Origin of the sequence: Catenulispora sp. MAP12-49 (assembly GCF_041262705.1) — a bacterium.
GTDB lineage: Bacteria > Actinomycetota > Actinomycetes > Streptomycetales > Catenulisporaceae > Catenulispora.
On record NZ_JBGCCP010000037.1, the window covers coordinates 1 to 57,671 of the forward strand.

Annotated in this window: 46 protein-coding genes, 2 tRNA genes and 2 pseudogenes; 42 read left to right on the plus strand and 8 right to left on the minus strand. The window is 70.7% G+C overall.

Translation table 11 applies throughout. From position 1 onward, the window contains the following. Positions 1-111 precede the first annotated feature (111 nt). Positions 112-2,688 carry an aminopeptidase N gene (gene pepN / locus ABIA35_RS40395; RefSeq protein WP_370361460.1) on the minus strand — a complete coding sequence of 859 codons (2,577 nt, stop codon included), beginning with the start codon at positions 2,686-2,688 and terminating at the stop codon, positions 112-114. Between the two features lie 113 nt (positions 2,689-2,801). Between pepN and ABIA35_RS40400 the strand changes: the two genes are divergently transcribed. The 7 genes and pseudogenes from ABIA35_RS40400 to ABIA35_RS40430 all read left to right on the plus strand — a co-directional run bounded on the left by ABIA35_RS40400 (position 2,802) and on the right by ABIA35_RS40430 (position 7,477). Further along, entirely contained in the window at positions 2,802-3,437 is a 636-nt protein-coding gene (locus ABIA35_RS40400) for a disulfide bond formation protein DsbA (protein WP_370345626.1), read from the plus strand. Between the two features lie 119 nt (positions 3,438-3,556). Continuing rightward, a tRNA-Pro gene (locus ABIA35_RS40405) sits at positions 3,557-3,630 on the plus strand. Between the two features lie 686 nt (positions 3,631-4,316). Next, positions 4,317-4,598 (plus strand): annotated as a pseudogene (locus ABIA35_RS40410) (DNA-formamidopyrimidine glycosylase family protein); the annotation flags it as partial. Between the two features lie 9 nt (positions 4,599-4,607). Then, positions 4,608-5,150: an Fpg/Nei family DNA glycosylase gene (locus tag ABIA35_RS40415; protein WP_370345753.1), complete on the plus strand. Its 543-nt coding sequence runs from the start codon at positions 4,608-4,610 to the stop codon at positions 5,148-5,150. Positions 5,151-5,250: 100 nt separating this feature from the next. Continuing rightward, positions 5,251-6,600, plus strand: a complete 1,350-nt coding sequence (locus ABIA35_RS40420; protein ID WP_370361461.1) for a PP2C family protein-serine/threonine phosphatase — start codon at positions 5,251-5,253, stop codon at positions 6,598-6,600. An 89-nt stretch (positions 6,601-6,689) separates the two neighbouring features. Then, positions 6,690-6,760 (plus strand) — tRNA-Gly (locus ABIA35_RS40425). Between the two features lie 267 nt (positions 6,761-7,027). Next, positions 7,028-7,477 carry a hypothetical protein gene (locus ABIA35_RS40430; protein ID WP_370345630.1) on the plus strand — a complete coding sequence of 150 codons (450 nt, stop codon included), beginning with the start codon at positions 7,028-7,030 and terminating at the stop codon, positions 7,475-7,477. A gap of 185 nt (positions 7,478-7,662) precedes the next feature. On the opposite strand, the gene ABIA35_RS40435 is transcribed toward ABIA35_RS40430, so the two are convergent. Then, positions 7,663-8,142 (minus strand): ribose-5-phosphate isomerase, encoded by a 480-nt coding sequence (locus ABIA35_RS40435; RefSeq protein ID WP_370345632.1) that lies wholly within the window; start codon positions 8,140-8,142, stop codon positions 7,663-7,665. 166 nt (positions 8,143-8,308) lie between these two features. On the opposite strand from ABIA35_RS40435, the gene ABIA35_RS40440 reads away from it, so the two are divergent. Both ABIA35_RS40440 and ABIA35_RS40445 read left to right on the plus strand, forming a co-directional pair. Further along, complete coding sequence (locus ABIA35_RS40440) at positions 8,309-10,414, plus strand: MMPL family transporter (RefSeq protein WP_370361462.1); 2,106 nt, start codon at positions 8,309-8,311, stop codon at positions 10,412-10,414. 143 nt (positions 10,415-10,557) lie between these two features. Next, positions 10,558-11,985, plus strand: a complete 1,428-nt coding sequence (locus ABIA35_RS40445) for an aldehyde dehydrogenase family protein (protein ID WP_370345755.1) — start codon at positions 10,558-10,560, stop codon at positions 11,983-11,985. An 88-nt stretch (positions 11,986-12,073) separates the two neighbouring features. Here the strand turns inward: ABIA35_RS40445 and ABIA35_RS40450 are convergent, their stop codons facing one another. After that, entirely contained in the window at positions 12,074-12,796 is a 723-nt protein-coding gene (locus ABIA35_RS40450; RefSeq protein WP_370361463.1) for a DUF2625 domain-containing protein, read from the minus strand. Between the two features lie 176 nt (positions 12,797-12,972). Here ABIA35_RS40450 and ABIA35_RS40455 point away from each other — a divergent pair. The 22 genes and pseudogenes from ABIA35_RS40455 to galT all read left to right on the plus strand — a co-directional run. Continuing rightward, positions 12,973-13,704, plus strand: a pseudogene (locus tag ABIA35_RS40455) (glycosyltransferase); the annotation flags it as partial. A 56-nt stretch (positions 13,705-13,760) separates the two neighbouring features. Beyond that, positions 13,761-15,149, plus strand: coding sequence for an SGNH hydrolase domain-containing protein (locus ABIA35_RS40460; RefSeq protein WP_370361465.1), 1,389 nt, complete (start codon positions 13,761-13,763; stop codon positions 15,147-15,149). Positions 15,150-15,177: 28 nt separating this feature from the next. Next, positions 15,178-15,735: a hypothetical protein gene (locus ABIA35_RS40465; RefSeq protein WP_370345638.1), complete on the plus strand. Its 558-nt coding sequence runs from the start codon at positions 15,178-15,180 to the stop codon at positions 15,733-15,735. Between the two features lie 62 nt (positions 15,736-15,797). After that, entirely contained in the window at positions 15,798-16,256 is a 459-nt protein-coding gene (locus ABIA35_RS40470; protein WP_370345640.1) for a GNAT family N-acetyltransferase, read from the plus strand. A gap of 127 nt (positions 16,257-16,383) precedes the next feature. Next, positions 16,384-17,784 (plus strand): trigger factor, encoded by a 1,401-nt coding sequence (gene tig / locus ABIA35_RS40475; RefSeq protein WP_370345642.1) that lies wholly within the window; start codon positions 16,384-16,386, stop codon positions 17,782-17,784. 208 nt (positions 17,785-17,992) lie between these two features. Then, entirely contained in the window at positions 17,993-18,619 is a 627-nt protein-coding gene (locus ABIA35_RS40480) for an ATP-dependent Clp protease proteolytic subunit (protein ID WP_370345644.1), read from the plus strand. A 62-nt stretch (positions 18,620-18,681) separates the two neighbouring features. Continuing rightward, entirely contained in the window at positions 18,682-19,326 is a 645-nt protein-coding gene (locus ABIA35_RS40485) for an ATP-dependent Clp protease proteolytic subunit (RefSeq protein WP_370345646.1), read from the plus strand. A 216-nt stretch (positions 19,327-19,542) separates the two neighbouring features. Next, a complete protein-coding gene (gene clpX, locus ABIA35_RS40490; protein WP_370345648.1) occupies positions 19,543-20,859 on the plus strand; it encodes an ATP-dependent Clp protease ATP-binding subunit ClpX in 1,317 nt (438 codons plus the stop codon). A gap of 110 nt (positions 20,860-20,969) precedes the next feature. Continuing rightward, entirely contained in the window at positions 20,970-21,191 is a 222-nt protein-coding gene (locus ABIA35_RS40495) for an antitoxin (protein WP_194908348.1), read from the plus strand. Between the two features lie 13 nt (positions 21,192-21,204). Next, positions 21,205-21,555, plus strand: coding sequence for a type II toxin-antitoxin system PemK/MazF family toxin (locus tag ABIA35_RS40500; RefSeq protein WP_370361466.1), 351 nt, complete (start codon positions 21,205-21,207; stop codon positions 21,553-21,555). Positions 21,556-21,602: 47 nt separating this feature from the next. Beyond that, a complete protein-coding gene (locus tag ABIA35_RS40505) occupies positions 21,603-24,251 on the plus strand; it encodes a valine--tRNA ligase (RefSeq protein WP_370361467.1) in 2,649 nt (882 codons plus the stop codon). Between the two features lie 37 nt (positions 24,252-24,288). Beyond that, on the plus strand, positions 24,289-25,827 hold the full coding sequence (locus ABIA35_RS40510; RefSeq protein ID WP_370361468.1) for a folylpolyglutamate synthase/dihydrofolate synthase family protein: 1,539 nt from the start codon (positions 24,289-24,291) through the stop codon (positions 25,825-25,827). Positions 25,828-25,838: 11 nt separating this feature from the next. Then, positions 25,839-26,255 (plus strand): DUF4233 domain-containing protein, encoded by a 417-nt coding sequence (locus tag ABIA35_RS40515; RefSeq protein WP_370361469.1) that lies wholly within the window; start codon positions 25,839-25,841, stop codon positions 26,253-26,255. Positions 26,256-26,347: 92 nt separating this feature from the next. Then, the gene (locus ABIA35_RS40520; RefSeq protein ID WP_370345658.1) at positions 26,348-27,481 is read left to right on the plus strand and encodes a hypothetical protein; all 1,134 of its coding nucleotides are present in this window, start codon (positions 26,348-26,350) and stop codon (positions 27,479-27,481) included. Positions 27,482-27,721: 240 nt separating this feature from the next. Then, positions 27,722-28,759, plus strand: coding sequence for a rod shape-determining protein (locus tag ABIA35_RS40525; RefSeq protein ID WP_370345757.1), 1,038 nt, complete (start codon positions 27,722-27,724; stop codon positions 28,757-28,759). 9 nt (positions 28,760-28,768) lie between these two features. Continuing rightward, complete coding sequence (mreC, locus tag ABIA35_RS40530) at positions 28,769-29,641, plus strand: rod shape-determining protein MreC (protein ID WP_370345660.1); 873 nt, start codon at positions 28,769-28,771, stop codon at positions 29,639-29,641. Between the two features lie 185 nt (positions 29,642-29,826). Beyond that, on the plus strand, positions 29,827-30,408 hold the full coding sequence (gene mreD, locus ABIA35_RS40535) for a rod shape-determining protein MreD (protein WP_370361470.1): 582 nt from the start codon (positions 29,827-29,829) through the stop codon (positions 30,406-30,408). Further along, positions 30,409-32,583, plus strand: coding sequence for a penicillin-binding protein 2 (gene mrdA / locus ABIA35_RS40540; RefSeq protein WP_370361471.1), 2,175 nt, complete (start codon positions 30,409-30,411; stop codon positions 32,581-32,583). It abuts the gene before it with no gap. A 7-nt stretch (positions 32,584-32,590) separates the two neighbouring features. Further along, entirely contained in the window at positions 32,591-33,814 is a 1,224-nt protein-coding gene (rodA, locus tag ABIA35_RS40545) for a rod shape-determining protein RodA (RefSeq protein ID WP_370361472.1), read from the plus strand. A 94-nt stretch (positions 33,815-33,908) separates the two neighbouring features. Further along, positions 33,909-35,846 (plus strand): TIGR03960 family B12-binding radical SAM protein, encoded by a 1,938-nt coding sequence (locus ABIA35_RS40550; protein ID WP_370361473.1) that lies wholly within the window; start codon positions 33,909-33,911, stop codon positions 35,844-35,846. Between the two features lie 124 nt (positions 35,847-35,970). After that, positions 35,971-37,209, plus strand: coding sequence for a galactokinase (gene galK, locus ABIA35_RS40555; RefSeq protein WP_370361474.1), 1,239 nt, complete (start codon positions 35,971-35,973; stop codon positions 37,207-37,209). Between the two features lie 15 nt (positions 37,210-37,224). Next, a complete protein-coding gene (gene galT, locus ABIA35_RS40560; RefSeq protein ID WP_370345672.1) occupies positions 37,225-38,262 on the plus strand; it encodes a galactose-1-phosphate uridylyltransferase in 1,038 nt (345 codons plus the stop codon). On the opposite strand, the gene ABIA35_RS40565 is transcribed toward galT, so the two are convergent. After that, on the minus strand, positions 38,259-38,864 hold the full coding sequence (locus ABIA35_RS40565) for a helix-turn-helix domain-containing protein (RefSeq protein WP_370361475.1): 606 nt from the start codon (positions 38,862-38,864) through the stop codon (positions 38,259-38,261). The two genes, galT and ABIA35_RS40565, sit on opposite strands and share 4 nt — an antisense overlap. Positions 38,865-38,988: 124 nt before the next feature. Between ABIA35_RS40565 and ABIA35_RS40570 the strand changes: the two genes are divergently transcribed. From ABIA35_RS40570 to proB, 8 genes are all read left to right on the plus strand, one after another. Next, positions 38,989-40,221 carry a benzoate/H(+) symporter BenE family transporter gene (locus ABIA35_RS40570; RefSeq protein WP_370345676.1) on the plus strand — a complete coding sequence of 411 codons (1,233 nt, stop codon included), beginning with the start codon at positions 38,989-38,991 and terminating at the stop codon, positions 40,219-40,221. A gap of 104 nt (positions 40,222-40,325) precedes the next feature. Continuing rightward, positions 40,326-42,248, plus strand: coding sequence for a cell wall-binding repeat-containing protein (locus tag ABIA35_RS40575; protein WP_370361476.1), 1,923 nt, complete (start codon positions 40,326-40,328; stop codon positions 42,246-42,248). 190 nt (positions 42,249-42,438) lie between these two features. Beyond that, a complete protein-coding gene (locus ABIA35_RS40580) occupies positions 42,439-43,278 on the plus strand; it encodes a TIGR03936 family radical SAM-associated protein (protein ID WP_370345759.1) in 840 nt (279 codons plus the stop codon). 254 nt (positions 43,279-43,532) lie between these two features. Beyond that, the gene (locus ABIA35_RS40585) at positions 43,533-47,594 is read left to right on the plus strand and encodes an Rne/Rng family ribonuclease (protein WP_370361477.1); all 4,062 of its coding nucleotides are present in this window, start codon (positions 43,533-43,535) and stop codon (positions 47,592-47,594) included. A 288-nt stretch (positions 47,595-47,882) separates the two neighbouring features. Then, the gene (gene rplU / locus ABIA35_RS40590) at positions 47,883-48,203 is read left to right on the plus strand and encodes a 50S ribosomal protein L21 (RefSeq protein ID WP_370345761.1); all 321 of its coding nucleotides are present in this window, start codon (positions 47,883-47,885) and stop codon (positions 48,201-48,203) included. A 14-nt stretch (positions 48,204-48,217) separates the two neighbouring features. Next, on the plus strand, positions 48,218-48,475 hold the full coding sequence (gene rpmA, locus ABIA35_RS40595) for a 50S ribosomal protein L27 (protein WP_015795828.1): 258 nt from the start codon (positions 48,218-48,220) through the stop codon (positions 48,473-48,475). A gap of 103 nt (positions 48,476-48,578) precedes the next feature. Beyond that, positions 48,579-50,081 (plus strand): GTPase ObgE, encoded by a 1,503-nt coding sequence (gene obgE, locus ABIA35_RS40600; RefSeq protein ID WP_370345682.1) that lies wholly within the window; start codon positions 48,579-48,581, stop codon positions 50,079-50,081. A gap of 37 nt (positions 50,082-50,118) precedes the next feature. Next, a complete protein-coding gene (gene proB, locus ABIA35_RS40605; protein WP_370361478.1) occupies positions 50,119-51,246 on the plus strand; it encodes a glutamate 5-kinase in 1,128 nt (375 codons plus the stop codon). Positions 51,247-51,340: 94 nt separating this feature from the next. Here the strand turns inward: proB and ABIA35_RS40610 are convergent, their stop codons facing one another. The 3 genes from ABIA35_RS40610 to ABIA35_RS40620 form a co-directional block, all read right to left on the minus strand. Next, positions 51,341-52,384 (minus strand): hypothetical protein, encoded by a 1,044-nt coding sequence (locus ABIA35_RS40610; protein WP_370361479.1) that lies wholly within the window; start codon positions 52,382-52,384, stop codon positions 51,341-51,343. After that, positions 52,381-52,899, minus strand: a complete 519-nt coding sequence (locus tag ABIA35_RS40615; RefSeq protein ID WP_370345688.1) for a SigE family RNA polymerase sigma factor — start codon at positions 52,897-52,899, stop codon at positions 52,381-52,383. Before ABIA35_RS40615 ends, ABIA35_RS40610 begins: the two co-directional genes overlap by 4 nt. Before the next feature lie 170 nt (positions 52,900-53,069). Further along, complete coding sequence (locus ABIA35_RS40620) at positions 53,070-53,894, minus strand: MerR family transcriptional regulator (RefSeq protein WP_370361481.1); 825 nt, start codon at positions 53,892-53,894, stop codon at positions 53,070-53,072. Positions 53,895-53,983: 89 nt separating this feature from the next. Here ABIA35_RS40620 and ABIA35_RS40625 point away from each other — a divergent pair, with 89 nt between their 5' ends. The 3 genes from ABIA35_RS40625 to ABIA35_RS40635 all read left to right on the plus strand — a co-directional run bounded on the left by ABIA35_RS40625 (position 53,984) and on the right by ABIA35_RS40635 (position 56,423). Continuing rightward, positions 53,984-54,379 carry a hypothetical protein gene (locus tag ABIA35_RS40625; RefSeq protein ID WP_370361482.1) on the plus strand — a complete coding sequence of 132 codons (396 nt, stop codon included), beginning with the start codon at positions 53,984-53,986 and terminating at the stop codon, positions 54,377-54,379. A gap of 78 nt (positions 54,380-54,457) precedes the next feature. Next, a complete protein-coding gene (locus ABIA35_RS40630) occupies positions 54,458-55,717 on the plus strand; it encodes a glutamate-5-semialdehyde dehydrogenase (RefSeq protein WP_370361483.1) in 1,260 nt (419 codons plus the stop codon). A gap of 166 nt (positions 55,718-55,883) precedes the next feature. Beyond that, entirely contained in the window at positions 55,884-56,423 is a 540-nt protein-coding gene (locus ABIA35_RS40635) for a hypothetical protein (protein ID WP_370345696.1), read from the plus strand. 117 nt (positions 56,424-56,540) lie between these two features. Here ABIA35_RS40635 and ABIA35_RS40640 read toward each other — a convergent pair whose 3' ends face one another. After that, a complete protein-coding gene (locus ABIA35_RS40640; RefSeq protein WP_370361484.1) occupies positions 56,541-57,626 on the minus strand; it encodes a M48 family metallopeptidase in 1,086 nt (361 codons plus the stop codon). Positions 57,627-57,671: the final 45 nt, after the last annotated feature.

Consider the following 57,671-nt stretch of genomic DNA (forward strand, 5'->3'; position numbering starts at 1 on the left):
AAGTTGAGATCAGCCTGACGAACCGCCGGATGCGTGGCCCGCATGTCCGGTGGTGTGGGAGGCGGGTCGGGTGACCGACCCGCCTACCCGATTCTGTGCTCCGGTGTGTCCTCAGGACGCGGAGCGGTCCTTCTCCTGAGCCTTCAGGCAGCGCCCGATGGTGTCCGCGGACTCCACGATCAGCCGCCGCAGCGCCGGGACCGGCTGCGCCGAGTCCAGGAACGTCTGCGTGGCGTCCAGCGTGCTCTGCTCGATAACGAACGTCGGGTACAGGCCGGTCGCGATCTGCGTGGCGATCTCGTGGGTGCGGGAGTCCCAGGCACCCTCGACCGACGCGAAATACTTCGCGACGTAGGGCTTGAGCAGTTCCTCGCGCTTGTCCGCCGGCACCGACTGGAAGCCGCCGATCACCGAGGCGACGGTGTGGTTGGCCAGGGTGTCGCCGTCCACGACCGATGCCCACGCCTCGGCCTTGGCCTCGGCGGTCGGGCGCGCGGCGCGGGCCTGGAGGGCGTAGCGCTCGCCGGTGGCGGTCTTGTCCCGCTCCAGCTCGGCTTCGATCTCCGGGACGTCCGCCTTGCCGCCGACGACCAGGGCCATCAGCAGGGTCCAGCGCAGCTCGGTGTCGACGGTGAGGCCCTCCAGGGTCTGCGAGCCGTCCAGCAGCGCGGCCACGTAGGCCAGCTGCTCGTCGGTCAGCGCTGTGCCGGCGAAGGAGCGGACCCAGGCCAGCTGGAAGTCCGAGCCGGGCTCGGCCGCCTTCAGGTGCTCCCAGGAGGCGTCGGCGAGCAGGGCCTGGCCGGTCGGGCGCCACGCCGGGTCGGCGAACAGTTCCACCGAGGACTTGGCCTGGCGCTGCAGCAGCTGCGCCACGCCGATGTCGGACTCGCGGCCGATCCCGCCCAGGACCAGCTTCAGGTAGTCGCGCGCGGCCAGTTCGGCGTTGCGCAGCATGTCCCAGGCAGCGCCCCAGCACAGGGTGCGCGGCAGGGACTCCGCGAAGTCGCCGACATGGTCCACCAGCGTCGCCATCGAGTGCTCATCCAGGCGGATCTTGGCGTAGGTGAGGTCGTCGTCGTTCAGGAGCACCAGCGCGGGCCGGGCCTTGCCGACCAGTTCGGCGACCTCGGTGTGGGCCCCGGTGACATCCAGCTCGACGCGGTCGGTGCGCACCAGGGCGCCCTCGACCATGTTGTACAGGCCGATCGCCAGGCGGTGCGGGCGCAGGGTCGGGAACTGCTCGGAGAAGCCCTCCTGCTCCACGGTGAAGGAGGTGAAGGTGCCCGCGTCGTCGACCTCGTAGACCGGCCGCAGCGTGTTCGGGCCGGCGGTCTCCAGCCAGGACTTCGCCCACTCCTTCAGGTCGCGGCCGGAGGTCTCCTCCAGCGCGCCGAGCAGGTCGGCCAGGGTGGTGTTGCCCCACTCGTGGCGGTTGAAGTAGGAGCGGACGCCCTCGAAGAAGTGGTCGTCGCCGACCCAGGCCACCAGCTGCTTCAGGACCGAGGCGCCCTTGGCGTAGGTGATCCCGTCGAAGTTGACCATCACGTCCTCGAGGTCGCGGATCTCCGCGACGATCGGGTGCGTGCTGGGCAGCTGGTCCTGGCGGTAGCCCCAGGACTTCTCGCCGTTGGCGAAGGTCGTCCAGGCGTCCTTGAAGCGGGTCGAGGCGACCTGCGCGTAGAACGAGGTGAAGGTGGCGAACGACTCGTTCAGCCACAGGTCGTTCCACCACTGCATGGTGACCAGGTCGCCGAACCACATGTGGGCCATCTCATGCAGGATGACCTCGGCGCGCTGCTCGTAGGCGGCGTCGGTGACCTTCGAGCGGAAGATCATCTCCTCGCGGAAGGTGACGCAGCCCGCGTTCTCCATGGCGCCGGCGTTGAACTCCGGCACGAAGAGCTGGTCGTACTTGGCGAACGGGTAGTCGCGGTCGAACTTCTCGGTGAAGAAGTCGAAGCCCTGCCGGGTGATCTCGAAGATCTCCTCCGGGCGCAGGTACTCGGCCAGCGAGGTCCGCACCGCCACCGCCAGCGGGATCTTCTGGCCGCGCTTGGTCGTGTGCTCCGAACGCGCGACGTGATACTTGCCACCCACCAGCGCGGTGATGTACGAGGAGATGCGCGGGGTCGGCTCGAAGGCCCACACGGCCGTGCCGTCGCCCCGGGGCTCGGCGGCCGGGGTGGGGGAGTTGGAGAAGATCTGCCAGGAGTCCGGGCCCTGGACCGTGAAGGCGAAGGTGGCCTTCAGGTCGGGCTGCTCGAACGCGGCGAACACCCGCCGCGAGTCCGGCACCTCGAACTGCGTGTACAGATACGCCTCGCCGTCGACCGGGTCGATCATCCGGTGCAGGCCCTCGCCGGTGTTCATGTAGGCGCAGTCGGCGACGACTCGCAGCTCGTTCTCCGCCTGCAGGTTCGCCAGCGCGATCCGGCTGTCCTTGAAGGCCTCGGCCGGGTCCACCGCCGTCCCGTTCAGCGTGATCTCCCGCACGCCGGGGGCGATCAGGTCGATGAACGTCGAGGCGCCAGGAGTGTTCGCCCGGAACCGCACCGTCGTGGCGGATGTGTAGGTCTTCGCCTCCGGATCGGGGGCGTTCGACCAGTCCAGGCTCACCTCGTAGGACTGGACGTCCAGCAGCGCCGCGCGCTCCTGTGCTTCTTCGCGGGTCAGATTAGTACCGGGCACCCTTGCACGGCTCCTTGTCGCTTCGAGTCGAGTTGTCGCCATCGATCCTTGCACGACCGCCCTCGCGGACGCCTCCGGGATTAGCCGCAGGTCCGATGGTGTTGGCTTCGGACATGAGCTCTCCTACCCCCGAACAGGCCGCCCCCCGCGCCGCGGCCGACTTCTGGTTCGACCCGCTGTGCCCCTGGGCCTGGATGACGTCCCGCTGGATGCTGGAGGTCGAGAAGACCCGTCCGGTGGACGTCCGCTGGCACGTGATGTCGCTGTCGGTGCTCAACGAGCACCGCGAGGACCTGCCGCAGAAGTACCGCGACCTGATGGACGCCGGCTGGGGCCCGGTCCGCGTGGTGATAGCCGCGCAGCAGGAGCACGGCGACGAGTACGTGCTGCCGCTGTACACGGCCCTGGGCACCCGGCACCACCCCGGCGGCCGCGAGTACACCCGCGAGGTGATCGTCGAGGCGCTGGAGGAGGTCGGCCTGCCGGCCTCGCTGGCCGACGCCGCCGACACCGACCGCTACGACGAGGCGCTGCGCAAGTCGCACGCCGAGGGCATCACCCTGGTCGGCCAGGACGTCGGTACCCCGGTCGTCGCGGTGAACGGCGTGGCCTTCTTCGGCCCGGTCGTGACCCCGGCGCCGAAGGGCGAGGACGCGGGCAGGCTGTGGGACGGCTGCCTGCTGGTGGCGTCCACCCCCGGCTTCTTCGAGCTCAAGCGGACCCGGACTCAGGACCCGATCTTCGACTGAGCGGGGCTCTGTATAGCGCTGTGGGCAGGCGGGGACCGCTTATACGGTTCCCGCCCGCTAAGCGGGGAAAGCGTCAGGACTGAGGGACTACCTCAGTGCTAACCTGCTGTCGCGAGAACCGGGATGTGGCGCAGCTTGGTAGCGCGCGTGCTTTGGGGGCACGATGTCGCAGGTTCAAATCCTGTCATCCCGACATGACGCTGAAGGCCCGGTGACCTCACGGTCCCGGGCCTTCGCCGTACGTCGTCCTGTTCCCCTTCACCAGTCACGCGGCCGTGAAACGTCCCGGGCGCGCATTGCCTTGCCCGGACCCAGGCGGTTCGCGGAGGGGGAGCCGCCGTCGTAGAGGGAGCGCTCGCCGCGGTTCTCCGTCTTTCCGTCTCCGCGGCCGCGGGGCCTCGGCTGGCCCGGGGTCGGACCGGGTGTCCGGTCTCGGGCGCTTTGCGTTTCGGGGGGCCTGGCCGGCTTCGCTTCGCTGACGCGGGACTGCGTGGGCGTTTGGGTACGAGCCTGGGCCTGCGACTCTTCTGGCTCTCGGTTCGCCTGACTCGCCTGTGCTCCCTGACTTCCCTGTGCTCCCTGGATCGCCTGTGTTCCCTGAGCAATCTGAGCCGGCTGGTTGCTCTGCGGCCTCTGTGCCGGCGGCTGCGGGACGGCCCGTCGTGCCTCGCTCATGCCCGGAGGCGTCCGCGGCGGCGCGGGCTTGGGTCGCGCCGTGGGCACGATCCGCGTCTCCGGCTGCGGACGTCGGCTGTGGCGCGGGTTCGCGCCGAGGTCCCCGGGCTTGGGGCCGCCCTTGCGGCCGAGGCTCTCAATGGTCATCAGGCTGCCGCCTTCGTCGTGTTCGGGTGTCGGTGGGCACCGGTAGTGTCCTTAGGTATGCCCGAAGGTCACGTGATTCACCGTCTTGCCGGCAAACTCGACTCGGTCTTCACCCCCGAACTCACCTCCGAATCGCCGTTGTCCGAGGTCAGCAGCCCGCAGGGGCGTTTCGAGGCCAGTGCGCGCTTGTTGGAAGATCTCCCATATGCCGGTTCGGAGGCGCACGGGAAGCATTTGTTCATCGGATTCGGCCCTGACCGTTGGGTTCATGTGCACCTGGGTTTGTATGGAAAGTTTCACGTCGCCGAGGAACCGCCCGGCCCGGTGGTGGGTCAGGTGCGGCTGCGGATGGTGGGCAAATCCGGACATGCCGACCTGCGCGGCGCCTCGGCGTGCGACCTGTACGGCCCCGAGGAGCGCTCGGCCCTGCTGCGCCGCCTGGGCCCGGACCCGCTGCGCGCCGACGCCGACCCGGAGCCGGCCTGGCGCAAGATCTCGAACAGCTCGCTGACCGTCGCCGAGCTGCTGATGGAGCAGTCGGTGCTCTCCGGTGTGGGCAACGTCTACCGCGCCGAGGTGCTCTACCGGGCCGGGCTCGACCCGTACCGCAAGGGCCGCGAGCTGACCCGCGAGCAGTGGGACGGGATCTGGGAGGACCTGGTCGTCCTGATGGCCGAGGGCGCGCGCATCGGCCGGATCGACACCGTCTGGCCGCAGCACACGCCGGAGGCGATGGGACGCCCGCCGCGCAAGGACGACCACGGCGGAGAGGTGTACGTGTACCGCCGGAACGGCCAGCCGTGCCTGGTGTGCCAGACCCCGGTCGCGACGGCGGGGGTGCGGGACCGGAACCTGTTCTGGTGCCCGACCTGCCAGAAGGCCGCCGCCTGAGTCAGCGACCGAACGTTCGAACCCTGCGATCCGCTGCGCACCGTGGTCGCGTGGTGATCGCAGGGTGACGAAGAGGCCGTACTCCCGATATGGTTCGCGCATGACCGCGGACTCGGGGAACGGGCGGTCCGGCAGGCGCAGCGCCACCGGGCGACGCCGGCGATTCGTCGGCGGCCGTCTCCTCGACAGCGGGATCGGCCGCTGGCTCACCGACAGCGCCATGGCCTCGGATCTCTATCTGCTGCCGGCGCTGGGGATGGTGGCCGTCGGCTTCGGCATGCTCACCGTGGCCTTCCCCGAGGCCTGGACCCCGGCGATGCTGGCCCTGCCGGTCCTGGCCGGCGGCCTGCTGATGAAGCTGCGCGGCCAACTCCTCCTGCTGGTGATCTGCATCGCGGTCCTGGCCGGCGTGTCCTGGCACCGCGAGCGCGCCGGCGTGGCCTTCGGCTCGGCCCTGGCCGTCTTCGCCACCGCGGCCCTGGTGATACTGACCTCCCGCTCCCGCCTGCGCCTGGGCGTCCAGGGCACCCGCGGCGAGGCGATGCTCCTGGACCTGCGCGAACGCCTGCGCGCCCAGGGCCTGGTCCCCCGCCTGCCCGCCGACTGGCACGTCGACATGTCCATCCGCTCCGCCGGCGGCCAGTCCTTCGCCGGCGACTTCCTCATCGCGGCCCTGTCCCACCCGGCCTTCCCGGCCCAGCGCCGCCCCCAGCCCGTGACCAACCCCGTCGGCACGAGCAGCGTCCCGGGCGTTCCCCCGGCCACGATGCAGGCCGCACCCCCGACCGCCCCATCACCGGCCCCGGCCCCCGCCGACCAGGACCACCCCGGCGCCCACGGCATCGGCACCGGTGCCGGCATCGCCGCCGACGCCGACGAACCGCACACCCGCGGCCAGACCCTGGAACTGAGCCTGGTCGACGTCAGCGGCAAAGGCCTGGCAGCGGGCACCCGCGCACTCCTGCTGTCGGGAGCCTTCGGCGGCCTCCTGGGCACCGTCCCCTCCCGAGACTTCCTCACCTCGGCGAACAAGTACCTCCTGCGCCAGGACTGGGACGAAGGCTTCGCCACAGCGGTCCACCTGGTCGTCGAACTGGAAACCGGCCACTACCGCTTCCACAGCGCGGGCCACCCACCCATCGCCCGCCTCACAGCCAAAACCGGCCGCTGGTCCACCGAGGAAGCCGAAGGCCCCCTCCTGGGCATCCTCGACGACGCCGAATTCCCCGCCACCGAAGGCTGCCTCGACCGAGGCGACGCCCTCCTGCTGTTCACCGACGGCCTCGTAGAACGCCCCGGCCGCGACCTGGACGAAGGCCTGGACCGCCTCCTGGGCGCCGCCGAAACCCGCCTCACCACCGGCTTCACCGGCGGCGCCGACCGCCTGATCAACGAAGTGGCCCCGAACGTGAAGGACGACCGCGCACTCGTGGTCGTCTGGCGCACATGACCGCCGGACGCGCCCGCCAGAACCGGGGTGAGAACGAGGCACGGAGTGTGCCAAGATAGACCCACGCGCGGCTCTCCGGGGCCACGGGTGCGGATGTAGCTCAATGGTAGAGTCTCTGCCTTCCAAGCAGATTGTGCCGGTTCGATCCCGGTCATCCGCTCGTCTTTGACCTGTGAAAGAGGGTCGCCCGATCTCGGGCGGCCCTCTTTCAGTCTCAAGTAACCAGTCAGCCTGCGTGGTCGGCTGTTACGCCTCCACGCTTGTACACCCGAAGGGACGATAAGGCCTGCGCGGCATCTGTGGCCGGAGGTCAGGTGCCCCTTTACGTTCTGTTTGTCAGCTTCATCCACCGATTCGGTCCGTGATGAAGCGGCGTGCGACCGGCGTCAGTCCGGCGTCGGCGTACTGACAGCGAAGGGAATCCCCCATGCACCCGATCCCCATGCAGCCTGGCGTCTACCAGATCCACTCCCACCTGCCCGGGCCCGGCCTGGTGATGACGGCTACGGAGCACGCCATCATGCACGGCGCGCCCGTCATCGTCGAGCCCCGCCTCCTGCCCCCCTTCGAGCAGCAGTGGGCGATCGAGCCGGCCCAGCCCATCCCCGGGTCGCCGTATGTGATGCACCTCGCCCTTCATGAGCTGGCAGGCATCGTCACCGCTGAAGAGAAGATCTACGTCAACAACGTTCCGCGCCCGGAGTGGTCCAAGCTCATGTTCGAGCCGGTGATCGGCGGGGTCCGGATCGTGGCGGAGAGTGGTCTCGTTCTGGCTGTGCAGCACCGCGGGCAGCAGATCAACCTTGTGAAGCCGGAGACCCCGGACTACAGCGATGTCTGGACCCTGGAATTCATCCGCCCCCTCGAAGAGGACTAACGCGGACGGCTACGTTGGGCGCCCTGGATCAGCGAATCCAGGGCGCCCGCATCGTGATGGTCGCCGTCGATGAGCCCCATGCCGTTCAGCATGCGCGCGTCTGCTTCGTGTGCGCCAACGTGAAAGGGCCGCCCGAACTCGCCGGGCGGCCCTTCTTCATCTCAGCTTCGTGCGACCTGTGTGCCTCAGCCGGCGGTGGTGGGGAGGGGCGGGAGTTCGCCGCTCTTCTCGTAGTCGCTCATCATCTCGATGCGGCGGATGTGGCGCTCTTCGTTGGTGAAGGCGGTGGTGATGAAGACCTCGACGAAGTGGGTGGCCTCGTCCTCGGTGTGCATGCGGGCGCCGATGCTGATGACGTTGGCGTTGTTGTGCTCGCGGCCCAGGCGGGCTGTCTCCTCGCTCCAGGCGAGGGCGGCGCGGATGCCGGCGATCTTGTTGGCGGCGATGGCTTCGCCGTTGCCGGAGCCGCCGATGACGATGCCGAGGCTGTCGGGGTCGGCGGCGGTCTTGCTCGCGGCCAGCATCACGTACGGGGGGTAGTCGTCCTGGGCGTCGAAGGTGTGGGGGCCGCAGTCGACGGCTTCGTGCCCGGCGGCGGTCAGCCAGGTGACGATGTGGTTCTTCAGGTCGTAGCCGGCGTGGTCGCTGCCGAGGTAGATGCGCATATGGAGGATTATCCCATCCGGGGCCGGCGGGGCAGACCGGGCCACCCGTTCGGCCGATTGCGGTCCGTGGTGCGGTGGTGCACTGTTGTTCTGTAGTCAACCATGATCCTGGAGTGATCAGAGTGGAGTAGCAGCCGAGCCGATTCCTGACGAGGGGGGGGCAGCCATGGAGCGATTCTCGAGATTCGTGCTCGCGAAGCGGCGGGGTATCGCCGCCTTGTGGTTGGTGCTGTTGCTCGGTGGCGGGTGGGCTTCGTCGGTCTTGTCCAACCACCTGAACCAGAGCTTCACCATCGCCGGGACGCCGAGTGCGGCGGCCAGCGACGCCCTGGTCGCGCAGTACCACGTCGGCGGCGGGCTCGATCCGCTCGTTCCGGTCTTCGTGCTGCCGCCGGGTGTCACGCCGGAGCAGGCCCGCTCGACGCTGGAGCCCGCGCTGGCCGCGGTGCCCGGGCAGGTCGTCGACTACTACAGCAGCGGGGACCGCGCCTTCCTCGGGGCCGACGGGCGGACCATGTTCGCGCTCGTCTTCACCCCCGCCACCGGCGACCAGGTGCATGACGCCAGGAACCAGACCGACGCCGCCCGCGCGCTGCCGCACCGGCTCGCCGCCGCGGCTCCGCCGGGGACCCAGGTGTACGTCACCGGCATCACCCCGCTGTCGTCCAACGGCAACGGCGGGGGCAACGGGGTGCTGGCCGAGGCGTTGCTCGGCGCGGCCGGCGCGCTCATCGTGCTGGCCTTCGTGTTCGGGTCCTTCCTCGCCGTGCTGCCGCTGGTGATCGCCGCGGTCTCGATCCTGTCCAGCTACCTCGTGGTGCTGATCCTGTCCGAGTTCATGAAGGTCCAGGCCGTGGTGCAGTACATGGTCGGGCTGATCGGGCTCGGCGTGGCCATCGACTACTCGCTCCTGCTGGTCACACGCTGGCGCGAGGAGGTGGCGCACGGCGCCGACAACGAGGCCGCCGTGCACCGGGCGATGGCCACGGCCGGGCGTGCCGTGCTGGTCAGCGGGCTGACCGTGGCGCTGGGCCTGCTCTCGCTGATCGTGGTGCCGATCCAGTTCATGCGCTCCATCGGCATCGGCGGGATGCTGATCCCGGTGGTCAGCGTCGCGGTGACGCTGACCCTGCTGCCCATCGCGCTCACCGGCTTCGGCCGCCGCCTGGACTGGCCGCGCCTGCGGCACGAGGACAAGCCCAGCCGGGCCTGGACCGCCTGGGCGCGCTGGGTGGTCCGCCGGCGGTGGCTGGCCGCCGGGCTGGCGCTGCTCGTGCTGGTCCCGCTGGCCGTCGTCGCGCTCGGCATCCATGAGGGCGACCCGACCACCGACTCCCTGGCCAAGTCCGGGCAGGCGCGGCAGGGCTTGGTGGCCCTGCGCGCCGCCGACATCCCCAGCGGCGTGCTCAATCCCTACGTTGTCCTGACCCCGCCGAACACCCGGCCCACGACCCTGATGCCCGGCAACGGCCTCTACGCGGTGGTCCCGGTGACCACGCCGCCGCCGGGGACGGAGAAGACCCCGACCACGCGCTGGCCGCTCACCGTCGTCCTGCCGAGCGACGAATCCGCCACCCGCCAGGGCCAGCATGTCGCCAAGCTCACCCGCACCACCCTGGACCACGCCGTCCCGGGCACCCTTGTGGTCTCCAGCGCGCTGGCCAACATCGACAACATCCACAAGATGTACGGCCAGTTCCCGATCCTGCTCGCGGTGTTGGCCGTCCTCACCTTCCTGGTGCTGGCCCGCACCTTCCGCTCCCTGCTGCTGCCGGCCAAGGCGGTCCTGGCGAACCTGCTCTCGGTCGCCGCGGCCTACGGCGGCATGGTCCTGATCTGGCAGAACGGCCACGGCTCGGAGGCCATCTGGGGCATCCCGGCGACCGGCGGCATCCCGTTCTGGATCCCGATGATCGTCTTCGCGTTCCTCTACGGGCTGTCGATGGACTACGAGGTCTTCATCCTGTCCCGCATGCGCGAGGAGCACGACGCCGGCGCCAGTACCAACGACGCCGTGATCGTGGGCCTGGGCCGCACCGGCCGGCTGGTCACCAGCGCCGCGCTGATCCTCTTCCTGGCCTTCGCCGCGCTGGCCAGCGCCCCGTCGACCTTCCTGAAGATCTTCGCCACCGGCCTGGGCATCGGTATCCTGCTGGACGCCACCGTGGTGCGCGCGCTGCTCGTGCCCGCGCTGGTGTCCTTGTTCGGGCACTGGAACTGGGTGCTGCCGCGGTGGGCGGCGCGGATCCTGCGCGTCAGGCCGTCGCCGTGAAGCGGCCACGGCCGGTGCCGCCGGTGCGGCCCGTGAGCAACGACACGGCCGCCACCTCCCGGTCCGTCCTTGTGCCGCCCTGATCGTGGCGCTAGCGTCCGCAGAAATTCGCACTGCTAGTTAACCGGGACGGCCCAATGAGCGTGCTCAGCTTCACCGACCAGTACATCGGCGGCAAATGGATCCCCTCGGCGTCCGCCGAGACCGTGGACGTGCTGAACCCGGCCACCGAAGAGGTCATCGCCGTGATCCCCGCCGGCGGGGCCGCCGACGTGGACGCCGCCGTGGCCGCGGCGCGCTCGGCCGCGCGCGCCTGGGGCGCCAGCCACAAGGACTACCGGCTGGAGTTCCTCGGGCATCTGGTCGCCAAGCTGGCCGAGGCGCAGCCGGAGATCGTCCAGACCGTCGTGGCCGAGCTCGGCTGCCCGGTCGGTTTCGCCACCGCCGTGCAGGCCGCGCTGCCGCTGGGGGTGGCCGAGAGCTACCTGCGCATCCTGGCCGACTACGAGTTCGAAGAGCAGGTCGGCAACTCGACCGTCTACCACGAGCCGGCCGGCGTGGTCGGCGCCATCACGCCCTGGAACTACCCGCTGCACCAGGTCGTCGCCAAGGTGATGCCGGCGCTGGCGGCCGGCTGCACCGTGGTGCTCAAGCCCGCCGAGGACACGCCGTTGACCGCGCGCCTGTTCGCCCGGCTGGTCGACGAGGCCGGCTTCCCGCCGGGCGTGTTCAACCTGGTCACCGGGACCGGCGCGGAGGCCGGGGCGGCGCTGGCCGCGCACCCGGACGTCGACATGGTCTCCTTCACCGGCTCCACCGTCGTCGGCCGGCAGGTCGCCGAGCAGGCCGGCCGCGGCGTGAAGCGGGTGGCGCTGGAACTCGGCGGCAAGTCGGCGTGTGTCGTGCTGCCCGGCGCGGACCTGGCGAAGGCCGTCAACGTCGCGGTCGCCAACGTCTTCAACAACTCCGGCCAGACCTGCTCGGCCTGGACCCGGCTCCTGGTCCCCGAGGACCACTACAGCGAGGCGGTGGCCATCGCCGCCGAGGCCGCCGCCAAGTTCGTGCCCGGCGACCCGACCAGCCCCGAGACCCGGGTCGGCCCGCTGGTCAACGCCAAGCAGCGGGAGCGGGTGCGCGGCTACCTGAACGACGCCGTCGGCGAGGGCGCCCGGGTCGTGGTCGGCGGCGCGCAGGCCCCGGACGACCTGCCCACCGGCTTCTACGTCCGCCCGACGGTCCTGGCCGACGTCACCACCGACATGGCCGTGGCCCGCGAGGAGATCTTCGGCCCGGTCATCTCCGTGATGTCCTTCCACGACGCCGAAGACGCCCTGCGCATCGCCAACGCCACCGAGTACGGTCTGGCCGGCGCGGTGTGGGCGGCCGACGACAACGAGGCCGCCGCCTTCGCCCGCCGCATGGACACCGGCCAGGTCGACATCAACGGCGGCCGGTTCAACCTCGCGGCGCCCTTCGGCGGCTACAAGGGCTCCGGCGTCGGCCGCGAGCTGGGCCGCTTCGGTCTGGAGGAGTATCTGCAGACGAAGTCGCTCCAGTTCCGGGTGAGCTGATTCCGAGTGAGCTGATTCGGGGTGAGCTGATTCCGGGTGAGCTGAGACGGGAGCAGCCGCAGATCTCGCCGCGGCTTTTCGCCGCGGATCAGAGGAGTCCGAGGAACCCCGGATCCCCGGCGCCGATCTGCTTGGCGAAGTCTGCGGCTATCCCCAGGACCCCGGCCATCGGCACCGTCCGCCGACTGGTCGTCGAGACGTCCTTGGCCTCCTTGGACCACAGGAACGGGAACACGCTGATGCCCTGCGCGGGTCCGGCCCCGGCCGTCTCCTCGCGCCATCCCTCCCAGCGCAGGGCGCTGTAGAACACTTCCAGCCGCTCGGACAGCAGCCACGCGAGCCAGGCCGAGTGCCCGATCCCCAGGCCCTCCCACTGCAGTGTGTCCGGCGCGAAGTAGACGATCTCTCCCGGCTGCCCGGGACGCCCCGCGCCGGCCGGGTCCATGCCGTTCAGCGCGAACACCCCGCCGAGCACGTCGTGCGCCACGACCAGCCCGGCCCCCGCCTGCCACGCCGGTTCGAAGGCCTCGGGGAACCCGTTCACCCGGGCCAGGCTCGGCAGGCTCCCGTCCCGCCCCGAGCCGCCGCCGTACACCCGCACCCAGCCGTCGTCGACCAGCAGGCCGCCGCAGTTGAGGGTCAGGCCGCCGAGCATGGACCGCGCCGTCACCTGGAGTTGCAGCAGCCCGCGCGTGCTCTCCCGGGGGTCGGGGGCGAAGACGGTCAGGGGTACCGGGGAGGCCGCGAACAACGCCTGGAGCTCCGGCCACGCCGGATCCTGCACCTCGATCAGCTCGGTGAGTTCTCGCATCCGCCCGATCATGGCAGATCCGTCCGGCGTTGCCGACCCCCGGCGCGGCCCCGGGACGGTTCGGAGATCGTTCACCTGGCGGGCCATCGAGAGGTCTAGACCACTGGCTGGCGTGGGGTGAGTCAAAGCACGGATTCAGTAAGTCAAAGCACAGCCGCACAGGGGGAACGTCGGCCATGGCGCCGAGCGCGACACTGATCTCTCGAACCACATCTCCATCGACTTCTCATCTTCCCCAACCGCCCGACGACGACGAGCTGTACTGGTACTTCGGTCCGCAGCGGCGGTGGGTGCTCCTCTTCTCGTCATTCTCTTTCGTTTTCACGGCGATCACGCTGTTTCTGTTCTCGGTGCGCACACCCGCGCTGTGGGTGTTTCTCGCGGTGCTCGTCCTGAACCTCGTCGCACTCGGGTTCTCAGTAGCGGATGGACAGAGGCAACGGCGGCTGACCCGCGCCGGGCACGAGGTCCTGGTGCGCGCGTGGAGTCCCGCGCACGCGCCGAGCGTCGATCTGTTCCTCCCGACCTGCGGCGAACCGCTGGACGTGCTCGCGAACGCGTACTCCCACGTCGCCCGCATGCGATGGCGCGGCGAGCTGACGGTCTACGTCCTGGACGACGCCGCCGGCCCCGACGTGGCGGCATTGGCCGCCGAGTTCGGGTTCCGGTACGTGGTGCGACCGGACCGCGGCCACCTGAAGAAGGCCGGCAACCTGAACCACGCGCTGACGATCGCGACCAGCGACGTGGTCGCGATCCTGGACGCCGACTTCTGCCCACGACCCGACTTCCTGGACCACCTGGTCCCGTACTTGGCCGACCCGGCCGTCGGGATCGTCCAGAGCCCGCAGTTCTTCGACACCGACGAGTCGATGTCGTGGCTCCAGCATGCGGCCGGTGCGGCGCAGATTCCCACGCCGGGCAATGGTTCTCGGCGATCAGCCGCATCGCTGCGGACCGGCACATGGCCGTCGAAGAACGCGTCAAACAAGGCTGCCCCTTCGCCGATCTCACGGTCAGCAGTCCCGTCCTCGGGCGCGACTATCGCGAGTGCTACACCTGGCGCGACTCGGTCCTGGACCAGCTCGGCAAGGAGTCGCGGCCGGCCCTGATCGTCGTCTCCGAGCTGGACTGGTACGCCTCACCGGCGGAGACGAAAGCCGCGTGGAACCGTCCGCTGAGCGCGCTGGCCGAGCTCGGCGTCCCGATCGCCGCCATCCATGACACCCCGAAGCCCGACACCGACATCCCGGTCTGCGTCTCCGGTTCGCAACACGACTGGAACGACTGTGCCTTCACGAGAAGCAGCGCGCTGACCACCGATCCACTCACCGCGGATCCCCGCGTCACACCGATCGACTTCAGCTCCCTGCTGTGCCCCGACACCGAGTGCCCGGCGGTCCTCGACGGTGTCCTTCCGTATCGCGACGACTCCCATCTCACCGATGCCGCCGCCTACCTCCTGGCCGAACGTCTTGCCGCCCAACTGCCCTTCGCCGGCCCATGGCACACGGTGTTCGCCGCCGACTTCCATGGCCCGGCCGGGTCCTCGCCGCCGTTCCGCGACTGGCTCATCGACACCGGCCACTGCTATCCGGGCTGTCCGGCGCCGGACTGGGGTACCGGCGAGGTCGAGACCATGAGCGCCGATCCGGCCAACGTCCAGCTCGACGGCCATGGCGCCCTCCGCCTCACCCCGCTGCGCGCCGCCGACGGCACCTGGACCTCCGGCCGCGTCGAGACCCGCCGGTCCGACTTCGCCGCTCCACCCGGCGGCGAGCTCCGGATCAGCGCCAGGCTCACGCTTCCCGACGTCACCGCCGCCGACGGCGCCGGCTACTGGCCCGCGTTCTGGGCGCTGGGCAGCGGGGTCCGCGACGGCAGCGCGCCCTGGCCGTCCGGCGGCGAGATCGACGTCCTCGAAGGGCTGGACGGCCACCCTTCCACCTGGTCCACCCTCCATTGCGGCGCTGCCTGCCACGAGCCGGCCGGCCTCACCTCGGGGGAGCACCCCTGCCCCGCCTGCACCTCCGGCGAGCACGGGTACACCGCCGACATCGACCGCTCCCGCAGCCCCGAGCAGATCCGCTGGTCGGTGGACGGCACCGAGGTCTTCCATCTCGACGCCACCGCGGTCGATCCCGCGACCTGGGACGCCGCCGTCCATCACGGCTTCTTTGCGATCTTCGACCTCGCGCTCGGCGGCACGTTCCCCGGCTCGGTCGGCGGCCCGTCGGCGGCGCGTCCCGGCTCCGCCACCGTCGCCGGCCGTCCGATGACCGTGGTCTCCGTTCAGATCTCGATTCGGGAGCAGATCTCGGCCCGGGACCAGATCTCGACCCGGGAGGGATGACCGCTACCATCTCGGCCACGGGGAGTCGATGTCGGAAACCTGGGAGGGGCTGCGCATGGCCGAGAAGTGGGCCGCCATGTCGAAGGGCACGCGGATACTGCTGGCCGCCGCCCTTCTGTATGTCGTGGAGTCCATTCTCATAGTGGCGACCGACGCCGACGCCAACAACGGCTATGCCAGCGTCCTGATCGGCGCGGTCACCTCGACCTTCGGCGCGTTCCTGGCAGCCGCCGCGCTGCGCACCGACTACCTCGCCGCGCTGCGGCTGCGCTGGCGGCTGCGCTCGGGCGCCGAGCGCGCCACCGCGACCGTGGCCGCCGTGGTCTCCTTCTCCAACAGCGACTTCACATACCCGGTCTTCGAGTACGCGACCCCCGACGGCGCCACCCATCGGCACGCCGACGCCTCCAGCCGCACGCTGGAGGTCGGGGCGACCGCCGAGGTGCGCTACCTCCCGGGCGAGGCCGACTTCGCGGCCGGGCCGATGGGCCGGTTCAACGTCGTGGTGTTCGCGGTCCTGGCCATGTTGGGCGCGGTGTTGCTGGTGATGATGCCGTTGATGACGGTGCAAGCGTTGTTCAGTTGACCAGCCGAACCAGCTGAACCGGCAGAAACACCGAGGACATCTGTCCGGGCCACACTCGTGCCGTGAGCGCAGCGATCATCACCGTCACCGAAGTCCCGTGGAACGATCCGCAAGGGGCCGCTCTGCGTGACGCGCAGCGCGCCGAGATCGACGCCATGTACGGCCCGGGCAGCGAGCCCGGCGTCGCGCCGTCGGCGTCCGACATCGCCGTCTTCCTGATCGCGCACGTCGCGGGCCTGCCCGCGGGCTGCGGGGCGCTGCGTCCGCTGGAGCCCGGCGCGGCCGAGATCAAACGCATGTATGTGGTGCCGGACCAGCGCGGGCAGGGCGTCTCCGTCGCGGTCCTGGCGGCTTTGGAACAGGCGGCGGTGGCACGCGGATGGCGCACGCTCCGGTTGGAGACCGGGCCCGAGCAGGTCGCCGCGATCCGCTTCTACGAGCGCTCCGGCTACGTACCGATCCCGGGTTTCGGCGCGTATGCCGATGAGCCGACGTCCCACTGCTTCCAACGAGAGCTGTAGCGAGTTCGGGGACCGTTTCCTTCAGGGGCGGCACTCCGGGTTACGATGGGGCTTCGTACCCCGTCCACGCGCGACGTCGCGCCATGACTCGAGGCTGCCGGCCGGCAGCGCCGCAAGGAGAGCAGCAGTGAAGAGCGCTGTCGAGACCCTGGACCCGACTCGGGTCCGGCTCACCGTTGAGGTCCCGTTCGAGGAGCTCAAGCCAAGCCTCGACGCGGCCTACAAGAAGATCGCCGAGCAGGTCTCGATCCCGGGCTTCCGCAAGGGCAAGGTCCCGGCCGCGGTCATCGACCAGCGCTTCGGCCGTGGCGCCGCGCTGGAGGAGGCCATCAACTCCTCCCTGCCCCAGTTCTACGGCCAGGCGGTCGAGGAGAACAAGATCGAGGTCGTCGGCCAGCCCGACGTGGACCTGAAGGAGCTCGAGCCGGGCCAGGACCTGAAGTTCACCGCCGAGGTGGACGTCCGCCCCGAGTTCGAGGTGCCGGCCTACGACGACATCGAGGTCGAGGTCGAGGACGCGGCCATCTCCGACGAGGCCGTGAGCGAGCGCATCGAGGAGATCCGCAAGCGCTTCGGCTCCCTGAAGGAGGTCGAGCGCGAGGTGGCCGACGGCGACTTCGTCACGCTGGACCTGGCCGCCTCGATCGACGGCGAGGTGCTGGAGGACGGCACCGCCAAGGGCATGAGCTACGAGGTCGGCTCCACCCAGCTGATCGAGGGCACCGACGAGGCGATCATCGGCAAGAAGGCCGGCGAGACCGCCACGTTCGCCTCCAAGCTGCTCGGCGGCTCGCACGCGGGCGAGGAGGCGACCATCGAGGTCACCGTCACCGCGGTCAAGGAGCGCGAGCTGCCGGAGCTGGACGACGAGTTCGCCCAGCTGGCCAGCGAGTTCGACACCATGGAGGAGTTCCGCACCAACGTCCGCGAGACGCTGGAGCGCTCCGAGCAGTTCGAGCAAGTCGCCTCGGCCCGGGACAAGGTCCTGGAGGTCCTGCTGGAGCGCGTGGACATCCCGCTGCCCAAGTCCGTCGTGGAGGCCGAGCTGGCCTGGCGCAACGAGGCCCTGGACCGGCAGATCGCGATGGGCGGCATGACCCGCGAGGGCTTCTTCAAGCTGCAGGAGAAGACCGAGGAGGAGTACGACGCCGAGCTCGCCGACGAGGTGCGCGACGGGGTCAAGGCCCAGTTCATCCTGGACAAGCTGGCCAACGCCGAGGAGATCTCGGTGAACGAGGGCGAGCTGACCAACCACCTCATCCAGCGCGCGTCCCAGGCCGGCATGCGCCCGGACGAGTTCGCGCAGCAGATCTCCTCGGCCGGGCAGATCCCGGCCCTGGTCGGCGAGGTGCGCCGGGGCAAGGCGCTGAACCTGGTCCTGGAGGCCGCCACGGTCAAGGACGCCTCCGGCAACGAGATCGACGTCAAGAAGGTCAACGCCCCCGACGTCGAGGACACCGACGGCGAGAACCCGGACAGCCACGGCCGCGCGCCCGAGGACGAGCACTACGGCCACAAGCACGACTGATCGAACACGCGGTCATACGAAAGCCCCGTCTCCACGTGGAGGCGGGGCTTTCGCGTATGCCGTCAGCGAACAAACGCCGGGGCGCCGACGTGGCGAGGGAGTGGAGCGTTAGGGTCGTCCTAGGACCGGCGGCGATCACACCTCTGACAGGGTTCGCCGGTGCCGGCCCGCGCATTTCCGCTTCCGACGAACCAGGCAGGGTGAACCTATGACGACGCCGCTGACCCCGATGGCCCGTGCGGGCGTTGACAGCCCGCTCGGCCTGAGCGACCAGGTCTACAACCGGCTGCTGCGCAACCGGATCATCTTCCTGGGCACCCAGGTCGACGACGACATCGCCAACTCGCTCTGCGCCCAGCTGCTGCTGCTCACGGCCGAGGACAGCGAGAAGGAGATCTACTTCTACATCAACAGCCCCGGCGGCTCGGTCTCCGCGGGCCTGGCGATCTACGACACGATGATGTACATCCCCAACGACATCGTGACCGTGGGCATGGGCATGGCGGCCTCGATGGGCCAGTTCCTGCTCACCGCCGGCACCCCCGGCAAGCGCTTCGCGCTGCCGAACACCGAGATCCTGCTGCACCAGGGCTCCGCGGGCATCGGCGGCTCCGCGGCGGACATCCGGATCCAGGCCGAGCGCCTGCTGCGCAGCAAGAAGCGGATGGCCGAGCTGACCGCGCAGCACACCGGGCAGACGCTGGACAAGATCGAGCTGGACTCCGACCGGGACACCTGGTTCAGCGCCGAGGAGGCCAAGGAGTACGGCCTCATCGACGACATCATGACGCACGCCAACGACGTCCCCGGCGCCGGCGGCACCGCCCAGGCCTGAGGGCCTCCCAGCGCCCCGCCCGACCCCTACCTGGCCGCTTCATCCCCGGAGGACTCCCTTCCATGAACGACATGCTCTACCGCGGGCCCGAGCACGACGCCCGCTACATCGTCCCCAAGTTCAGCGAGCGCACCAGCTACGGCTTCCGCGAGTGGGACCCGTACTCGAAGCTGTTCGACGAGCGGATCATCTTCCTCGGCGTGCAGATCGACGACGCCTCGGCCAACGACGTGATGGCCCAGCTGATCACCCTCGAGTCGATGGACCCGGACCGGGACATCTCGATCTACATCAACAGCCCCGGCGGCTCCTTCACCGCGCTCACCGCCATCTACGACACGATGCAGTGGGTCAAGCCGGACATCCAGACGGTCTGCATGGGCCAGGCCGCCTCCGCGGCCGCCGTGCTGCTGGCGGCCGGCACCCCGGGCAAGCGCCTGGCGCTGCCCAACGCCCGGATCCTGATCCACCAGCCCTGGAGCGAGGGCGGCCGCGGCGACCTGTCCGACCTGGAGATCCAGGCCAACGAGATCCTGCGGATGCGCACCGTCATGGAGCAGATGCTGGCCAAGCACAGCGGCCGCGACGCCGAGCAGGTGCACAAGGACATCGACCGCGACAAGATCCTGTCGGCCGAGGAGGCCAAGGACTACGGGATCATCGACCAGGTCCTGACCTCCCGCACCGACTCGCTGAACATCCGATGACCGGTTGCGGACACTGATATATCGGCGGGGAGACCCGCCATGGGCCGTGGCATCGGATTATCATTCGATGTCACGGCCGATGCGCTCGCGATTGCCGAGCGCTGACGCCTCGCCGGGGGTATGAGCGGTACCGTCTTGGGGGACAGACTACGAAGCGCCTCCTAGGCGCCAGTAGTGGGTCCAGCACCGGGATCTTCACAAAGGAGAAGCTCCACCGTGGCACGCATCGACAACGCCGACCTGCTGAAGTGCTCTTTCTGCGGCAAGAGCCAGAAGCAGGTCAAGAAGCTCATCGCGGGCCCCGGCGTGTACATCTGCGACGAGTGCATCGATCTGTGCAACGAGATCATCGAGGAGGAGCCCGGCGAGCCGGCCGCGGCCCGGGGCCTGGCCGAGCTGCCCAAGCCCAAGGAGATCTACGACTTCCTCGACGAGTACGTCATCGGCCAGGAGAACGCCAAGAAGAGCCTGTCGGTGGCGGTGTACAACCACTACAAGCGGGTGCAGGCCGGGGACTACCAGCGCGAGCGCGGCGGGCGCCGGGCCGAGCACATCGAGCTGGCCAAGTCCAACATCCTCATGCTGGGCCCCACCGGCTGCGGCAAGACCTACCTGGCGCAGACCCTGGCCCGGATGCTGAACGTCCCGTTCGCCATCGCCGACGCCACGGCGCTGACCGAGGCCGGGTACGTCGGCGAGGACGTCGAGAACATCCTGCTCAAGCTGATCCAGGCGGCCGACTACGACATCAAGAAGGCCGAGTCCGGGATCATCTACATCGACGAGATCGACAAGATCGCCCGCAAGGCCGAGAATCCGTCGATCACCCGGGACGTCTCCGGCGAGGGCGTGCAGCAGGCGCTGCTGAAGATCCTGGAGGGCACGGTCTCCTCGGTGCCGCCGCAGGGCGGGCGCAAGCACCCGCACCAGGAGTTCCTGCAGATCGACACCACCAACGTGCTGTTCATCGTGGCCGGCGCCTTCGAGGGCCTGGACAAGATCGTGGACGCCCGGGTGAACAAGCGCGGGATGGGCTTCACCGCCCAGCTGCGCTCCCGCTACGACGTGGACACCACCGACGTCTTCGCCGACGTGCTGCCCGAGGACCTGCTCAAGTACGGCATGATCCCGGAGTTCGTGGGCCGGCTGCCCGTGGTCACCTCGGTGCACAAGCTGGACCGCGCGGCCCTGGTCCGCATCCTGGTCGAGCCGCGCAACGCGCTGATCAAGCAGTACCAGCGCCTGATGGAGCTCGACGGCGTGGAGCTGGTCTTCGAGGACGACGCCGTGGAGGCCATCGCCGACCAGGCGATCCTGCGCGGCACCGGCGCCCGCGGACTGCGCGCGATCATGGAGGAGGTGCTGATGTCGGTGATGTACGAGGTCCCCAGCCACTCCGACGTCGGCACCGTGGTCATCACCGGCGAGGTGGTGCGCGAGCACGTGCTGCCCACGCTGGTGCCGCGGGACCAGCAGTTCCGGCGGACCGGAACTCAGCAGAACCTCAACGAGCGCCGGGAGCGCTCGGCTTAAGGTTCCTCAACAGACAAACAAGGCGGCGGTTCGCTTCGGCGGGCCGCCGCTTCGCTCTTTCGAGTGCTACCTCGGTGGTACCATGGGTCGTACCGGGGTAGCATTGACTCATGGTGACGAAACTCAGCATTTCCCTCCCCGATGACGATGTGGCGTTCCTGGACGAGTTGGACGCCGGTTCTCGGTCGGCGGCCATACACGCCGCCATCGAAGTGGCTCGCTCCATGAGCCTGGTCGACGACTACACCGCCGCGTACGACGAATGGGTCGAGTCCGGCGACGCCGAACTGTGGGAGGCCGTGGTCGGCGACGGGATCACAGATGATGAGTAGTCCGGTGCCGGCTATGCGCCGAGGCGACGTGTTCTGGGTTGATCTGAACCCGGCCCGGGGCAGCGAGGCCAACAAGATCCGCCCAGCGATCATCGTCTCCAACAATGGAGCGAATTCTGCGGCGCACCAGAACGGCCGAGGGGTGATCACGGTGGTGCCCGTCAGCTCGAAGATCACGCGCGTCTACCCGTTCCAGGTGCTCATCGAAGCCGTCGACCATCCGGGGCTGCAAAGAGATTCCAAAGCCCTGGTCGAACAGATCCGTAATGTAGACGTCTCCCGGATCGGTCGACGGATCACGGCCCTGAGCCCGATCACGATAAAGAAGCTGGAGGCCGCGATGCGCATGCATCTCATGCTGTAGCCGATACTCGGCAGAAACGCCTCGGGGGCACCACTAAGCTTGTCTGCGTGAATGAAACCACCAACCCAGCCGCCCAGGGCGCTGCCGACAGCGCCGCCACCACACTGCCGACCGCTTACGCGCCGGTAGAGGTAGAGGGCGAGCTGTACGAGCGGTGGGTAAAGAACGGCTACTTCACCGCCGACGCGGCCTCCGACAAGGAGCCGTTCACCATCGTCATCCCGCCGCCGAACGTGACCGGTTCGCTGCACGTGGGCCACGCGCTCAACCAGTCGATCCAGGACGCGATCATCCGGCGCAAGCGGATGCAGGGCTACGAGGCCCTGTACCTGCCGGGCATGGACCACGCCGGTATCGCCACCCAGAACGCGGTGGAGCGCGAACTGGCCAAGGAGGGCCTGTCGCGGCACGACCTGGGCCGCGAGGCGTTCGTGAAGAAGGTCTGGGACTGGAAGGCCGAGTACGGCGGCAAGATCCTGGGCCAGCAGCGCCGGCTGGGGGTCTCCCTGGACTGGTCGCGCGAGCGCTTCACGATGGACGAGGGCCTGTCCAAGGCCGTGCAGACCATCTTCAAGAAGATGTACGACGACGGCCTGATCTACCGCGCCGAGCGCATCATCAACTGGTGCCCGCGCTGTCTGACCGCGCTGTCGGACATCGAGGTGGACCACTACGACGAACCCGGCGAGCTGGTCTCCATCCGCTACGGCGAGGGTGAGGACTCGATCGTGGTGGCGACCTCGCGCGCCGAGACGATGCTCGGCGACACCGCGGTGGCCGTGCACCCGAACGACGAGCGCTACCAGCACCTGATCGGCCGGGAAGTGGAGCTCCCGCTCACCGACCGCCGCATCCCGATCGTGGCCGACGAGCACGTGGACCCCGAGTTCGGGACCGGTGCGGTGAAGGTGACGCCGGCGCACGACCCGAACGACTTCGAGATCGGCCGCCGGCACAACCTGCCGATGCCCACGATCCTGGACGAGCACGCGAACATCACCGTGCACGGCCCGTTCCTGGGCCTGGACCGCTTCGAGGCCCGGCCGGCCGTGGTGCGGGCGCTGCGCGAGGAGGGCCGCATCGTCGGCCAGAAGCAGCTGCTGCGCCCGGTGGGCCACTGCTCGCGCTGCGACACCGTGGTGGAGCCCCGGCTGTCGATGCAGTGGTGGGTGAAGGTGGAGACGTTGGCCAAGGCCGCCGGCGACGCGGTGCGCGACGACCGGGTGCAGATCCACCCGAAGGAGATGGAGCCGCGCTACTTCGCCTGGGTCGACAACATGCACGACTGGACGATCTCCCGCCAGCTGTGGTGGGGCCACCGGATCCCGATCTGGTACGGCCCGAACGGCGAGGTCGTGTGCGTGGGCCCGGACGAGGAGCCGCCGGCCGGCCCGGGCTGGTATCAGGACTCGGACGTGCTCGACACCTGGTTCTCCTCCGGGCTGTGGCCGTTCTCCACGCTGGGCTGGCCGGAGCAGACCCCTGATCTGGCGAAGTTCTACCCGACCTCGGTGCTGCACACCGGCTACGACATCATCTTCTTCTGGGTGGCCCGGATGATGATGTTCGGCCTGTACGCCATGGACGGCGTGCAGCCCTTCGACAAGGTGGTCCTGTCCGGTCTGGTGCGCGACCAGTTCGGCAAGAAGATGTCGAAGTCCAAGGGCAACGGCGTCGACCCGCTGGAGTGGATGGACAAGTTCGGCTCCGACGCGGTGCGCTTCGGCCTGCTGCGCGGCGCGAACCCCGGCGCGGACCAGGCGGTGGCCGAGGACTGGATCGCCGGTGCGCGCAACTTCGCGACCAAGATCTGGAACGCCACCCGGTTCGCGATGATGAACGGCGCGTTCGTGCCGTCCGAGCTGCCGCCGGCCGACCGGCTCACGGTCGAGGACCGCTGGATCCTGTCCCGCCTCAACGAGGTGGTGGCCGAGGTGGACGCCCTCTACGAGGACTTCCAGTTCGCCAAGACCATGGAGACCCTCTACCACTTCGTGTGGGACGAGGTCTGCGACTGGTACATCGAGCTGTCCAAGCTGCGCCTGCCGATCGGCGTCGCGGCCGACGACCCCGATGCGCAGACCGCGCGCGCGGTGCTCGGCCACGTGCTGGACGTCATGCTGCGCCTGCTGCACCCGGCCGTGCCCTACGTGACCGAGACGCTCTGGACGGCGCTGACCGGCCGGGAGTCGATCGTGATCGCCGAGTGGCCGACCGCCGACCTGTCGCGGGTGGACGCGGACGCCGAGGCGGTGATCGAGGCCGTGCAGGAGGTCGTCACCGAGGTGCGCCGGTTCCGGACCGACCAGGGTGTGAAGGACGCGCAGCGGGTGGCCGCGCGGCTGACGCTGACCGACCCGAAGCTGGCCGGACAGGAGCCGGCGATCCGGCTGCTGAACCGGCTCACGGCTCCCGAGGACGGCTTCAGCGCGACCGCGACCCTGGCCGCGACCGGGGCGAAGGTGGAGCTCGACACGTCCGGCACCATCGACGTGGCCGCCGAGCGCAAGCGGCTGGAGAAGGGCCTGGCCGCCGCGCGCAAGGAGATCGAGCAGGCGAACGCGAAGCTCGGCAACGCCGACTTCCTGGCCAAGGCGCCCGACGCCGTGGTGGACAAGATCCGCAAGCGGCTGGCCGATGCCGAGAGCGACGTCGCCCGCCTGGGCGCCCAGCTCGACGCGCTGCCGTCCGCTTAATCGGCCCCAGCGGCCGCGATAAGGAACCATCAGCACCATGGCGACGAACATCGACCCGGAGCTCCAGGAGCAGTTCGACGAAGTCGAGCACGAGCTCCTGGAGCGCTGGCCGGAGACCAAGATGGACCCCACCCTGGCACGGGTGAGGGCCCTGACCGAGATCCTGGGCGACCCCCAGAAGGCGTACCCGGTCGTCCACATCACGGGGACCAACGGCAAGACGTCCACCGCGCGGATGATCGAGACCCTGCTGCGCGAGCTCAACCTGCGCACCGGGCGGTTCACCTCGCCGCACCTGGAGTCGATGAACGAGCGCATCACCCTGGACGGGGCGCCGATCCCGCTTCGGCGCTTCGTCGAGGTCTACGAGGACATCCGGCCGTACGTGGACATCGTGGACTCCTCCCAGGAGTTCCCGATGTCCTTCTTCGAGGTGATCACCGGCATGGCGTTCGCGGCGTTCGCGGACGCCCCGGTGGACGTCGCGGTCCTGGAAGTGGGCCTGGGCGGCACCTGGGACTGCACCAACGTCGCCGACGGGCAGGTCGCGGTGATCACCCCGATCGACGTGGACCACGCGCACATCCTCGGCGACAACCCGGCGCAGATCGCCTCGGAGAAGGCCGGGATCATCAAGGAGGGCGCGGTCGTCGTCATGGGCCGCCAGCCCGTCGAGGCCGCCGAGGTCATCCTGCGCCGGGCCGCCGAGGTCGACGCCACCGTGGCCCGCGAGGGCCTGGAGTTCGGGGTCGTGGAGCGCCAGCAGGCGCTCGGCGGCCAGCAGATCACGATCAAGGGTCTGGCCGGCGAGTACACGGACGTCTACCTGCCGCTGTACGGCGAGCACATGGCGCACAACGCGGCGACTGCGGTGGCCGCCGTCGAGGCCTTCCTCGGCGCCGGCCGCGGCGGCGCGGCGCTGGACCCGGACGTGGTCCGCGAGGCGTTCGCGAAGGTCACCTCGCCGGGCCGGCTGGAAGTGGTCCGGCGCGGTCCCACGGTGATCCTGGACGCCACCCACAACCCGGCCGGCGCCCGGGCCACCGCGCAGGCCCTGGCCGACGACTTCACCTTCGACCACCTGGTCGGCGTGATCGGCGCGATGCGGGACAAGGACGTCGCCGGGATCCTGGAGGTCCTGGAGCCGGTGCTGAACGAGGTCGTCGTCACCCAGAACAACACCGAGCGCGCGATGCCCGCCGCGGTGCTGGGGGAGCTGGCCGTCGAGATCTTCGGCGCCGACCGGGTCCACGAGGCGGTCCGCCTGGACGACGCCATCGACCTGGCCATCGGCCTGGCCGAGGCCGCGGTTCCGGCCGGCACCTCCAGCGGGGCCGGCGTCATCGTGACCGGGTCGGTGGTCACCGCGGGGCAGGCGCGTACGCTGCTGGTGCGGAACCGCTCCGAGCGCGTCGAGGACCGGCACAGCTTCGAGGACGTCGAGTTCGGGGACTCCGAGAAGGAGGACTTCGACGACCGCGACTTCGACCCCTTCGGGGAACGGGGGAGCAAGGACGGCCAGGACGGCGACCGCGACGACCTGTCTGACGACGAGTTCGGCGGTGACGACCGATGATGGTCCGGCGGATGGCAGCCTCGGTGCTGTGCTTCGAGGTCCTGGTGATCCTCTTCTTCGCCCTGGTGGCGATGAAGCTCTCCGACCTGAGCTCCGGCACGGTCTGGGCGATATGCGGTCCCGGCATGGTGCTGGCCGCGCTGCTGTGCGGCATGCTGCGCAAGCCCTGGGCCTACACCGTGGGCTGGGTGCTTCAGGCGGCGCTGATCGTCGCCGGTTTCGTGATCACCGACATGTTCTTCGTCGGCGGCTGCTTCGCGCTGCTCTGGTACTGGGCCCTGAAGGCCGGACGGCAGATCGACGCGGAGAAGGCGGCGGCTTACGCGGCCTACGAGGCGGCTCAGGCGGCTCAGGCGGCTCAGGCCGAGCAGCCAGAGCAGGTGGATGAAGCCGGACAGTCGGCGGAGGCTACGGCCGCCAAGGCCTGAAAGCCACCACCCACGCTGTCGAGGCGGAATCCGCATCATCATTTCGGGCTAATCAGCGCCATTCCCACGCATTGCCCGGGTAGCTCCCTCACATGCTCTACCCCGAGGCCCTGGCCGTGGACCGCCACACGGCGACCGTCGGCTCGCGACGTGACCTGCGCAACCGGTTGATGGCCGGGGCGGTGGTCGCGCTCGCCGGCGTGTTCGTGGTCTACCTGCTCGCCGCGCGAACACGGTGGGGGCAGGACTTCGAGAACGCCGCTCTGGTCGGCGCCAGAGACCACCGGACCAGCGGCTGGTACGGCGACGCCGACCGGTGGCTGAACCGGCTCACCGCCGAGAGCTTCGGGGCCTCGCTGGCCGTCATCGCGGTGGTCGGACTGCTGCGGCGGCGGTTGGCGCTCGCGCTGTGCGGCGTGCTCGTGGCCGGCGGGACGGTGATCGCGGCGCGCTTCCTGAAGGGCGCGCTGCCGAGCCGGCCGGTGTTCGGGACCGGAACCGCGGACGCGGGTCAGGGGGCTCATGCGGCCGTCGCCAAGGGTGCGGCGAACGCGGCGGCCCACGCGGCTGGAGCCGCGGCCGCCGCCGCGCACGCGGTCACCGCCGGAGTCGCGGCCGGAGCCACCACGGCAGCCGGCCACGCGGCCGCCGCTGTCCACACCGTCCACACCGTGCACGCCGCGCTCGCTCCCGACCGGGCCCCGAACACCCTGCCCTCCGGCCACGCGGCCGCGGCGATGGGTCTGGTCGTCGGAGCCCTCATCGTCGTCAGCCGCCGCTGGTACGTGCCGGTCGTCGCGCTGACGCTGCCCGGCGCGGCCTTCGCCGGCGTGGCGACCGTGGCAGCGGACTGGCACAGGGTCTCCGACACCGTCGCCGCGGATCTGCTCGCCCTGGCCGTCGGGCTGCTCGGGATGGCGGGGGTGACGCAGCTCGGACTGGTGCGTCCGGGACCGTCGGTCGGCCAGAGCAGTCTGAGCCAGCGCCTGCTCTACGCGGTGCTGCTCAGCATCGCGACGGCCGCGCTCGCGGTCGGGGCCGCCTACTTCGTGCGCTACCACGGTGCCGTCTCCGAAACGGTGCGCGCCGACGCGGCCTACTGGTCGGCACAGGCGCTCGCGCTCGGCGCGGCGGTCACGGCGGCCGGCGTCATGCTCGGCGTGTGCCGGAACCTGGAGTCGGTGGGGCACCGGCCGCCGCGCGGGCTGACGATCCAGGCACCATGACTCACCGGTGGCGGGCGGCCTATGAAATGCCGCACTTCCGCTCTCCAGAGCCCTGACATAAGCATCCTCACCCGTTCGGGCGTACCGCTTGGGGGTGAATCGGATGCTCGGGGAGCTATCGGGCATAACGCTGGTTAGGATCGGTCGCGGGCGTTGCACTTTCACGCCCGTCGCCGACGGCAAGACATTCGGCAACAACATCCGAGCGACGGAAGATGGGGATCGCGCATGGGCTCCGGGATGGCGGTCATCGGTCGGGACATCGCGGTTGACCTCGGGACCGCGAACACCCTGGTGTACGTACGCGGCCGAGGCATCGTGCTGAACGAGCCCTCGGTGGTCGCGGTGGACACCACGACCGGCGCGGTGCTCGCGGTCGGCGCCGAGGCCAAGAAGATGATCGGCCGCACGCCCGGCAACATCGTGGCGATCCGGCCGCTCAAGGACGGAGTCATCGCCGACTTCGAAGTCGCCGAGCGGATGCTGCGCTACTTCATCCGCAAGGCGCACAAACGGCGGTGGCTGGCACAGCCCCGGGTCATCGTCTGCGTCCCGTCCGGCATCACCGGCGTGGAGAAGCGCGCGGTCGAGGACGCGGCCAGCGCCGCCGGCGCGCGCAGCGTGCACCTGATCGAGGAGCCGATGGCCGCGGCGATCGGCGCCGGCCTGCCGGTCCAGGAGGCCACCGGCAACATGGTCGTGGACATCGGCGGCGGCACCACCGAGGTCGCGGTCATCTCCTACGGCGGCATCGTCACCGCGCTGAGCGTGCGGGTCGCCGGCGACGAGCTCGACAACGCGATCATCCAGTACACGAAGAAGGAGTACTCGCTGCTGCTGGGCGACCGCACCGCCGAGGAGATCAAGGTGACGGTCGGCTCGGCCTGGGACGCCGGGGAGGAGACCCGCGCCGAGGTGCGCGGCCGCGACCTGGTCTCGGGGCTGCCGAAGGTGATCCTGCTGTCCTCCGGCGAGGTGCGCAAGGCGATCGAGGAGCCGGTGACGGCGATCGTGGACGCGGTGCGCGACACCCTGGACAAGTGCCCGCCGGAACTGGCCGGCGACATCATGGACCGCGGCATCGTCCTCACCGGCGGCGGCGCCATGCTGCACGGCCTGGACGAGCGGATCCGCGAGGAGACCGGCATGCCGGTGCACATCGCGGAGAACCCGCTGGACTCCGTGGTCCTGGGCTCCGGGCGCTGCCTGGAGGAGTTCGAGGCGCTGGCCCCGGTGCTGGGCTCCTTGAACAACCGCCGCCGTCCCGGGCGGAGGTAGGCCGGGAGCGTGCGTGACGACAAGCGGACGAGGCTGCTGCTGGCGGTACTGCTGGCGGCGGCCTTCGCCATGATCACCGTGGACGCCCGGGGCGGAGCGCGCTCGCCGCTGCGGCCGCTGCGCTCCGGCGGCGAGGCCGTGTTCGGCCCGGTGGCCGACACGGTCGCGACGGCCGAGCGGCCGGTGGGCGACTTCGTCCACGATCTGGGCCACAGCAGGCAGGACAAGAAGGAGATCGCGCAGCTCAAGGCCCAGAACGCGGCGCTGCGCCAGCAGAGCGAGACCGCCGCCGACGCCCGGGCCCGGGCCGCCGAGCTCGACAAGCTGCTGCACGTCGCCACGGTCGGCGGCTACCGCACGATCCCGGCGCGGGTGATGTCCTTCGCCCCGCAGCAGCAGGGCACGTGGTCGGCGACCATCGACGCCGGGACGCTGGACGGGGTCAAGCCGGGGATGACCGTGCTCGACGGCGACGGCCTGGTCGGCCGGACTGTGGCCGTCGGCCGCGACACCGCGACCGTGCTGCTGGCCGACGACCCGCGCTTCACCGTCGGCGTGCGGACCCCGGGCACCGGCGGCGCCGGCGGCGGGGAGGTGGGGCTGGCCACCGGCGGCGGCGACGGCCGCTTCAGCGTGCAGTTCTTCGACCCCCAGGCCGACATCCCGCTCGGGACGCCGGTGCTGACCTTCGGCTCGGCCGGCGGCACGCCGTTCGTGCCCGGCGTGCCGCTGGGCACCGTGACCTCGGTGCAGCCCACGCCCGGCGCGATGACCCGCACCGCGGTGGTGAAGCCGTTCGTGGCCTACGACGGCCTGCAGACCGTCGGCGTGGTGGTGGAACCGCCGCGCCAGGATCCGCGCGACGCGCTGGTGGCGCGGTGAGCGCGCCGGCCCCGGGCCGCGGCTCTGGCTCCGGCTCGGGCTCGGGCTCCGGCTTCAGCTTCGGCCCCTGCCTTGGCCTTGGCGCCTGCTCCGGCTCCGGCTTCGGCTCCCGAACCAGCCGCAGCCTCAGCCTCAGCCCCAGCCCCCGACCCCACCCCGGAACCGACCTCGGGAGAGTGTGACCCTTGAGACTCACCGGCTTCCTGGCCATGCTCTGCGGCCTGGCCCTGGTGCTGGCCCTGCAGGACGCGCTGCTGTCCGCGGTGCACCTGCCGCTGGCCGCCCCGGACCTGCTGCTGGCCGTGGTCGCCGCGATCGGCTTCGCCCGCGGCCCGCGCACGGGGCTGCTGGCCGGCTTCCTGCTCGGCCTGGCCGCGGACGTCTCGCCGCCGGCCGCGCACGCGATCGGCAGCCAGGCGTTCGTGCTCTGTCTGTCCGGCTACCTGGCCGGCCGGGCCGCCGGTGCCGTGCAGGGCACCGTCCTGCGGCCGATCCTGGTGGTCGCGGGGCTGGCCGCGATGTCCCCGGCGCTGTACGAGGGCCTGGAGTTCGCGGTGGGCAACGCCCAGTTCCACGGCGTGCCGGCCGCCGCCGCGGCGTCCGCGCTGTACACCGGCCTGCTGGCCCCGTTCGTCATCCCGGTGGTGGGCTTCGTGCTGGGCCGGGGCGAGGCCCGGGGCCTGCCCACGCAGCGCTCGCACAGTCGGCTGCCGGGTGTCAAGACGTTGAATCGCCGGACCTCGGCCGGCAGTTCGCAGGTGTTGTAGATGACTTCGACGCAGAGCCGGCTCGCCGACCGGCGCCACGCGCGGCTGATGGTGCTGCGGGTGCTGGTGCTCGCGCTGCTCGCGACCCTCGTCGCCCGGCTGTGGTACCTGCAGGTGCGGACCGGTCAGACCTTCCGCGACGCCGCCGCCGCGAACGACGTCCGCACCGTGATCAACCCGGCCGTGCGCGGCGACATCCTGGACGACCTGGGCCGCCCCCTGGTCGACAACAAGTCGGCGCTGACGCTGTCGGTCGACCGCAACACCCTGCTGGGCACCAAGGACCACGGGGTCTCGACGCTGGCCCGGCTGGCCTCGGTGCTGGGCACCACCCCGCAGACCATCTCCGACGAGATCCGGCCCTGTACCGCCAAGGTTCCCAAGCCCTGCTGGAACGGCTCGCTGCTGCAGCCGGTCCCGATCGCTCGCAACGTCTCGGTGCAGCAGGCGCTCCAGGTCTCCGAGCAGCACGAGCTCTTCCCGGGCGTGACCGCGGGCCCGGACACCGTCCGCCGGTTCCCGGCGCCGTACAGCCTGAACGCCGCGCACATCCTGGGCTACCTGTCCCCGGTCACCGAGAACGAACTGGCCGCCGCCACCGCCAAGGGCGAGGTGATGCAGCGCTCGGATCTGGTCGGGCGGGCCGGCCTGGAGGAGACCTACGACTCCTACCTGCGCGGCCAGGAGGGCGAGACCCAGGTCTCGGTGGACATCCTCGGGCACGCGCAAGCGACCCTGGCCACCAAGCCGCCGGTCAACGGCGACCACCTGGTGACCTCGATCGACGCCCGGATCCAGGCGGTCGCCGAGCGCGAGCTGGACAACGCGGTGAAGCGGGCCCGCTCGCAGACCTCGCCGACCAACGGCAAGCCCTACGCCGCCGACTCCGCGGCCACGGTCGTGCTGGACGCGCGCACCGGCAGGGTGGTGGCGATGGCCAGCACGCCGACCTACGACCCCAACGTCTTCACCGGCGGCATCTCGCAGGCTGACTACTCCGCGCTGACCTCGGCCTCGGCCGGGACCCCGCTGCTGTCCCGGGCCTTCCAGGGCCAGTTCGCGCCGGGCTCCACGTTCAAGGCCGTGACCACCGCCGCGATGTTGCAGGACGGCTTCGGCACCGGCACCTACGACTGCTCGCCGGCCTTCAAGATCGGCGGACAGAGCTTCACCAACTTCGAGGGCGAGGCGTTCGGGCCGATCTCGCTGAAGCGGGCCATCGAGGTGTCCTGCGACACGGTCTTCTACGGCGTCGCCTACCAGATGTGGCTGCGCGACGGCGGGCTCAAGCCGATCGCGCATCCGCTCGAACCGATCGCCACCATGGCGCACGCCTTCGGGCTCGGCGCCAAGACCGGCATCGACCTGCCGGGCGAGGCCAAGGGCGACATCCAGACCCGCGCGGAGAAGCAGGCGACCTGGAACACCATGCACACCATCTGGTGCAAGCGGGCCAAGGACGGCTACCCGGAGCTGCTGGGCTCGGACCCGGCGCGCGCGGCGTACCTGCAGGCGATCGCCAAGGAGAACTGCACCGACGGCTACAAGTACCAGCCCGGCGACGCCGCGATCTCGGCCATCGGCCAGGGCGGTGACCTGGTGACCCCGCTGCAGCTGGCCCGGGTCTACGCGGCCGTGGCCAACGGCGGCATCCTCTACCAGCCGCAGATCGGCCGGGCGCTCGTCTCCCCGGACGGCAAGGTGGTCAAGGACCTGCCGCCGATCGTGACCCGCAAGCTCCCGGTGTCGGCCTCGACGCTGGCGTTCCTGGAGGACGCGCTGCACGGCACCTCGACCGAGGGCACCGCGGGCCCGGCCTTCGCGGCCTGGCCGGAGAACCTGATCCCGACCTACGCCAAGACGGGAACCGCGGAAGTCTACGGAAAGCAGACCACGTCCTGCTTCGTCGCCTTCGCCGGCACCGAGACCGGGCCGCGCTACGTCGTGGCGATGATGGTCTCCCAGGGTGGCACCGGTGTCGGGACGTCCGGGCCGTCGGTGGAGGCGATCCTGGCCGCGCTGTTCGGCGTGGACATGGGACACCCGGACCCCAAGGGCACGCTGCCGACGGCGCTGCCGGCGGTGCGCCCCGACGGTCTGCTGCCGGCGCTCCCGCCGGCCACCACGCTGCCCACGCCCCCGCCGCCCTCGCCCTCGCCCACCACGAAGCAGTGAGCACGCCGTGACCCTGAACCCCGCGATCAACAAGGGCCCGGCGGCGATGCCGGTGGCCGAGACCCGGCGCCGCTCCAGCCGGCTGCGCCGCTTCGACTGGACGCTGCTGGCCGCGGCGCTGGCGCTGTCGGTGTACGGCGCGATCCTGGTGTGGTCGGCCACGCGCGGGCGCACCAGCCTGACCGGCGGCGACCCGCAGTTCTTCCTCAAGCGGCACCTGATGAACCTGGCGATCGGCCTGGTCCTCATGGTGCTGACCTCGGTGCTCTCCTATGCCTGGGTCCGCGCGGTGACGCCGGTGTTCTACGTGCTGGCGCTGCTGGGCCTGGGCGCGGTGCTCAGCCCGCTGGGCTCCACGGTGAACGGCGCGAAGTCCTGGATCGAGCTCGGCGGCGGCTTCTCCATCCAGCCCGCCGAGTACGCCAAGGTCGCGGTGGTCCTGGGCCTGGCGGTGGTGCTGACGCTGCCGCCGACCAAGGGCGTGCTGTCCGGGATGTCCGAGCGGGACGACGCGGTCACCCCGCGCCGGATCGCCGGTGCCGGCCTGGTCGCCGGCCTGCCGACCGGCGTCATCATGCTCCTGCCGGACCTGGGCTCGGCGATGGTGATCCTGGTCGCCACCGCCGGCATGCTGGTCTTCGCCGGCACCAGCGGCCGCTGGCTGGCCGTCCTCGGCGCGGGCGGGGCGGTCGGCGCCGTGGCCGCCACGCAGCTGCACCTGCTGGCCCAGCACCAGGTCAACCGGTTCGCGGCGTTCGCCGACCCGCATCTGGACCCGCAGGGCGTCGGCTACAACACCGCGCAGGCGCGCCTGGCCATCGGCTCCGGCGGCGTACTGGGCAAGGGGCTGTTCAACGGGACGCAGACCAACGGCCGCTATGTCCCCGAGCAGCAGACGGACTTCGTCTTCACGGTGGCCGGCGAGGAGTTGGGCTTCGTCGGCGGTGTGGTCCTCATCGCGCTTTTCGCGGTCCTGCTGCTGCGCGGCATCGCGATCGCGCGGCAGTGCGAGGACCTGTTCGGGATGCTGGTCTGCGCCGGCGTGGTCAGCTGGTTCGCGTTCGAGACCTTCGAGAACATCGGCATGACGCTGGGGATCATGCCGGTCGCGGGCATCCCGCTGCCGTTCGTCTCCTATGGCGGCTCGTCGATGTTCGCCAGCTTCATCGCGATCGGCCTGGTGGAGAACGTGCGGCTGAGGTCCACGAGGCCGGCGATCACGGTGGAGTGAAAGCGACGGATCGCCCTTCGGGCACGCGTTAGGCTGGATCTGCGGCGCCGTCAGCCCGCCACATCCCCCCGAAAGCCCGAGGACGAGTAATCCGATGCCAGTCGAATCCGTGTTCCCGCAGCTCGAAGCGGTCCTGCCGAGTGTGCAGAAGCCGATCCAGTACATCGGCGGCGAGCTCAACTCGACCGTCAAGGACTGGGACGCCTGCGACGTCCGCTGGGCCCTGATGTACCCCGACGCCTACGAGGTCGGACTGCCCAACCAGGGCGTCATGATCCTGTACGAAGTGCTCAACGAGCGCGAGGGCGTGCTGGCCGAGCGCACCTACTCGGTGTGGCCCGACATGGAGAAGGCGATGCGGGAGCAGAAGATCCCGCAGTTCACCGTGGACGCGCACCGGCCGGTGAAGGACTTCGACGTGTTCGGCCTGTCCTTCTCCACCGAGCTCGGCTACACGAACATGCTGAACGCGCTGGACCTGGCCGGGATCCCGCTGGAGGCGAAGGATCGGACCGAGGAGCACCCGATCGTGCTGGCCGGCGGGCACGCCGCGTTCAACCCCGAGCCCATCGCCGACTTCCTGGACGCCGCGGTGGTCGGCGACGGGGAGGGCGCGGTGCTGGCGATCACCGACCTCATCCGCGCCTGGAAGGCCGAGGGCCGCCCCGGCGGGCGCGAGGAGCTGCTGTTCCGCCTGGCCAAGACCGGCAACGTCTACGTGCCGCGGTTCTACGACGTCGAGTACCTGCCCGACGGCCGGATCCGCCGGGTCGCGCCGAACAAGCACGGCGTGCCCTTCCGCGTGGCCAAGCACACCGTCATGGACCTGGACGAGTGGCCCTACCCGAAGCAGCCGCTGGTCCCGCTGGCCGAGACCGTGCATGAGCGCATGTCGGTGGAGATCTTCCGCGGCTGCACCCGCGGCTGCCGCTTCTGCCAGGCCGGCATGATCACCCGGCCGGTCCGCGAGCGCTCCATCACCGGCATCGGCGAGATGGTCGAGGCGGGCCTGGCAGCCACCGGCTATGAGGAGGTCGGCCTGCTCTCGCTGTCCAGCGCCGACCACACCGAGATCGCCGACGTCGCCAAGGGCCTGGCCGACCGCTACGAGGGCACCAACACCTCGCTGTCCCTGCCCTCCACCCGGGTCGACGCCTTCAACATCGACCTGGCCAACGAGCTCTCGCGCAACGGCCGCCGCAGCGGCCTGACCTTCGCCCCGGAGGGCGGCAGCGAGCGCATGCGCAAGGTCATCAACAAGATGGTGACCGAGGAGGACCTGATCCGGACGGTCACCGCCGCCTACAGCGCCGGCTGGCGGCAGGTGAAGCTGTACTTCATGTGCGGTCTGCCCACCGAGACCGACGAGGACGTCCTGCAGATCGCCGACCTGGCCCGCAAGGTCATCAAGGCCGGCCGCGAGGCCTCCGGCACCCGCGACATCCGCTGCACGGTGTCCATCGGCGGGTTCGTGCCCAAGCCGCACACCCCCTTCCAGTGGGCCGCGCAGCTCGACGCCGAGACCACCGACGCCCGCCTGGTGAAGCTGCGCGACGCCATCCGCGCCGACAAGAACTACGGCAAGGCCATCGGCTTCCGCTACCACGACGGCAAGCCCGGCGTCATCGAGGGCCTGCTCTCGCGCGGCGACCGCCGGGTCGGCAAGGTGATCCGCGAGGTCTGGGAGCGCGGCGGCCGGTTCGACGGCTGGAGCGAGCACTTCTCCTACCAGCGCTGGGCCGAGTCTGCCGAGGCCGCGTTCGCTGACACCCCGGTCGACATGGGCTGGTACACCACCCGCGACCGCGAGTACAACGAGGTCCTGCCCTGGGACCACATCGACTCCGGCCTGGACCGGGACTGGCTGTGGGAGGACTGGCAGGACGCCCTGGAGGCGGCCGAGGGCGGCGGCGCCGAGGTCGAGGACTGCCGCTGGACGCCCTGTTACGACTGTGGCGTGTGCCCGCAGATGGGGACCGAGATCCAGGTGGGACCGACCGGGGTGAAGCTGCTGCCGCTGACTGTGGTCTGAACAACAATCCCCATGGCGTCACGCTTGTCGGGGCGATGATCTCACCGCTACTCTGACCTCACCAGATCCGAACAGAATCAAACGGATCACAACAGCTGGGGTGAGGGTGGCGGTGAGCCTCGACATGGGATCGGACACGTCGGCCGTGGACAGCGCGCGACGGGGATTCACCGGCCGGTTCGGCGGCGAGCCCGCCGGCGTGTGGGCCGCCCCGGGACGTGTGAACGTGATCGGCGAACACACCGACTACAACGACGGCTTCGTGCTGCCGATGGCCATCGACCGCGCCTGCTACGCGGCCGCCGCGCCGCGCGAGGACCGGATCCTGCGCGTGCACGCCGCGCAGCTCGACGACACGGTCGAGATCTCGCTCGACGCCCTCGTCGGCCCGGGCTCGGCGTCCGACACCCGCGACGCCTCGAATCCCGACATGGCGCCGCTGGCCGACCCGGCGGTATCCGGCTGGGCCGGCTACCCGGTCGGCGTCGCCTGGATCCTGCAGCAGGCCGGGTTCCCGGTCCGCGGCGCGGACATCTACCTCACCAGCACGGTGCCGGTCGGCTCCGGACTGTCCTCCTCCGCCGCGCTCGAGTGCGCGACCGCCCTCGCGCTGGCCGGGGTCTCGGAGTTCGAGCTCACCACCGCCGAACTCGCGCGGCACACCCAGCGCGCGGAGAACATCTACGCCGGCGTGCCCTGCGGCCCGCTGGACCAGATGTCCTCGGCGTTCGGCCAGGACGGCTCGGTGCTGTTCATCGACACCCGCAGCGGCGAAGTCCGGCCGCAGCCCTTCGACCTGGCCGCGCAGGACGCGCTGCTGCTGGTCATCGACACCCGCGTCTCGCACGCGCACGGCGAGAACGGCTACGCCGACCGCCGCTCCGCCTGCGAGCGCGCCGCGGAGTTCCTGGGTGTCCGGGCCCTGCGCGACGTCCCGCCGGCCGACCTGCCGGAGTCCTTCGCCAAGGTCTCCGTCGGCCTCGGCGAGACCTTCGCACGGCGCCTGCGGCACGTGGTCACCGAGGACGCGCGCGTCGAGCAGTTCGTCGAGATCCTGCACCAGGAACCCCTGTCCCTGCCGCGCCTCGGGCACCGCATGATGCAGTCCCACGCCTCCCTGCGCGACGACTACGAGGTCAGCGCCCCCGAACTCGACCTGGCCGTGAGCACCGCCGTCGCGGCCGGCGCGCACGGCGCGCGGATGACCGGCGGCGGCTTCGGCGGCAGCGCCATCGCGCTGGTCGACCGGGAGATCCTGGACGAGGTCCAGGACGCGATCCGCGCCGCCTTCGCAGAGCACGGATACACCGAGCCCCAGTTCTTCCCCGCCGTCGCCTCGGCCGGCGCGCACCGGATCGCCTGACGGAGACCTCGAACCATGGACCTCGATCTGACCAGGACCGTCACCAAGCTCTCGGACGGCAGGGAGCTGATCTACTACGACGAGACCCCCGGCCAGGACCGCTCCGCCGCCGACGAGCGCGATCTGCCGACCGTGTCCACCACCAGCGAACTGCGCCGCGACCCGCTCACCAACGAGATCACCGCGGTCGCCGGCCACCGCCAGGACCGCACCTTCCTGCCGGCCGCCGACCAGTGCCCCCTGGACCCCTCGCGCCCCGGCCACCTCAGCGAGATACCGGCCGCCGACTACGACGTGGCGGTCTTCGAGAACCGCTTCCCGTCCCTGGCCGGCGACACCGGCCGCTGCGAGGTCGTGGTCTTCAGCGCCGAGCACTCCGCCTCCTTCGGCGCCCTGCCGGTCTCCCGCATCCGCCACATCGTCGAGGTCTGGGCCGACCGCACCGCCGAACTGGCCGCCCGCCCCGGCGTCGAGTACGTGTACTGCTTCGAGAACCGCGGCGTCGAGGTCGGCGTCACCCTGCACCACCCGCACGGCCAGATCTACGCGTTCACCTTCGTCCCGCCCCGCATGCAGAAGATGCTGGACGTCGCCACCGCCTACCACGAGAGCACCGGCGGCTGCGTGGCCTGCGACAGCCTGGCCGAGGAGAAGGCCGACGGCTCCCGGATCATCACCGCCGGCGAGTACTTCACCGCCTACGTGCCCTACGCCGGGCGCTGGCCCTTCCAGGTGGACATAGTCCCGAACCGCCACGTGCCCGACCTCCCGGCGCTGACCGCCGGCGAGCGCGACGAACTGGCGGCGATCGGCAAGGAGTGCGTGCAGCGCCTGGACGCGCTGTTCGACGGCCCGATGCCGTACATCGGCTCGTGGTATCAGGCCCCTGTCACCGCCGGCCGCGCCGAGTCGCACCTGCGCTGGCAGCTCGCGGCGCTGCGGCGCGCGCCGGGCAAGCTGAAGTACCTGGCGGGGACCGAGTCCGGCGCGGGGGCCTTCATGAACGACATCCGGCCCGAGCGCGCGGCCGCGATGCTGCGGGGCGAGGACTAGCTGCTCCTCGGCGTGCGGATCAGCAGGCTGGCAAAGACGTCCTCCTCGCCGGTCACGCAGTAGGTGTGCGGCACGTCCGCCTTCCAGGAGACGTGCTCGCCGGGCCCGGCGTTGAGCAACGCGTCGGGCGGGCCCACTTCCGCGATCCCGCTGAAAACAGTGAGGTACTCGACCGTTCCCGGCGGATGCGCGGGGGAGAGCTGTTTGTAGCCGGGGCGGATGTGGAGACGGAAGAGCTCCGTGTCGATGTTGTTGCCGGCGTTGCCGGCGTTGCCAGCGCTGCCGTCGTTGTCGGCGTCGGAGAACGTCTCCAGGAGCGTGGCCGAGACCGCGGTCCCGTGGATCGTCTCCAGTGGTTTGTCGCCGCGTTGCTGGGGATCGGGGAGCAGCGCGCCGATGGGGACGCCGAGGCGGCCGGCGATCGCGTACAGGGTCTCGACCGTGGGGTTGCCGCGGGAGCCGTCCTCCAGCCCGGACAGGGTGGCCTTGCCCACGCCGGCGTCGCGCGCCAGGGCCGACAGGCTTACGTTTCGCTCGCGGCGCAGGCGCCGGATGCGGGCGCCGATTTGGGCGGCGAAGTCCGCTGTCGTGCCTTCTTCCACGGTCGCAACCTACACCGGATGCCGGGCCTGGTAGCTTGTTCCATATACGGAACAGGGGAGGTCCGTCGTGGCGGTGGAGCAGGCTTCTGGGACTATTGGGAATTCTGGGGCTTCTGAGAATTCTGTGGCTTCTGAGAATTCTGGGGCTTCGGGGGATTCGGCCGAGGGGCTGGGACCCACGTTCGGCGCGGGCGTCGTCACCGCGCTCGTCGGGTTCACGAGCTCGTTCGCCGTGGTCATCGCCGGACTGCGCGCGATCGGGGCCACGGAACGCCAGGCGGCGTCGGGACTGCTGGTGCTGAGCGTCTCGATGGGCATCGCAGGGATCGTATTCAGCGTCCGCCACCGGATGCCGATCAGCATCGCCTGGTCCACCCCCGGCGCGGCGCTGCTCGTGAGCATCGGCGCCGGCCGCGCACACGCCGGCCACGGAGGCGCGGGCGGCTACCGCGAAGCCCTCGGCGCGTTCGCGGTGGCGGGTCTGCTGACCGTGGTCACGGGCTTCTCCCGGACACTGACCCGCTGGATCGCGACCATCCCCGCCGCGATCTCGGCCGCGATGCTCGCCGGCGTCATCGCACCGATCTGCCTGGAATCGGCGCAGGCGGCGGTACACCTGCCGAAACTGGCCCTGCCGGCGATCGCGGTCTGGGTGGTCCTGGGCCGCTTCGCCAAGCGCTGGGCCACCCCGGCGGCCCTGGCCGCGGCGTTCATCGGCCTGGCCCTGGACCCCTCCACCCGCGGCCACCTGACCGGCGGCCTGCTCCCGACCCTGACGGCCACCACCCCGCGCCTGGACATCGGAACCCTGATAAGCCTCGCCCTCCCGCTGTACCTGGTGACGATGGCATCCCAGAACCTCGCGGGCATAGCGGTCATGCGCAGCTACGGCTACGAACCCCCGATCCGCGAAGTCCTGATGGGCACCGGCGCCGCCACCACCCTCGGCGCCCCCTTCGGCGGCATCGCCATCAACTTCGCCGCCATCACCGCCGCCCTGGCCGCCAGCCCCGACGCCCACCGCGACCCCCACCGCCGGTGGATCGCCGCCACGACGGCGGGGGCGCTGTACGTCGTCCTCGGCTTGGGCGCAGCGGCGGCGACGGCACTGCTGATCGCCGCGCCGCCACTGTTGATCGAAGGCGTCGCAGGCCTCGCCCTCCTCCCCGCCCTCGGCGGCGCATTGACCACGGCCCTGAGCGACACCCGCTACCGTGACCCGGCGACCGCGGCCTTCGTCACCACCGCATCGGGCATCACGGTCGCGGGCATCGGCGCGGCCTTCTGGGGCCTGCTGGTAGGCCTCGGCCTACTGGCCGCATCCCAGTTCAGACAGCACCAGATGAACAACGTGTGACCGAAGGCAATCACCACCTAGCACAGGGTGGACCCCAAGAGCCCTGATGGATAAGCTGGCACGTCGGATCTCAGGACCCAGATCTACCCAGGGGAGAAGTAAAGGTGTCCGCAAAGAAGCTCACGGCAGCCGCCGCGACAGCCCTTGCCGCAGCCACTTCTTTGGCGATGCCGGCTCATGCGAATGTCTCGCCGAAGACGTTCCCGGGGTTGAACGGGAAGCTGACTGTTTCCACTGGGGACAACCAGCTGCACTTCGTCAGCCAGGGCAGCACCACCGCCGAGAACATGCCTTCTTCGAAGGTCGTCGACGCCGAGTGGTCTCCGAACGCCAGCCGGGTCGCCTACGTCGACCAGAACGGCAGCGTGATCTCGGCTCGGTCTGACGGCAGCGACCCGATAGTCGTGGCCGCCAACGCGGGTGCGACGCATCCCACCTGGATGAACGGCGGCAGCTTCATCGTCTACGCGGCAGGCGGCAACCTCTACCAGGTTCCGAGCCTCGGCGGCACTGCTCCGGTGGTTCTCTCTGCGGGACACCAGTCGGGCGACCAGGACTCCGCACCCCAGGGCGGCGCGAATGGGGTGCTCGCCTTCCAGCGCATAGATGGCAAGAGCCACGTTTCCGGGGTCTGGATCTACAACGGCTATACCGGAGGCGCGGGGTTCGTTCTGAACACCGGCGGAGGCCGGAACCCCTCGCTCTCGCCGGACGCGCGCACGGTCACCTTCTCCATGCCGGACACCCAGTACCCGAACCCGGGTTTGCAGATCTTCACCATTGGCGTCGATGGCCAGAATCGCACGCAGCTGACCAATGACCAGGGCTCGAACGTCAAGAACGACCGCCCCGTGTGGTCGCCGGACGGCCGCACCATCGCCTACGCCAACGCCATCAACGGCGAGATCATGACCATCGCGCCGGTCAAGGGGGCGCCGGAGACCCCGATCAGCCCGCTCAACGGCCGCCTCAGCTGGCAGCCCGCGGCGAACATGCAGCAGCCGCCCTCCGCCGACAACCCGGTCAACCTCGTCGAGCGCCTCGACGGGGCCGACCGCATCGAGACCGCGGTGCAGATCTCGCACTGGTCGTGGGATGCGGTCGCGTCGAACCCGCCGGCTTCGCGGCAGGCTGACATCGCCGTCATCGCGCGTCAGGATGTGCCCGCCGACGCGCTCGCGGGTACCGCGCTGGCCCGGCAGCTCAAGGGTGGCAAGGGCCCGCTGCTGCTCACTGAGACCAGCGGCCTGGACCCGCGCACGCTCGCCGAGCTGAAGCGCACGCTGCGGCCGGGTTCGTACGTGTACGTGCTCGGGCAGACGCAGGCCATCTCCCAGCACACGTTCGACCAGATCGCCGCCGCTGGCTTCCGGCCGTCGCGTATCGGTGGGCAGGACCGGTTCGAGACGGCTGTCGACGTCGCCGAGACCATCGTGCCGACCTACACCCACGACCCGGTGACCCTGTTGGCCGCGACCGGTCTGGACTTCCCGGACGCGCTGGCGGCCGGTGCCGTGGCGGCGTCGCGGCCGAACACCGTCGTGGTTCTCACCAACGACAAGAAGATGCCGGCGGCGACGTTGAACTACCTCAACGCTTTTCCGCAGCGCACTGTCATCGGGGTCGGCGGCCAGGCCGTGACGGCCCTGAACTCGGTCCACATGGCGGCGACTTCGGCGGCCGGCAGCGACCGGTTCGTGACCGCCTCGCTTGTCGCGCGCAAGTTCTTCGGCGGGCCGCAGGTCGTCGGGATCGCGACCGGGTACAAGTTCCCGGACGCGTTGGCCGGTGGTGTGCTGGCCGGTTCGGTTGGCGGCCCGCTGCTGCTCACCGGTCCGACCGCGCTGCCGTCGGAGACAGCCGACTATCTGCGTGACGCCTCCGGCTCGGTCAACGACGTCATCATGTTCGGCGGTCCCGAGGTGCTCGACGAGGGCATCCAGAACCAGGTCGGCGACCTCATGGGCGATCCCAACTCGTGGGTCTACCAGGAGAACAACCCGGCCGCGCACACCGGTCCGAGGTAACCCTCTAGACACCCGCTTCTGCAAGGGCGACGACGCTTCCGGCGTCGTCGCCCTTTCGGCTACCCAGAGTTACCGCCCACCCGAACCGGCTATCCTGAGCAGTCACACAACCGCACCACCAACGCACCACCAACGCATCACCACCGCACCACAACCCGCCCCACCGAGGAGACCCGACCCCGTGGCCCGCATGCCCGACGGCCCGCCCCCGCCGCCGACCGTTCAGAAGCTCCGTATCCGCTACGCCAAGCGCGGGCGGCTTCGCTTCACCAGTCACCGTGACATTCAGCGTGCCTTCGAGCGTGCGTTGCGGCGGGCGCGGGTGCCGATGGCGTACTCGGCGGGGTTCACGCCGCATCCGAAGGTGTCGTGGGCCGGGGCGGCGCCGACCGGGGTGGCCAGTGAGGCCGAGTACGTCGAGATCGGGGTCACGCGGGCGCTGGTGCCCGCCGAGTTGGCCGCCGCTTTGGACGGGTCGCTGCCGGCTGACCTGGACATTCTGGAGGTCGTGGAGGCCGCGACGCCGAACCTGATGGAGCGGCTGGAGGCCTCCGTGTGGGAGATCCGGCTGCCGGGGGTGGCGCCGGAGGAGGCGGCCGCGGCGGTCGCCGCTTTCGACGCGGCGGGGGAGGTGCTGGTCGAGCGGATGACGAAGAACGGGGTGCGGACGTTCGACGCGCGGTCGGCCGTCGCCGGGATCCAGGCCGGGGCGGTGAGCTCGGACGACTCCGGGGGGCTCGGCGTTTCCGCTGGTCAGGGCGGTGTCGGCGAGGGTGACGGGCATGACGATCGACCCTGTGCGATACTGCGACTAGTCGTGCGGCACCTGACACCCGCCGTGCGGCCCGACGACGTCCTGACCGGACTCGGTCGTGTGGCAGGCCTGGTGCCGCCCGTCCCTCCCCAGGTGACGAGGCTGGCGCAGGGGCCGCTGCGGGACGGATCCGACGCGACGCCGACCAGTGTGAGCGTGGAGGCGCTGTCCGATCCCCTGGATCCGGACCGGGCCGCCGCGGGGTCGGCGGCTTAGGCGGTGACCGGCCGGTGACGTCGAGAGCAAGACCCAACCAGACTTCTCGTCAGGTCGGTGCCCGGCCCCTCTAACGCCGGGCTGCGCCGGACGGACGAGGTGAAGAGACAACAAACAGCCACCTGTGTGGCGCCGCAGAGCACCCGGATCTGTCAGGGATTCGCCGGCCGTGCCCATCGTCTGCCGTACCGGCAGCAAGGATGAGGGTCACCGCTTCGCGCGCGCCCGGGGGGCATGACGGGAGAACCGCCCGGATGCTCGACAACGAGCCCACCGGCGTCCCCGGCGAACAGCCGGACCAGACGTCAGACGCGCAGGACGCGGCCGCCACGGCCGCCACCAACGAAGGCGAGGCGCCCAAGCGCCAGCGTCGGCGGGCGGCCAGCCGCCCGGCCGGCCCGCCGCAGCCCCCGGAGCCGGGGTCGGAGACGGGGCCGCAGGCCTCGGGCTCGGACGCCGCCGCGGAGCCCGAGAGCAAGCCCAAGCGGGCTCGCAAGACGGCGGCCAAGAAGGTCGCCGCCCCAGAAAACGCCCCAGAAAACGCCCCAGAGGCAGCGCCGGAGCCGGAGACGGCCGAGGCCGGGGAGAGCACGCCCGCTGCCAAGAAGACCGCGCGGACCCGGACCCGGAAGAAGGCCGCCGAGGCCGAGCCGGCCGCGTCGGCTGAGACGACTGAGACGGCTGAGATGTCCGACAGCGCGCCCGCCGGAAAGTCGGCAGGTGGCGCCGCTGAGCAGCCCGCTGCCGAGCAGGCCGCGTCGGAGGAGTCCGACGCGGCCGCGAAGGGCGCGCGCACGCGCACCCGGCGCCGCGCCACCTCGCCCGGTACCGTCGCCGAGCAGGCTTCGAGCGGTGGCACGGAAGCGAACGCCGAGGAGGCCGCGCAGAGCGGCCGCACCGGCACCGCCAAGCGCACCCGCGCCGCCGCGGCCGACCGTGAGCAGGCGACAGCCGGCGCCGAGGCCGCCTCGGCCCAGAGCAGCACCGGTAAGAGCGGTACCGCCAAGAGCGACACCGCCAAGGGCGACGCGGCCAGCCAGGCCGACACCGCCCAGGCCGAGACCGCCGCCCAGGCCGAATCCGCCCCCGCGGCGCGCACCCGCACCCGCCGCCGTGCCACCTCGGCCGGTACCGCCGCCGAGCAGGGCGGCGCGGCCGAGAGCGCGGCCGCCCCGCAGGGCGCCGACACCGCCAAGACCGCCGCCAAGGCTGCGGACAAGAACGCGGACAAGACCGCGGATAAGGCGAGCGACCAGCCCGCCGACTCCGCCTCCCGCCCGGCCGGCCTCGCCTCGCCGTTCGCGAACCCGTTCGCGGCGCCGCAGCTCCCGGCCAAGACGGCCAAGGCCGCGCAGGCCCAGGAGGCTCCGGCCGAGGCGCCCGCCAAGTCCGAGACCAAGGCTGAGACCAAGTCCGAGACCAGGGCTGAGTCCCAGGCCGAGGCCACCGACGCCGCCGCCTCCGACACCGAGTCGGACGCCAAGCCCAAGCGCACCCGCCGCCGTGCCGCCTCCGCTCCGGCGGGTCCGCCGCGCGCGCAGGACCAGGCCGCCGAGTCCAAGCAGGACCGGCAGGACCGGCAGGACAAGCAGGACAAGCCGGACCGCCAGGACCGCCAGGACCGGCAGGAAAAGCCGGGCCGGCAGGACCGCCAGGGCAAGGCCGCCCAGCGGCGCTCCGCCCAGGAGTCCGCCGCCGAGGCCGCCACGACCGCCGAGAGCCTGGAGAGCGCCGAGGCCCTGGAGGCCGTCGACCTCGAGAGCCTCTCCCCGGCCGAGCGGGCCCGCGCGATCATCGCCGCGCGCGCCGCCGCGCCGGCCGCCGGCGTCCTGTTCCAGGCGCCCGACCTGGCCACCGCCGCCGCGCAGAAGGCCGCCGCCAAGGCCGCCAAGTCCGAGGCGACCGAGACCGAGGCTGAAGCCGAGACTGAGGCGGAAGCCGAGGCCGAGGCCGAGCAGGCCCCGACCCGCCGCACCCGGACCCGCAACCGCAACCGCAATCGCGCGGAGCAGGCCGAGTCCGCGCCCGAGGGCGCCGAGGCAGAAGCCGAGGACGAGGGCGACGAGGACGAGGAGGGCGGCGGCTCCTCCAGCCGCCGTCGCCGCCGTCGCCGCCGCCGGGCCGGCGGGGAGTCCATGGAGCCCGGTCCGGACGACCCGCCGAACACCGTGGTCAAGGTCCGCGAGTCCCGGGTGCGCAGCCGGGACCGCAAGGGCGGCCTGGTCTCCGACGACGACGTGCAGGGCGTGCGCGGCTCGACCCGCCTGGAGGCCAAGAAGCAGCGCCGCCGCGAGGGCCGGGACACCGGCCGCCGCCGTGCGCCGCTGATCACCGAGGCCGAGTTCCTCGCGCGGCGCGAGAGCGTCGAGCGGGTCATGGTGGTGCGCCAGAGCGGCGACCGGACCCAGATCGGCGTGCTGGAGGACGGTGTGCTCGTCGAGCACTACGTCAACCGCGCGCAGTCCGCGTCCTACGTCGGCAACGTGTACCTGGGCAAGGTGCAGAACGTGCTGCCCTCGATGGAGGCGGCGTTCGTCGACATCGGCAAGGGCCGCAACGCCGTGCTGTACGCCGGCGAGGTCAACTTCGACGCGGCCGGCATCACCGGCCACGCCAAGCGCATCGAGAGCGTGCTCAAGAGCGGCCAGGCGGTCCTGACCCAGGTCACCAAGGACCCGATCGGCCACAAGGGCGCCCGGCTGACCAGCCAGATCTCGCTGCCCGGCCGCTATCTGGTCTACGTGCCCGAGGGCACCATGACCGGGATCAGCCGCAAGCTGCCGGAGAACGAGCGCAACCGCCTCAAGGCCATCTTGAAGGCGGTCGTGCCCGAGCACGCCGGGGTCATCGTGCGCACCGCCGCCGAGGGCGCCACCGAGGACGAGCTGCGCCGCGACGTGGAGCGGCTGTCCGCGCAGTGGGAGGAGATCCAGCGCAAGGCGAAGTCCTCCGCGAGCTCGGCGCCGACGCTGCTCTACGGCGAGCCGGACCTGACCGTGCGCGTGGTGCGCGACATCTTCAACGAGGACTTCAGCAAGCTGATCGTCTCCGGCGACCAGGCCTGGGACACCATCCGCGAGTACGTCGGCGGGGTGGCCCCGGACCTGGCCCCGCGCCTGGAGCGCTGGACCTCCGAGCAGGACGTCTTCGCCGTGCACCGGGTCGACGAGCAGCTGGCCAAGGGGCTGGACCGCAAGGTCTGGCTGCCCTCCGGCGGCTCGCTGGTCATCGACCGCACCGAGGCGATGGTCGTGATCGACGTCAACACCGGCAAGTTCACCGGCTCCGGGGGCAACCTGGAGGAGACGGTCACCCGCAACAACATCGAGGCGGCCGAGGAGATCGTCCGCCAGCTGCGGCTGCGCGACCTCGGCGGCATCATCGTGATCGACTTCATCGACATGGTCCTGGAGTCCAACCGCGACCTGGTGATGCGCCGCCTGCTGGAGTGCCTGGGCCGGGACCGGACCAAGCACCAGGTGGCCGAGGTCACATCGCTGGGCCTGATCCAGATGACCCGCAAGCGGGTGGGCCAGGGCCTGCTGGAGGCCTTCTCCGAGACCTGCGACAAGTGCAACGGCCGCGGCGTGCTGGTCCACATGGAGCCGGTGCCGGTCGGCCACGGCCACAGCCACGAGGACGCCGAGCGCGACGGCCGTTCGGCGGCGGGCAAGGGCGGCGGCAAGCAGGGCGAGTCCCGCGCCGACGGCGCCCAGGGCGCCGAGCAGGACGACCACGAGGGCGGCCGCAACCGGCGCAAGCGGCGCAAGTCGCACGGCCACGCCGACCGCCAGCAGCACTTCGACCCGCAGTACGACGTCGACGGCGTCCCGGATGACTTCCAGGACTTCGCCGACGGCGAGCACGCGCAGGCCGGTCCGGTCACCGTGACCAAGGTGGCGCGGGTGGCCGCGGCCGACGGCGCCGGGGACGAGGAGGCCGCCGAGCTGTCCGAGACCAGCGAGGTCGAGCACATCCCGAGCCACGAGCACGTGGTGGCCCCGGTCGTGACCTCCGGCGACGTGGTCGCCGCCGAGGAGGCCGACGTCACCGAGCGGCTGGCCACCGGCGACGCGCAGGCGCACACCGTGTACGCCCCGCACGCCGGCGGCGACGCCAGCGCCGCGGTGGCGGACCGCGAGGAGACCGAGGCGGAGGCGTCCGGGCAGACCGGCACCGTCGCCGTGGCGGTCGCCACGGAGCCGGCGGAGGCGGCCGAGACCGCCGAGGCGGCCGGGGAGGCTCCGAAGCGGCGTGGCCTGCGGGTCCGTCGCGCGGCCAAGCGTCCTGCCGGCCCGCCGGCGGCGCACAACTGACCGGCAGGTCCGGCCGGGCGCCTGCGCCCGGCCGGACCCGCCGGGGCCTCAGTTTGACCCGCAGGCGCGGACTTCCGTACCCTTGAGCTTCGGCATGCGATACGCGTGCCCGGCATCCGCAGGGCCCCTGCGCAAGCAGACGCGGCCCGGATGATGATCGGCTCGATGGGTCGTCAGTCCGTACCTCGCAAGAAGTGCCGGACGCTCGTGACCAGCTGCTGAGTTGGTCGTGAGTAAGGCAGTAGACCTGATCGACCCACAGTCGACGAGAAGAGAGTGAGTTTCGCGGTGTACGCGATCGTCAAGAGCGGCGGACGGCAGCACAAGGTGGCTGTCGGCGATGTCGTCGAGGTGGACCGCCTGCCCAAGGTCCCGGCCGGCCAGGAAGTGGAACTCTCCGCGATCCTGCTCGTCGACGGCGACGCCGTCACCTCCGACCCGTGGGTCCTGGAGGGCGTGAAGGTCAAGGCCGAGGTGGTCGAGGAGACCAAGGGTCCGAAGATCCACATCCTCAAGTACCGCAACAAGACCGGTTACCGCGTGCGTCAGGGCCACCGCCAGAAGCACACCCAGATCAGGATCACCGCCATCGACGGCGGCAAGAAGTAAAGGGCGGCTGAGACATGGCACACAAGAAGGGCGCATCGTCCTCCAAGAACGGCCGCGATTCCAACGCCCAGCGCCTCGGCGTGAAGCGCTTCGGCGGCCAGAACGTCAACGCCGGCGAGATCATCATCCGCCAGCGCGGCACCCACTTCCACCCCGGCCTGAACATGGGCCGCGGCAAGGACGACACCCTGTTCGCGCTGGCCGCGGGCAAGGTGGAGTTCGGCACGCTGCGCGGTCGCCGCGTCATCTCGATCGTTCCGGCGGCTGAGTAGCCACCGCCTGGCACGACACTGCTTGAGGGAAGCGGGCCGGGGAGATCCCCGGCCCGCTTCTTCGTGTTGTAGGACCCATACGCAACGTTAGGAGGCGCTGACCATGGCGACATTCGTCGATCGTGTGAAGCTGCACGTCACGGCCGGGAACGGCGGCCATGGCTGCGCCTCGGTCAGGCGCGAGAAGTTCAAGCCGCTGGGCGGCCCCGACGGCGCCAACGGCGGCCGCGGCGGGGACATCGTGCTGGTGGTGGACCCGAACACGAACTCGCTGCTGGACTACCACTTCTCCCCGCACCGCAAGGCCGGCAACGGCAAGCCCGGCGGCGGCGACTTCCAGACCGGCTCCAACGGCGCCGACCTGGTGCTGCCGGTGCCCTCCGGCACCGTGGTCAAGGACTCCTCCGGCGAGGTGGTCGCGGACCTGGTCGGCGGCGGCACCCGCTTCGTCGTCGCGCAAGGCGGAGTCGGGGGCCTGGGCAACGCGGCGCTGGCCACCTCCAAGCGCAAGGCCCCCGGCTTCGCGCTGCTCGGCGAGCCCGGCGACGACGGCGAGTTCACCCTGGAGCTGAAGTCGGTCGCCGACGTCGCCCTCGTGGGATACCCCAGCGCCGGCAAGTCCTCGCTGATCGCGGCGATGTCCGCGGCCAAGCCGAAGATCGCCGACTACCCGTTCACCACCCTGGTTCCGAACCTGGGCGTGGTCAGCGCCGGGGAGTCGGTCTACACCATCGCCGACGTGCCCGGCCTGATCCCCGGCGCCTCCGACGGCAAGGGCCTGGGCCACGAGTTCCTGCGGCACATCGAGCGCTGCGCGGTGCTGGTGCACGTCCTGGACTGCGCCACGCTGGAGAGCGACCGCGACCCGATCTCCGACCTGGACGTCATCGAGGCCGAACTGCGCGCCTACGAGGCCTCCCGCGACGAGAGCGAGTGGGGCATGTACGGCAAGCTGTCCGAGCGGCCGCGCCTGGTCGTGCTGAACAAGACCGACATCCCCGAGGGCAAGGACCTGGCCGACATCGTGCGGCCGGAGCTGGAATCCCGCGGGCTGGCCGTGTACGAGGTCTCCGCGGTGTCCCGCGCGGGCCTGCGCGAGCTGTCCTTCGTGCTGGCGAAGATCGTCGAGGAGGCGCGGGCGAACCGCGTCGAGCCGGAGCCCGAGCGCATCGTCATCCGCCCGAGGGCGGTCGACGAGATCGGCTTCACCATCGCCTACGACGCCGACGAGGACGCCTACTTCGTGCGGGGCGACAAGCCCGAGCGCTGGGTGCGCCAGACCGACTTCAACAACGAGGAGGCCGTCGGCTACCTCGCGGACCGGCTCAACAAGCTCGGCGTCGAGAACCAGCTGGTCAAGATGGGCGCCAACGAGGGCGACACCGTGGTCATCGGCGACGGCCCGCGGGCCGTGGTCTTCGACTGGCAGCCCTCGATCCCCACCGGCGCGCTGGGCGTCACCGCCACCGGCGGCCGCCGCGGCGAGGACCCCCGCCTGCACCTGCACGAGGAGCGGCCCACATCGCGAGACGCCGAGTATCGCAAGGCGCACCGGCGTCGCGCGGATGGGACAATCGACCTGTTCGCCCCCGGGGACGACGAGTAGCCCGCGGGAAACGCGAGAGTAAGGGTTCTGAGCGACCGTGACCGGCCAACTGCGTGAAGAGGTGTCCGCCGCGAGGCGGATCGTGGTCAAGGTCGGCTCCTCCTCGCTGACCACCGCTGTCGGCGGCCTGTCCGGCGAGCGTGTCGACGCGCTCGTCGACGCGCTGGCCGCACGGCTCGGCGTCCCGGGCACGCAGCTGGTGCTGGTCTCCTCCGGCGCCATCGCCGCGGGCCTGGCGCCGCTGGCCCTGCGCAAGCGGCCCAAGGACCTGCCCACCCAGCAGGCCGCGGCCTCGGTCGGCCAGGGCCTGCTGGTCGGGCGCTACACCGCCTCCTTCGCGCGCTACGGCCGCACCGTCGGCCAGGTCCTGCTCACGGTCGACGACACCACCCGGCGCTCGCACTACCGCAACGCGCACCAGACGATGGCGCGCCTGCTGGACATGAACGTCGTGCCGATCGTGAACGAGAACGACACGGTCGCCACGCACGAGATCCGCTTCGGCGACAACGACCGGCTCGCGGCCCTGGTGGCCCACCTGGTGCACGCCGACCTGCTGGTGCTGCTGTCCGACGTGGACGCGCTCTACGACGGCGACCCGGCCAAGCCGGGCACCTCGCAGGTCGCCGACGTGCGCGGGCCGCAGGACCTGGCCGGGATCGCCATCGGCGGCGCCGGCAAGGCCGGGGTCGGTACCGGCGGCATGGCCACGAAGGTCGAGGCCGCGAGGATCGCGACCGAGGCCGGGATCCCCGTCGTGCTGACCTCTGCGGCGCACGCGGCGCGCGCACTGCGCGGCGAGATGGTCGGCACCCTGTTCCACCGGACCGGCTCGCGCACGCCGACCCGGCTGCTGTGGCTGGCTCACGCCGCCGACACGCGCGGGTCGCTGCGCCTGGACCCCGGCGCGGTGCGCGCGGTGGTCGAGCGGCGGCTGTCGCTGCTGCCGGCCGGCGTGACCGGCGTCGAAGGGTCCTTCAACGCCGGCGACCCGGTGGACCTGGTCGACGACTCCGGGACCGCCGTCGCGCGCGGCCTGGTGAACTACGACGCGAGCGAGCTGCCCGAGCTGCTGGGGCGCTCGACCCGGGAGCTGGCGGCGGCGCTGGGTCCGCAGTATGAGCGGGAGCTGGTGCACCGGGACGACTTGGTCGTGCTGCGGTAGGCGTTGACGAGTACTGATAGAGCATGACGGAGCCGGGATGCCTGTGTGGCGTCCCAGCTCCGTCTTCTTTGCAGAACTTGCGCAACGTGCGGAATCAGTGGATGACGTCCGTCGTCCAGGCCGCCGGGTCGGTGCCCAGGGAGGTGACCCGGTCCAGCAGGGCCTGCGGGCCGCCGATCGCGGTCAGCGCGGCGGGATCGGTCTTGGGGGAGAAGACGCAGACGGTCAGCCCCTTCGAGTCCTTGCAGACGCCCTTGCTGTTCGCGCCGGGCACTGTCGAGTTCTTCCCACTGCCGGTGGTGAACACGTTGATGGCCACGATGTCTTCGACGGGCTTGTCCGCCGAGCCCAGGCGGTACATGAGGTCGCCGGTGGTGACACCGTCCTTGCGCAGGACACTGCCTCCCCGGAACACGAAGCTCTGAGGGAGAGCCCCGGCGAGCTGGATGGGCATCGGTACCGAGCGGTCCTTCCGGACCAGACCGGCTGCGCTTCGGAGCACCTGCTCCTTCCAGTCCGCGCGATCTTCGATGTTGTTGGCGTCGATCTGCATCCACTGGCCGCTCTTCAACCGCAGGGCCAGCGTGGCCATTTCGCCGCCTTCGCCGTTGCTCTGCACGACTCGGCCCTTTCCGTAGCCCAACCAGTAGGCCGTGGTCGCCCCCGGGACCTTCACCGAGACCTTCTCGACCGGGCCGTCGCCGCGGGGGTCGCCGTCGATCAGGATGGGGGCTTCCATGGGGACGAGGTCCAGCTGGAAGCGCCCGCTCTCGGATTCCAACATCGTGCTCATCTGCACGTCGGTCGGGTCGACGCCGCCGTACGCGACCATCCCCGACGGGACGTAGCCGAACTGGAAGTGGGTGACCACCGGGTCGTGCGGGTCCACCACGTAGGTGCTCGACGCGGCTGAGTCCGTGCCGTCGCCGTCGCCGCTCTGCACCCCGCTCCCCATGCCCGCCAGCGTCCCGACCGCGAGCGCGCTCGCCGCCAGGACCGCGGTCCCCGCGCCGAGGGTCGCGATGCGCCGCCGGAACAGACTGCGCTGCCCCTCGTGCAGCACGCTCTCGACGTCCATCACGGGCGGCTGGTCGGAATCCGCCATGGTGTGCAGGGCCGTGGCCAAGTCGTCGGTCATCGTGTGATCCCTTCGAGTTCGATCGCCGACGCGGGTGACAACAGCACCCGCAGATGGGCCAGCGCCCGGGCCGTCTGGCTCTTGACGGTTCCGGTGGAGCACCCGAGTACGTCCGCGGCTTCCTCGACCGACAGGTCGCAGTAGTAGCGCAGCACTACGGTCGCCCGCTGCCGCGGCGCCAGCTGCGCCAGCGCACCGCGCAGGTCGAGGGAGGCGTCGGCGTCGAGTGCCGGCGCCTCCCGGTCGACCGTGCCGCGGTGCAGGAAGGTGAAGCGGGACCAGGCGGTCTGCTTCTCGTCGAGGTAGGCGTTGACCAGGATGCGGCGCGCGTAGGCGTCGATGTTCTCGACGCGGGAAGCGCGGTTCCAGTGCCGGTACAGCCGCACCGCCGCCGTCTGCGCCAGGTCGTCGGCCCGGTGCCAATCGCCGCACAGCAGGAAGCCGACCCGGGTCAACCATGCTGATCGGGCCCTGAGATATTCGGTGAACTCCGCGTCCCGGTCGGATCTGGCCATCGGCCCGCCCTCCTTGCGTGTCTCGCCGGCCGGCACATGCGGCCCGGGTGGTGGCGGGGCCGTGGCCCCGCTCGCTGACACCCACCCGACTGGGACGGCTGAGGGTTCGGTTGCATCGGTGGCGGTGCTTTTTCTTGCGGGGGCGCGGTGGCCTCAGGCCCCCACCGACCTCAGGCCCCTACGCGGAACACCGGCCAGCACACCTCGGTCCGCCAGCGGCCCACCTCGGGGGTGTCCCGCTGCCCGACGAGGTAGTACTCGCGGATCGGCCCCTGCACCGCCAGCGCGTGGCGCTCGACGTACGCCGCCAGCGCGCCGTAGGCGCGGTCGGACTCGATCGGCGGCCCGGCGTGCTCGATGACCGCGAACTCGGCGGCCGGGACCTCGGTGGGCCGCACCCGACCCAGCGGGCGTACCGGACCTTCGCAGGGGACGAAGATGGTCGTCTCGCCGTGGTGCTCGGTGAACACGGCGTCGGTGAACAGCCCGCCGGCCGGCCCGGTCTGCGCCAGCCCCTGGCCCGCGACGGAGGCGTACAGCTCGCCCAGCGCACCCTGCATCCACGCCGCGCCGTCCGCCATCGCCACGGTCTCGGTGATCGCCGCCGCGGGCACGGCCGGCATCGCGCGCAGCGTGATGTCCGGCGCGGCGTCGGCCTCGCCGGGCGCCAGCAGATCGCGCAACGAGGCCACGGCCCGCTGCGTGCGCCCCAGCTCCGCCTCCAGCCGGTCCAGATGCGCGGCGATGTGCCGGTTGCGGGTGTCCACATCAGGCGCGGCCATCACCGTCCGGATCTCCTCCAGCGGCATACCCAGCTCCCGAAAGCGCCGGATGACCTGAGCGGCGGGAATCTGCCCGGTGGTGTAGCGGCGGTAGCCGCTGGCCGGGTCGATGTCGGCCGGCTCCAGCAGCCCGACGTCGTGGTAGTGGCGCAGCGTCTTGACGGTCAGATGCGTGGCGCGCGAGAAGTCGCCGATGGAGAGGAACGGTCCCATGCCTCGATTCTGAGCCCTCCCCCTACCGGAGAGTCCCGCCGCTCCGGCCCCTTGACCCTCCCGCGACCGGCGAACCCAGAGTCATGGCCATGACGAACACCATTGAGATCTCGCCCATCGTCGACAACTACATCGCCGTCTGGGGCATCGCCGACCCCGCCGAGCGCGCCAAGGCCGTCGCGGAACTGTGGACCGGCCACGGCATCGAATACGTCGAAGGCAACCAGTACGTCGGCCACACCGCCCTCACCGAACGCGTCGCCGAGGCCCACGAAGCCTTCGTCGCCAACGCCACGTACACCGCCTCCGGCGGCGACGACGCAACCGTCCACGGCGACATCGTCAGCTTCACCATCCGCCTGGACCACGCACAGGGCGAGGACGCCGGGGAGACCGCCTGGTCGGCGCGAGTGTTCCTGGTGCTGGACGAGGACGGCCGGGTGCGGGAGGACTACCAGCTGACGGTGAAGCCGCTGGCCGCCTAGCCGCCGTGGGGTCCGGCGTGGGCGTCTCGACAGGCGAAATCCCCGTTGAGACGCCCCCGTCCGGCTTAGGCTGGACCCATGACGGACCTGCAGACCGAAGTCCTGGACGCCGCCCGCCGTGCCAAGAAGGCCGCGGCCGACCTGGCTCAGCGACCGCGCGGTGAGAAGGACGCGGCGCTGCACGTCATGGCCGACGCGCTCGTGGCCCGGAGTGGCGAGATTGTCGAGGCCAACGGCCGCGACACCGAGCGGGCACGGGAGGGTGGTTCGGCCGCCGGGTACATCGACCGGCTCACGCTCACCGAGGCGCGGGTCGCCGCGATCGCTGAGGCGTTGCGCCAGCTGGCCTCGTTGCCCGATCCGGTCGGGGAGAGTGTGCGTGGGGGTGTCCTGCCCAACGGCATCGAGTTGCGGCAGGTGCGGGTGCCGCTCGGGGTGGTCGGGATCATTTATGAGGCGCGGCCCAATGTCACCGTGGATGCCGCCGGGATCTGCCTGAAGTCCGGCAATGCCGCGCTGCTGCGGGGCTCCAGTTCCGCCAAGGACTCCAACACCGTGCTGGTCGCCGTCATGCGCGACGCGCTGGCCGCCGCCGGGTTCCCGGCCGATGCCGTGCAGCTGGTGCCCGGCGACTCGCACGAGGCCGTCACCCACCTCATGAACGCGCGCGGGCTGGTCGACGTGCTCATTCCGCGCGGGGGCGCCTCGCTGATCCGGTCCGTGGTGGACAATGCGCGGGTGCCGGTGATCGAGACCGGGACCGGGAACTGCCATGTCTACGTCGATGCCTCCGCCGACCTCGACCAGGCGCTGGCGATCCTGGTCAACGCCAAGACCCAGCGCTACAGCGTCTGCAACGCCGCCGAGTCGCTGCTCGTGCACGCCGATGTCGCCGATGCGTTCCTGCCCAAGGCGCTCGCCGCGCTGGCGGACAAGGGTGTGACGGTGCACGGCGACAAGCGCGTCGCGGCGTTCTCCGCCGCCGTGGTGCCGGCCACCGATGAGGACTTCGCCGCCGAGTACGAGTCGCTGGACCTGTCCGCGGCCGTGGTGGACTCCCTGGACGCCGCCATCGAGCACGTCAACGCCTACAACACCGGCCACACCGACGTGATCGTCACCCGCGACCTGAACGCGGCCCGGGCCTTCCAACTGCGGGTGGACGCCGCGGCGGTCGGGGTGAACGTCTCGACGCGCTTCACCGACGGCGGCGAGTTCGGGTTCGGCGCCGAGATCGGCATCTCCACGCAGAAGACCCACGCGCGCGGCCCGATGGGGCTGCCCGAGCTCACCTCGACGAAGTACCTCATGGTCGGCGACGGCCAGATCCGCGAGTGAGTCGCCGCTGAGACCCGCCGCTGAGACGCCCGCTGAGACCCCTCACGTCCGGCGCCCGGAATCAGGTGTGCAACGGGGCCGGATCAAGTAGCCTTTCGCCCATCATGTCCGTGTCGCGGCCCGGGGGAAGTGGGCTGTGCCTTAGAGGGTTTGGGGAAGGCCGTCCGTGGCCGAGGACAAGAACCAGGACCAGAACGCGGAGGACCCCGGCGACGCGCCGATATTCTCCGCGCAGGAGTGGGAAGAGTTCGAGCGCTCCTTCACCAAGGAGTCGACGAAGGCCGCGACCTTCAAGGAGCCCTCGGCGCGGCAGCGTGAGCTCAGCGAGAAGTGGAAGCGCCAGGGTCCGCGGGACGGCGGCTGGCGGACCGACGGCACCCCGACAGACCTCGCCGACGCCCCCGCGCCGGTCCGGGAGCGGGGCGCGCCGGTCGACTACGGCACCGGGCGGCGCCGGCGCTGGCGGCGGAACGTGGCCTGGGTGGTCCTGGCCGCGCTGGTGACCTCGGCGATCATCGGGGTGCCGCGGCTGTTCTCGTCCTCGAAGGGTGGGAACGGCCGGAACCCGAACATGCCCCCCGCTTCCGGTACCCCGGACGGCTCAAGCGCGGGAACCAGCGCGAGTGCGGCCGGGCCGGTCTCCGGCGGGGACTCGCTGCGCTTCTCGGTCGCGGGCCTGGACTACCAGCTGGTGATGAAGGCCTGACACGCGGCAGGCCCCGGTTCCAACGGGAACCGGGGCCATCGCGTGCGAAATGCTGAACACCGAACTCCAAACGCTGAACACCGAACCCTCACCGCATCAGGGCTCAGTTCTCAGGGCTCAGTCCTCAGCGCCCTCCTCCGCGCCCTCCTCCGCGCCGTCGGGGCCCCGGTTCGGCCCCCACTTGCGGTACATCGTCTCGCCGATCCGGCTGCCGACCCCGGCCACCTCGTCGGCGAACCCGCGCACCTTCGTCAGCAGCGGGTCGGTGGTCTTCTCGAAGTTCTCCTTGTACTGGCTCGCCGCCGCCTTGGCCTCCTCGCGGACGCTGGCCTGCGGGTCTTCCTCGCGCCGCGGGTAGGTGCCGCCCATCACGCGCTGGTAGTCCCCGGCCTCGACCCAGCGGGTGAGCTCCAGGGCGCGGATCGAGGTGTACGGGTGGGTGCGCTCGCGCAGGCTCATCAGCTTCAGGATCGACTCGCGCATGCCGCCGCCGCCCTCGTGCTCGCGGGCCTGCTCCAGGAACGCGATCGGGTTCATCTCGGCCAGGTGCGAGCCGCCGGCCAGCTTCATCAGGGAGCGCATGGCGGCGTCCAGGTCCTGCTCGACCAGCAGGCCGGCGCGGTCGCAGGACAGCTCGGCCTTGCGGAACCACTCCAGCAGGGCGTTGATGAACATGTCGATGCCCCACTTGCCGATCGGCATCCAGGCCAGCTTCGTGGCGAAGTTGGTCAGCCAGAACAGCATCGTGCGGTAGACGGCGTGCCCGGAGAGCACGTGGCCGGCCTCGTGGCCGACGATGAAGCGCATCTCCTCCTCGTCCATCAGCTCGTACAGCCCGGTCGTCAGCACGATCGTCGGGCGGTCCATGCCGATGGTGAAGGCGTTCGGGACCGGGTTCTGGACCACGTACATCTCCGGCATGAAGCCGATGTCCAGGACGTCGACGGCGTCCTTCAGCATCGTCTGCAGCCGCGGGAACTGCAGGTCGCCGACCTTGACCCCGTCGGCCAGCAGCGACAGCCGGATCTTGCGCTCGTCGATGAACCCGGACAGCTTGCGCAGCAGCATGTCGAAGCCCTCGATCTTGCGCAGCGCGACCAGCGCCGTGCGGTCCGAGGGGTGTTCGTAGGCCCGGGAGCTGATGCCGGGGAACCGTTGGCGGTTCCGCTCCGGCGTGTTCTCAGAACCTTCGCGTTCCGGCATACAGGAACCCCCTTGTAGACGTCTCAGTAGCTCACAGTAGACCCG

What these genes read in the sequence shown, in the direction of transcription:
- ABIA35_RS40435 (WP_370345632.1), bottom strand. Translation starts at nt 8,142, where the DNA reads ATGCGCATCTACCTCGGCAGCGACCACGCCGGCTACGACCTGAAGAAC.
- ABIA35_RS40610 (WP_370361479.1), bottom strand. Translation starts at nt 52,384, where the DNA reads ATGACCGACGACTTGGCCACGGCCCTGCACACCATGGCGGATTCCGAC.
- ABIA35_RS40520 (WP_370345658.1), top strand. Translation starts at nt 26,348, where the DNA reads ATGCTCTACCCCGAGGCCCTGGCCGTGGACCGCCACACGGCGACCGTC.
- ABIA35_RS40415 (WP_370345753.1), top strand. Translation starts at nt 4,608, where the DNA reads ATGGTGGGCAAATCCGGACATGCCGACCTGCGCGGCGCCTCGGCGTGC.
- rpmA (WP_015795828.1), top strand. Translation starts at nt 48,218, where the DNA reads ATGGCACACAAGAAGGGCGCATCGTCCTCCAAGAACGGCCGCGATTCC.
- obgE (WP_370345682.1), top strand. Translation starts at nt 48,579, where the DNA reads ATGGCGACATTCGTCGATCGTGTGAAGCTGCACGTCACGGCCGGGAAC.
- ABIA35_RS40495 (WP_194908348.1), top strand. Translation starts at nt 20,970, where the DNA reads ATGGTGACGAAACTCAGCATTTCCCTCCCCGATGACGATGTGGCGTTC.
- mrdA (WP_370361471.1), top strand. Translation starts at nt 30,409, where the DNA reads ATGACTTCGACGCAGAGCCGGCTCGCCGACCGGCGCCACGCGCGGCTG.
- ABIA35_RS40550 (WP_370361473.1), top strand. Translation starts at nt 33,909, where the DNA reads ATGCCAGTCGAATCCGTGTTCCCGCAGCTCGAAGCGGTCCTGCCGAGT.
- ABIA35_RS40440 (WP_370361462.1), top strand. Translation starts at nt 8,309, where the DNA reads ATGGAGCGATTCTCGAGATTCGTGCTCGCGAAGCGGCGGGGTATCGCC.
- ABIA35_RS40525 (WP_370345757.1), top strand. Translation starts at nt 27,722, where the DNA reads ATGGCGGTCATCGGTCGGGACATCGCGGTTGACCTCGGGACCGCGAAC.
- ABIA35_RS40625 (WP_370361482.1), top strand. Translation starts at nt 53,984, where the DNA reads ATGACGAACACCATTGAGATCTCGCCCATCGTCGACAACTACATCGCC.
- ABIA35_RS40580 (WP_370345759.1), top strand. Translation starts at nt 42,439, where the DNA reads ATGCCCGACGGCCCGCCCCCGCCGCCGACCGTTCAGAAGCTCCGTATC.
- galT (WP_370345672.1), top strand. Translation starts at nt 37,225, where the DNA reads ATGGACCTCGATCTGACCAGGACCGTCACCAAGCTCTCGGACGGCAGG.
- ABIA35_RS40640 (WP_370361484.1), bottom strand. Translation starts at nt 57,626, where the DNA reads ATGCCGGAACGCGAAGGTTCTGAGAACACGCCGGAGCGGAACCGCCAA.
- ABIA35_RS40615 (WP_370345688.1), bottom strand. Translation starts at nt 52,899, where the DNA reads ATGGCCAGATCCGACCGGGACGCGGAGTTCACCGAATATCTCAGGGCC.
- ABIA35_RS40510 (WP_370361468.1), top strand. Translation starts at nt 24,289, where the DNA reads ATGGCGACGAACATCGACCCGGAGCTCCAGGAGCAGTTCGACGAAGTC.
- ABIA35_RS40450 (WP_370361463.1), bottom strand. Translation starts at nt 12,796, where the DNA reads ATGCGAGAACTCACCGAGCTGATCGAGGTGCAGGATCCGGCGTGGCCG.
- ABIA35_RS40500 (WP_370361466.1), top strand. Translation starts at nt 21,205, where the DNA reads ATGCGCCGAGGCGACGTGTTCTGGGTTGATCTGAACCCGGCCCGGGGC.
- ABIA35_RS40480 (WP_370345644.1), top strand. Translation starts at nt 17,993, where the DNA reads ATGACGACGCCGCTGACCCCGATGGCCCGTGCGGGCGTTGACAGCCCG.
- ABIA35_RS40460 (WP_370361465.1), top strand. Translation starts at nt 13,761, where the DNA reads ATGGCCGTCGAAGAACGCGTCAAACAAGGCTGCCCCTTCGCCGATCTC.
- ABIA35_RS40420 (WP_370361461.1), top strand. Translation starts at nt 5,251, where the DNA reads ATGACCGCGGACTCGGGGAACGGGCGGTCCGGCAGGCGCAGCGCCACC.
- ABIA35_RS40430 (WP_370345630.1), top strand. Translation starts at nt 7,028, where the DNA reads ATGCACCCGATCCCCATGCAGCCTGGCGTCTACCAGATCCACTCCCAC.
- ABIA35_RS40465 (WP_370345638.1), top strand. Translation starts at nt 15,178, where the DNA reads ATGTCGGAAACCTGGGAGGGGCTGCGCATGGCCGAGAAGTGGGCCGCC.
- ABIA35_RS40400 (WP_370345626.1), top strand. Translation starts at nt 2,802, where the DNA reads ATGAGCTCTCCTACCCCCGAACAGGCCGCCCCCCGCGCCGCGGCCGAC.
- ABIA35_RS40620 (WP_370361481.1), bottom strand. Translation starts at nt 53,894, where the DNA reads ATGGGACCGTTCCTCTCCATCGGCGACTTCTCGCGCGCCACGCATCTG.
- ABIA35_RS40630 (WP_370361483.1), top strand. Translation starts at nt 54,458, where the DNA reads ATGACGGACCTGCAGACCGAAGTCCTGGACGCCGCCCGCCGTGCCAAG.
- ABIA35_RS40515 (WP_370361469.1), top strand. Translation starts at nt 25,839, where the DNA reads ATGGCAGCCTCGGTGCTGTGCTTCGAGGTCCTGGTGATCCTCTTCTTC.
- ABIA35_RS40485 (WP_370345646.1), top strand. Translation starts at nt 18,682, where the DNA reads ATGAACGACATGCTCTACCGCGGGCCCGAGCACGACGCCCGCTACATC.
- ABIA35_RS40585 (WP_370361477.1), top strand. Translation starts at nt 43,533, where the DNA reads ATGCTCGACAACGAGCCCACCGGCGTCCCCGGCGAACAGCCGGACCAG.
- galK (WP_370361474.1), top strand. Translation starts at nt 35,971, where the DNA reads ATGGGATCGGACACGTCGGCCGTGGACAGCGCGCGACGGGGATTCACC.